Raw genomic sequence first — 43,743 nt, 5'->3', positions numbered from 1 at the left:
TTGAACCGCAACTATCCGAGTGGATCGTGGGTTGTGCTGGTAGCGAGCACCGCAAATACCGGATGGTACCCGCGCAATGTGCCGACTGGCGCGACGACGACGGCTCGCGTGCGCATCAGCGGAGCTACGCGGGCGGACATTTTCGATGTGTCTGACGCGAATTTTGCGATTGTTGGACCGACGCTGACTGTCACGTCGCCGAACGGCGGGGAGACGTGGGTGCAAGGCACCATGGACACGATTCGTTGGACCTCGACCAACCTTACAGACAATGTGAAGATAGAACTTAACCGCAGCTATCCGACAGGAACGTGGGCGGTATTGGTGGCCAGCGCGCCGAATACGGGATCGTACCCGCGCATGGTGCCAACGGGGCTGTCGAGTGCGGCACGCGTGCGTATCACCGGCGTGACGCGCACCGATGTCAGCGACATTTCGAATTCGAACTTCACAATTGTTGCGGCGGGAGCGCCACCAATCAGCGACGATGCACTCGTACCGCGCGAGACGCAGCTTCTGCAAAACAGCCCGAACCCGTTCAACCCGGTGACTGAGATTCGCTTTGACATGCCGCAGGCGGGCCGCGCAAAGCTCACTGTGTACGATGTCACGGGGCGTGAGGTGGCCGATCTCATAGCGGGTGAAGTTGCGGCGGGCCGTCGAAGCGTGTGGTTTGACGGGTCGGGTTTGGCTTCGGGGATCTATTGGTACCGGTTGTCGGTTGGTAATCAGATGTTCGTCAAGAAGATGATCCTGATGAAATAGGCGTAGGCGCAGCCGCAAAACAAAGAAATTCCATGAGCGCGAGCATCACGGTGCTGTAGCGATGCTATTTATTGAGAGAATTAAGAGAGAAGCCCCCTTGACTCGTGGGGCTTTTCTTTGTATCTTATTTGAACAAATGAATAAATTTCGAATCTTGATGCTTGTTTTTATTTCGCTTGACGAGTTTTACACTCAGGGTGCGGGGGCGACTGCCGTTGCGCGGGAGCGTGTGATTCTGGAGGCTACGGCCGAGGCGGTTTCACGCGGGGTAATACCGGGGACGCCAGTACGGCTGGCCCGGCGGCGCTGCCCGGGGCTTGAAGTACGTGACTTTCGGGCGGAAGATTACGCGGAGAGATACGAGCAAGCGTGGTCGGTGTGCGCGGAGTTCACGCCACAGGTTGAGACGGTGGATTTACATGAGGGGTTTCTCGATATCACGCAGGACATGAAGCGATTCGGAGGGACGGACAAACTGGTGAAGGAACTGGGACTCGAGCTCGCGAAGCGCGCGCGAGTGAAACTGAAGTGGGGCGGCGGCGCGGACAAGTGGATGGCGTGGTTGGCACGTCAGCACGGGCAATTCGTCGCGCCGGTAATGGAGACGTTGGTGCTCTCGAAACTGCCGGTAGAGAGCATGGCGCTGCCTGAACGCGCGACTGAGCGTTTGCATCATTTTGATATTCACACGGTGGCACAGGTGATGAGCCTGCCCGCGGGATTTCTCGAAGCGCATCTGGGGTTTGAGCGCGAATTTGTGCTGAGTAAAATGACACGACACAAAGAGAGCGTGCGCGTGAACTTCCCGGCGCCAAGTGTGAGTATTACCGAAGAGATTGCGGACAGCGACGAACAGCGTGTAGAGCGGGCGGTAATGCAGGCGGCGCGGAGTTTGACGGAACGACTGTGTGAGGCGAAGTTGTGGACGACGCTGCTGCGTGTAAGATTTGCGAGCAAGACGCGGGCGGAAGCGCGTGATGTGAAGCTGCAAGCGAGTGAACTGACCGCAACGCGGCTGGAACGCATGCTGTTTGAACAGTTGCCGGGAAACCTGCGCGCCGCGCTGCGCCGAATAGAAATTGAAGCGCACGGCCTGTTGCCGATGGTTGCCCCGCAGAGTACGTTGTGGGGCGAACGCGTACGCGGCGATGCGGATCAGGCGCTTGAACGTGTGCAGGCACGGTTGGCGGCGCGCTTCGGCAGTACGACGCTGCTGAACGGAACCGAAGCGTTTGAACGACAGCAACCGCGCTTCGCTCAATTGGTGTATCAAACACGGGGAATCAGCTTACCATAGGTCATGGAACCGACGATTGTGAAATGCGATTTGGGGCGACCGCTGACGTTGATGTGGCGGGGGCAGATGCACCCGGTGGTGTGCGTGCTCGATCATTGGTGGGAGGCGGGGCGCTGGTGGGAGACGGAGTGCGCGCGCGAGTTCTATCTGGTGCTTACGGCGCAGCGCCGTTTGCTGTTGTGCCGCAATCCGAATTCCGGGGATTGGCTTGCGAAGGCGGCATGATCACGCCCGTGCCCCTGTTGGTGCGCAGCGAATTCAGCTTTCTGAATGGCGCGGCGCGGTTGGACGAAATCGTGCGCGTGGCGGCGAAGCTCGGCTATCATACGCTCGCGCTGACCGACCGCGACAATTTCTGCGGGGTGCCGGAGTTTCTGGGGCTGTGCGCGCGGCACGGCGTGCGACCGATCTTAGGCGTTGAACTGACGATTGACAGCGGGAGAATTGTGGCCCTGGCGCGCACGCGCCGGGGCTTTGCCTGTTTGTGCAATCTTTTATCACAAGCGCATCTTGATCATGAACGGCGGCAGCCCGAGCTTGCGGAACGTGTGCTGTGTGAGCAGGCGGAGGATATTGTGTTAATCGCGGGCGGCTTTGATGCGCCGTTCGCGAAATTTTTGCTGGCGCGGCAGATCGAGAAAGCGGCGGCTTGGATGGCACGAATGCGCGCACGATTCGGCGATGATTTCTACGTCCGGATCGAACGCACGCAGCTGCCGCTGCAAGATGAGTTCAATATGCGTGCGGCGGCGGCGTGCGCGGAGTCAGGGGTGAAAATCGTCGCGGCGAATCCGGTTCACTACGCGCAACCCGAGCAGTTTCGCATCTTTGACTTGATGTGCTGCATCCGCAATCGGATTCGGCTCGACGACGCCCATCCCGAGCGGCCGATCAATGCATTCGGCTACTTGCAGAGTCCCGACTCATTGCGCAAACAGTTCATTAAATGGCCGGAAGCGCTGGCCGCGACCGCGGAGATTGCGGAGCGCTGCGTGAACTTTGATTTGAAAGATCTGCGTTATCGCCCGCGCTATGCGGAAGTTGCCGACGATGAATCCCTCACACGCATGCGTGCGCTGGCGCTTACGGGTGCGCAGCGCAAGTACCGTGATGTCTCGCGGGAGTTGCGGGAGCGAATTGATTACGAACTAAGTGTAATCGGCGAACTGGGATTCGCCGGCTACTTTTTGATCGTGCATGATCTGCTGAGCTTTGCGCGAACCAAAGGTGTACGCTACGCGGGACGCGGCAGCTCGGCGGATTCGGTCGTTGCATACTGTCTGGATATTACCAAGGTGGATGCGTTTCGGCGAAATTTGCGGTTCGAGCGGTTCATCAATCCCGAGCGGCGGGATTCGCTGCCGGATATTGACGTGGATTTTGACCGACGCTATCGCGAAGAGATTGTGCAATACGTGATTCAGAAATACGGGCAGGCGCATGTCGCGGGAGTGGCGTCCTATAACCGCTATCGCGCGCGCGGGGCGCTGCGTGACGTGGCGAAAGCCATCGGATTTGAGCCAATGGACATTGACCGTTTGGCGCGGCTGTCGCATTGGGCGCTGTCGGCCAAGCGGATTGCGGCGACGCTCGAGTCACGACCGGAGATTCGCGCGCTTAAAGTAGATCGCAAAAAGTTTGAATTGCTGTTCGAACTATGCGCAGGGCTGGATGACATGCCGCGGCATATTTCGGCGCATCCGTGCGGCGTGATGATCACCGGCGCGCCGGTACAGGAGATTACTCCCCTGCTGCGCGCGGCGAACGGTATGCTGATCTCGCACTACGATAAAGACGGCGTAGAAGACTTGGGTCTGGTAAAATTCGATCTCTTGTCACTGCCGACGCTGGGCGCGGTGGAAGACGCTGCGGTCATGGTGCGTGAACATGCGCCGGAGTTCCAGTATGACGACATTCCGTTGGATGATGAGGCAACATTTGAACTGCTGCGCTCAGGTGAGACGACGGGCGGTTTTCAGAATGAGAGCCCCGCACAGCAATCGCTCGCGCCGCGCTTGCAAGCACGCACCATTGAAGACGTGATCGCGGCAGTGGCGCTGATTCGACCGGGTCCGCTTAAGGGTGAAATGGTGGAGCCGTTCGTGCGCCGCCGTAATGGGATGGAAGCCGTGACGTTGATTCACCCGGTTATTGACAAGATACTTGATCATACCTATGGGGTCGTGCTCTACCAAGAGCAAGTGATCAGCATCGCGGTTGAACTGGCCGGATTCACACCGGGACAGGCGGATGTATTGCGACGGACGATTTCACATAACCGCTCGCATGAAAAGATGCTCGAACTTGGCGAAGTGTTCGTTCGGCAGGCGATTACGCGCGGAGTCGAGCCGGAGCTGGCTGAGAAGGTGTTCGTGTGGATTCAAGGCTACGCGGGTTACGGTTTTTGCGAAGCGCATGCGGCGGCGTTCGGGGACACCAGTTATAAGACCGCGTTTTTGCTGGCGCATCACCCGGCGGAGTTTTACGCGGCGCTGCTCAATCATCAGCCCATGGGTTTCTTTCCGGCGGCGACGCTGATGAACGAGGCGCGACGGCGCGGAATTGCCGTATTGGGTCCCGACTGCAACGCAAGCGCAGCGCTGACGACCGTGCAGGCGGGCGCGATTCGCATCGGACTCTTACAGATTTCCGGAATGAATGAAGCACTTGCGGAGCGAATCAGAAACGCGCGGCCGTTTGTCTCGTGGGGTGATTTTACGCGACGTGTACGGCTCGACCGTGATATGCTGGAAAATCTGGTGCTGGCAGGGACATTTGATGTATTGCATGCAAATCGCAAAGAGCTATTGTTCAGCTTGGGAACGCTGCTGCCACCGGAGCGGGCCGGACGATTGGTGCTGGCGCTCGATTTGGAGCCGGTGATTTCTCAACGCGCGGATTTTGATCTGTTCACACGATCCGCGCAGGAGCATCGCGTGTTGGGGCTCTCGCCCGGGCGACATATTATGACGTTCTGGCGCGACAACTTGCGCGCGAAAGGGATTCACACTTGCCGTGAGGTGAAGACAAATCCGGATATGCGCACCGTACTTTCGGCGGCGGGCGTCGTGATCCGGCCGCATACGCCACCGACTAAGTCCGGCAAGCGCGTGATCTTCTTCTCGCTTGAAGATGAAACGGGTCTGCTGAACGTGACGGTTTTCCCCGATGCGCAAGAAAAGTATGGACATCTGGTGCCGGGCCAGTCCATGCTGGTAGTCACGGGCCGCAAGGACAAGCGTGGCAGCAATGGGTTGACAGCATTGCATTTGGAGCCAATGCCGGTTCGGAAATAGGGCCTACTGTCTGGCAAGGAGCCCTACGACTCCCTAAATGTAATTTTATTAAACTGTTGCGTTAGCCTTCCGCATCGGGTTCTTGCTAACAAACAATGAACTGCTTGACTTTAATTCACCAAATTTGCTATCATTGACACGTATCTGGAACAAAGGTCACGATTCAAACGTAAAGAGTGCATGAATATTCGCGGAGTCCTATTGATCGTGGTTCTATCCGTGCTCGTCTCGGGAACTTTGTTGCCCGACACGTGGATGCACGATTGCGATCACGCATCCGCGACCCATAAACCGCACGCTGACCATGAGGATCACGGCGACGGCTGTTGCGTGTGCCTTTGCCATGGCGGCGCGTATGCGCTGATTCCCGTCGAATTTGACCATTATATGCTGTGCGAAGAGCTGGCGCAGCACTCACATCATTCATTTTTCCCCTCCCACCGCCCCACTGCTTTAGAACGTCCACCACGACTGCTCTCCTAACTCAATTATAGGTGTACTCCGCCCGGACAACCCGGACGGAACTTATGCGTATTGAATTTGGAGACCAGTCATGCGACTTGGGCATTTTTGCACATCGCTCCTGACGGGAGCGTTTTTTGTTTGTATGTTTTTCGAGCGTGCATCGGCACAGGCACCGTCCCCGGCGCTGCGGGAAGTGATCGCCGCGCTCGACTCGACGGCTCCGTTGCTCGCCGAGGCGCGGGCAGAGATGGCGCAGGCGCGTGCAGCGTGGACAGGCAGCCGCGCCTTCCCGAATCCGGCGCTGTTTGCCACGCAAGAGGCGCTGAACGATGCTGCGAACACAACCGAACGGGTTTTGGGCGTACGGCAGAACTTCGGGTTCTTGTGGTCGTATTCTGCCCAATCGGGCGCGGCGCGCGCGGCCTATGACGTGGAGCAGGCTCGCTACATCGAAGCACGGCAGGCGCTTGCGGCAGAGGTTGCGATTCAGGCTTACGAATTTGACCGGCTCATGCGCCAAATTGCCGCGATGGACAGCGTGCTCGCGCAAGCCGAACGCCTGGCGGCGGCGACGAGTGCACGACGCGTCGCGGGTGACGCGGCGCCATATGACGAGCTGCGTATCCAGCTTGAAGTGATTCAGTTGCAGCAGCAGCGCGTAGAGTTGGAAAGAGAAGCGCACGCTGTCTTGACCGAGCTTGTGACGCTAACGGGTCGCAATGCGGATGAACTGTCCGCTTTGCGACTTTTTGTATTTAAGGCGCCGGATTTCGCGACTGAAGCGGATGCAGCGAACTTCGCACATGAGCATCGAGCCGTTCTGACTGAAGTGAAACGGAACGAAGACGCCGGACGCAAGACGCTGGCAGCGGCGAAATGGAATCAGTTGCCAGATTTCAGTTTGGGCATCGGCACGAAAGCCGTGGTGCCGGGTGACGGCGGCGTGTATTTCGAAGGTGAATTGGAGATTCCGTTATGGAGCCAGCGGCGCAGTGCACGGCACGCGGCAGCAAGCGCGCTATATGGAGCGGAGCGGGCCCGGAGCGCCGTACTGACAAACGTGGACCAAGAAGTGCATTCGGCGTTCAAACAGTGGCAATTGGTGGAAACGCTGTCGGCTGACTCGCATCCGGACCTCGCGGATAGCGCGATCGTCAACATGGGTCGCGGCGCCCGACTCTATTTGGAGGGTGAGATGGCCGCTCTGGAACTGATTGATGCCCTGCGTACCGGCATCGAAGCGCAAGACGCGGCACTCAAAATGCGCAACGCGGTTGCAGAAGCCCGCGTGAATCTGAGGCGAGCGGTCGGACTTGACATACTGGAGAATTAGAACATGCAAAAGAAGATATACAGATTGCTTGCCGCCGCTCTCATTGTGGCCGTATTTACAAACTGCGGCCGACGCGAGGAACCGGCGACGTCCGAGGCCGACGAGCACGCAGGGCATGCACATGCTGAGGCGGGGCACGCGCAGACGATTTGGGAAGGCGGGCTGGAAGTATTTGCCGAATGGAGTGAACTCAATTCACGACAGGAGGCTGAATTCACGATCCACTTGACAGACTTGGCGGATTTCAAGCCAATTGCCCAGGGATCGCTCACGTTGGAGTTTACACAACATGGCAACTCCGTTCTCCGCGTTCAGGCGAATGCGCCCGCGAGACCGGGTATTTATGATGTGGACGTTACGGCACCCGCGGCCGGCGACTACGATGTGAGTATTCTGCTCACACGCGGCGGAGAGACGCTTGGCGGCGTTCTACGGGGTGTTCATGTGCTTGGCAGCGGAGACGATCATGATGGACACGAACATGAAGGCCATGACCATGCGGAGCATGCCGACGAGAACAAGCCCTCGGCCGAAGAACTGATCACGTTAACCAAAGAGTTGCAGTGGCAGCTTGATTTCGCAACGGCGACCGTAAGCAATCACGTGCTGCATGAAAATATTCGCGCACTGGGTGAATTGCAGGCGGCGGGCGTTGGCGAGGCGGAAGTCTTTGCACCGTTTGACGGAGTGCTGATGCCCGACCCGATGCACGGGATCGTCCGGCCCGGGCAACGCGTGAGCAAAGGCGAAGTGTTGGCGCGGATCGCGCCGTCAGGCGGTTCGGAGAACAACTGGACGCAGATGCTGAACGACTACCGGCTGGCGAAAGGCGAATTCGAGCGCGTGAAGCGGCTGGCCGACGACGGGGCAGTCGCCGCTCGCAGAGTTGATGAAGCGAGGCTCGATTATGAGAATAAGGCATCGCGGCTGCGCGGTGCGCTGGGTGGCGCGGATTTCGATCTTGACGCCGTGCTGGCGGACGGAGATCATTTTCATCTGCGCGCCCCGTCAAGCGGCGTCATATCTGATACGCACTTGCGATTTGGTCAACATGTCAGCACGGGCGAACATCTGTTTAACATCATAGATCCATCGCGAGTGTGGCTGGAAGCGCAGGTTCCGGTCTCGGAAGCGGCCCTGCTGGACGACGTCAGCGACGCATATTTCACGGTAAGCGGCTCCGAGCAAACCTATCGAGTTTCGGAGAACGGCGGCAGGCTGGTATCCGCAAGCAGTCTACTGGATCCGCTCACGCGGCGCATTCCGGTGATTTTTGAGCTGCGCAACGAGAACAACGTCTTTCGCCCGGGAAGCTTCGCCCAGGTGTTTTTGCAGACCAAGACGACGCACGAATCGCCGGCTATTCCGATAGACGCGGTGCTTGACGAAGAGGGGACCGCAGTGGCCTACGTGCAGATTGGCGGAGAGACGTTTGAAAAGAGAATTCTTCAGACGGGGGGCAATGATGAGGGAATGATCGCCGTTTTGTCCGGCGTTCGTGAAGGAGAACGCGTCGTTACGCGTGGAGCTTATAAGGTGCGACTCGCTTCCCTACGCATAAACCCGGCGGAAGCCGGGCATGCCGGACATAACCACTAAGGGGCTCCAACATGTTTGAGAGGATCATACGCTTCTCGTTGGAGAAGCGGTTTATCGTCGCGTTGGCCTCGCTGGTCGTGCTTGCCGTTGGCGTTTACGTGAGTAGGGATCTGCCGGTAGACGTGTTCCCCGACTTAACGGCGTCAACTGTGACCATTCTGGCTGACGCGCACGGCATGGCGCCGGAAGAGGTCGAGACGCTGGTCGCCTTCCCGATTGAAACTGCGATGAACGGTGCGGCCGGTGTCCGACGCGTGCGTTCGTCGCTGTCCACCGGCATGGCCATCATCTGGGTTGAGTTTGAATGGGGAACGGAGATATTTCAGGCGCGGCAGATCGTTGCCGAAAAGCTGCAATCGGTGGCCGAACTACTTCCACCCGGAATGCCCGCCCCGTTTCTCGCGCCAGTATCTTCCCTGATGGGCGAGATAATGCTGATCGGCGTGGCCAGCGACTCCCTGCTACCAATGGAGTTGCGTTCCTTTGCCGACAACGTACTCCGGCGAAGGCTATTGGCCGTCTCCGGCGTCTCACAGGTCGCCGCGATTGGAGGCGAGCTGAAGCAGTACCAGGTGCTGGCCCGGCCTGAACGCCTTTCGGCCTATCGCATCAGCCTCGATGAACTCAAGGCCGCCGTGGCACAGGCCAACCTGAATTCTACCGGCGGATTCTACGCAACCGGGGGCACCGAGTATCTTATCCGCGGTATTGGCCGGGTCGAGGGCCTCGATGACTTGCGGCGGGCAGTGGTGTCGGTGCACGATGGCCATCCTGTGCTTGTTGAGCATGTGGCGGATGTTGTCATAGGTGCCGCAACGTCGTTAGGTACGGCGTCCGTCAACGGCGTTGACGCGGTCATTCTGTCGGTGCAGAAGCAGCCGACCGCAAACACACTTGAACTGACACAGCGTATCGAACAGATGGTCGCGGAGCTGCAGGCCGCGGCGCCGGGTCATGTTGTGATAAACACCCATGTCTTCCGCCAGGCGGACTTCATCGAGGTCAGCATTCACAACGTGATCGAAGCGCTGCGGGACGGCGCAATCCTGGTTGTGTTTATCCTGCTGCTTTTTCTGGCGAATCTCCGGACGACATTCATCAGCTTAATCTCAATTCCCCTGTCGCTCATTCTGGCGATACTGGCGATGCGCTGGTTGGGGATGACGATCAACACCATGACTCTGGGCGGCATGGCGATTGCGGTAGGAGTGCTCGTTGACGACGCTATTATCTACGTCGAAAATGTGTACAGGAGGCTGCGGGAGGATCAAAGTCTGCCACTTGGACAACAGAAGCCTGCGCTGACGGTGATTTTTGCGGCTTCAAACGAAATTCGGCAGCCGATGGTGGTCGCTACTTTCATCATCGTCGCAGTTTTCGCACCGCTGTTTTTCATGTCCGGCATCGAAGGGCGGCTGCTGCTCCCACTCGGATTTGCCTTTGTGATCTCAGTTTTTGCTTCGCTGCTCGTGGCGGTGACGATTGTTCCGGCGTTGAGTCTGTACCTGCTGCCGCGCATGAAGCCCAAATCAGGGTCGCATGACACATGGCTCGTGCGACAGCTTAAGGCCGCGTATGAGCCGACGCTCAACTGGTCGCTGCGGCGGGCCAATTGGGTTGTGGCCGCTGCCATGCTAATGATCGTCGCGACGATTGTTGTGTACAACGGGCTGGGACGGTCGTTTCTGCCTGAATTTAACGAAGGCTCGGCAACGATCGTGGCTGTGACTCCGCCTGGAACATCGCTGCAAGAATCAACGGACATCGGGAGATTGATCGAAAGTCGGCTCATGAAGCACCCGGCTGCTGAGTCCGTGGCGCGCAGAACCGGACGGGGTGAGCTTGATGAACACACGTTCGGGAGTAATCAGAGCGAGTTTGAAGTCAAACTGCGACGCGAGGGTTTTAAAAAAGAACAGACCTTCGAGGAGATGCGCGAAATGCTAAGCGACATTCCGGGAACGTTTATCAGTGTCGGACAGCCGTTGACGCATCGCATTGATCACATGCTCTCGGGAACTCAGGCAGCGTTAGCCGTGAAGATATTCGGCAGCAATCTCTATGAATTGCGCACAATTGCCCAGCGGATAAAGGCCGAGATGCAGGACATTGACGGCATCGTTGACCTGTCGGTGGAGCCGCAAGTTGATGTGCCGCAACTGCGCGTGAAGATGGACCGCGAGGCCATGGCTGTGTACGGCGTGCGCGTAGCGGATCTGGCTGAGAATGTGGAAACTGCATTCAACGGCGAGACGGTCGGACAGGTGCTCGAGGGGCAACTACCGTTTGATTTGGTCGTGCGCTTTCCGCAGGATGCGCGTGATACAGATGAGGCGATCCGCAGCAGCTTGTTTGCAACACCTGCGGGCCCGCAAGTGCCGCTGCAAGAACTCGCGCGTATCGAGCAGAGCAGCGGCCCAAATTCTATCAGCCGCGAAAACGTCAGCCGGAAGATCGTCGTTCAGGCAAACATTACCGGTCGCGATATCGCGAGCGTCGTGGCAGACGTTCGGCAGCGCGTTAACGCAAATGTTGACCTTCCTGAAGGGTACTTTGTGTCGTATGGAGGTCAGTTTGAAAGCGCCGAGGCCGCCAGCCAGATCATCATGCTGCTGTCGGCCTTGTCAATCGGAGCGATCTTGCTGTTGCTGTTCATGGAATTCGGCACGTTCCGAGACGCACTGTTGGTGATGGTTAACTTGCCGCTCGCGCTGATCGGCGGTGTATTTGCCGTGCACTTCACGAGTGGTATCGTGTCCGTGGCCGCACTTGTGGGTTTTGTGACGTTATTTGGTATCGCTGCGCGTAATGGAATTCTGATGATCGCGCATTTCCATGATTTGATTGACGAACAGGGGCTCGGCGCCCGCGAGGCCATCGTCCGCGGCAGTCTGGAGCGAATGAACCCGATTCTTATGACGGCGATGTGCGCTGGTCTGGCACTGCTGCCGCTGGCGCTGGGCGGCGGGCAACCGGGTAAAGAGATCCAGACGCCGATGGCTATCGTGATTCTTGGTGGCCTGCTAACTTCCACGGCGCTCAACATGGTCGTACTGCCCGCGCTGTACTTGAAATACGGCCACAAGCGCAACACAGAAACGGCGACGGCCGTGGATTAAGGGATTCGTTGAATATGTCGGCAAGGAGAGCCCCGTACGGGGCTCTCCTATTTTTGTAGATAGGTCAATCGTAGATTTGGTATGGAAGTAGCAATGTACGACGCGGCTGGCAATACGCGGCTCGAGAACCGGTTGCAAGCGCCGATTCCAGGGCGAATTTAGCTGGAAATCGGCACTCTTGCGCCGAGTGCCCGATCGGTTTTTGAAGTGCAACATTCTTACGTGCCGAATCGGCGTAGCATTCGTAGCATGGTGGTCCGAGTTTGCCTAACGACATGTTGAAGAGGACCTTTAACTTCCTATCGTCCGATAACGGTATTGTAAAGTCATGACCCTGAATATTCATATACTCCTGCGATGGATTGTCCTGGCGGCCGCGCTGGGGCAGCACGACTATGCTCGAGCGTCTGACCTCGAGTCGCTGTCGCTGGACTCATTGATGGGGATCCATGTTACGGCCGTTTCCAAGCACGATCAAACCACGCTTGAAGCGCCGGCGTCGGTTACGGTCATTACGTCCGCGGAAATTGAGCAATACGGCTGGCAGACGCTTGAGGAGGCGCTGAATTCCGTGCGCGGCTTCTACGTCACGGACGATTTGAATTACACGTCCATCGGCATGCGCGGCTATCAACGGCCCAGCGACTACAGCAACCGACTGCTCATGCTGCTCAACGGGCAAGCACTGAACGAGAATACGCAGGGGATGGCGCCCTTGGGATCCATATTCGCGCTTGACCTGCAGGTCATTGACCGAATCGAAATCGCGCGCGGCCCGGGCTCTTCGCTGTACGGCACAAACGCGATGTTCGCCGTTGTTAACGTGGTGACGAAAGACGCCTCGACGAAGGAAGGCGTCACGGTGGGCGGCACTGTCGGCACACCGCGCGGCGCGGCTTCAAACCTATACTTTGCCAAACGGCTGCCGGGCGAGTGGAGTGTCGCGCTGGGAGCGATGGTCTGCGATCAACGCGGCGACGACGTCTACCTGGAACCCTACGACGATCCGGAGACGAACAACGGAGTTGTGAAAGGCCTGGATTGGGAGCGGCGGCAGGGCCTGTTCTTAAGCTCGTCCCGCGGGCGACTGCGCATGCAGGGTTACTACACACAGCGGTGGAAGGGGATCCCAACGGCGAGCTGGAGTACCGTCTTCAATGACTCGCGGAGCAAATCGTGGGATATGTACGGCGGCGGTCAGGTCGAGTATTCGCGCACTGTTCACCGCAAAATGGACGTGATCGGGAGGGCGTACTACAACACCTTCCGGTACGACGGCGTGTATCCGTATGAACCGGAGTCGCCCGACAATGTCGACTATCAGCGCGAGAAGCGCGCCGGGGTCGAAGTTCGCAGCGAATGGAGCCCGGTATCCTACGAGCGGTTGATCACCGGTGTAGAGTTCGTACGCCACATGCAGAACGACTACTACTCCTCGACATCAGAGGAGGTTTTCAGCAATGAATCACACCCTTATCACGACTTCTCGGCGTTCGTTCAGAACGAGTACCAGTTCAGTTCGAAGGCGATGCTCACCGCCGGGTTGCGGCAATCGTGGTATTCGCTCGGCTGGAAAGCCCTCGTACCGCGCACGGCCTTGGTGTATCTCCCCGGACGAAAGTCCGCAATCAAGCTGCTTTACGGGCAAGCGTACCGCACGCCTACGGTACTCGAAGCCTACTACTGGTATCCTGAGCAGGCAAAGGCCAATCCTGATCTCACCCCTGAACGGCTAAATTCATTGGAACTGTGCCTCGAACAGCGGTTGATCGAGAATCTATTTGGTACCATCTCGATATATGGCTTCCATGTGAACAACCTGATCAGCTCCGCCATTGATGACGACGACGGACTGGTCGTGTTCCGCAATGAAGGCGAAATCGCGGGCGAGGGCATCGAAGGTGAACTTACCTACCGCCGCGGACATGGGATCAGCGGCTTTCTGAGCTATAGCTACCAGCATACAGTTGAAGAGCCCAACGCGATCCGCATCACGAATTCACCGTACTCTCTACTCAAGGCGGGAGTTGGAATTCCCTTTGCCCGACGGTTCCGCATTGCCGCGGACGGGCAAGCTGAGTCCTCCCGACGCACGCTGCTCAATGACGAAACCCCGGCGTTTGGCGTATTGAATCTGGCGTTTACCATGCAAACCTGGCAATCCCGTTTGCTGTGCACCGCGTTCGTTCGCAACGCTTTTGACACGTCCTACTTTCATGCGGGAAGTTGGGATAATCTGAAGCCCACTTCCGCCGAGAATCTGGACATGATTCCGCAACGTGGAAGGCAGGCAGGTCTGCGTGTTCAACTCAGCTTCTAATCAGCGCCTGAGCACGAAAGTCATGGGGTTGCTGTTGCCAGCCGCGCTGGTTGCGTTGCTGTCGCTGATACGCGTCACCGAGAGCCGCGACCCAGGTGTGCCGGTTCCGCTGCAATTCACTATGTACTGCAAAGCCCTTATGTTTGACCGCGCACTTACGACTCGCTGCGGTGATGACCTTGTGATCGGCGTGTTGTATCAGCCGCGCTATCGCGCTTCCTATGATGTGATGGAAGAATTGCGCGAAGCGCACGCGCTTTCCGGTATTGATTCAATTCGCACGCTTCCGGTGAAGTTCGTGGCCATTAACGCTGAGCGTTCGGAGTGGCAGAAAGTCGCGCTGGACTCCGCGGCGGATGTGCTAATCGTGGCGCCACTGCGCGGTATGGACATGGAACAAATCGCCCGGTTCGCCTACGAACATGGGACCCTGACTGTCTCTACCGAACCCTCGTATGTCGAAGGCGGACTTGCGCTCGGGCTGCGACTGCTCGGCGGGCGGCCCAAGTTCCTCATCAACCTTCCAGTGGCGCGAGCGCAAGGCGTGGACTTCAGCGCGCAGTTGCTGGAATTGGCTGAGGTGATTCAGTGAAGACGCTCTACGCGCGCCTGCATAATATGTCGCTGCGCTTGAAGTTGGCCGGCCTGTTTGCACTCCTGTTCGCTGCCCTCGCCTTGTCGCTCTTCATCTACCTGCCCCAGCGGTTCCAACAGCAGGCGCTCAGCGTCATGCTCCGCAGTTCCTACGGCGTCATTGATGCTGCGTGCTACGGCATTGCCCCGGCTTTGTATTTCGATGACCAGCAGGCAATCGACGGTGTCATCGGCCAGATCATGCTCAACGAGACCTTACTTGACGTGCAGGTATACGAATCATCAGGCGCTCTGATCGGAGCTGGACGAAAACACAACTGGGATAACAGCCAGCATGTCCATGAGGACAGTGCCGTCGGCTACTTCTTTGAGCATGGTTCCCTGCGCATAACCAAGGATGTGATCCGCGATGGCGAAGTCCTGGGCAGGCTCAGTCTGTGTTTTGATCTGGAGCCGCTTAACCGGGAGCTTGTGGCAAGCCGAGCAACCATTGCGGTGCTAAGCCTTCTGGTATTCGGCGTCGGCATTCTGCTGATTCTGCTCGTCGGGCGCCTGGTGACATCCCGCCTTCAAAATATCGTTGAAGTCTCTGATGCAATCGCGCGGGGCGATCTCACCCGCAGAGTGAGTGACGATCGGCAGGATGAGCTTGGCCATCTGGCGGCGACATTTAACGAGATGGTAAACAGTCTGCAGTCCGCGAACGAGAGCCTCCTCCTCCAGACGGTCGAGCTCGATATCCAACTGCAACAGCGCTTGCGCGCGCAACAGGACGCGGCGCGGGTGCGTGACATGCTCCGCGACACGATTGACTCGATGCCATCGCCGTTGGTTGCGGTGGATCCCGAAGGTCGCATCGTGCTGTGGAATCAGATGGCATTGGTATTCGCGGAGATGGCCGAGCGCGAGATCGCCAATACGTATGTTTGGGACACGCTGCCCCTGCTGGCCGGTCAGCGGGACAGCATCACCCGGGCGCTCAAAGTCAAGTGCATTGAGAAGTTTGATCGCATCGCGAACGACAGCCGCGGCGTGGTACAGTACATTGACATCATCGTTTATCCGCTGCGCGGCGCAGCTGAGGGAGCGGTGATCCGGCTTGACGATGTGACCGAAGAAGTACGCATGCTTGAGCTGATGGCGCAGACCGAGAAGATGATGTCAGTCGGCGGTTTAGCGGCAGGCATGGCGCATGAAATCAACAATCCGCTGGGAATAATCATGCAAAGCATGCAGAATATTCAGCGGCGTATTGCGCCTGACTTGCCCAAGAATGCCGAAGCGGCGCGCGAGGCGGGCGTTACCGTTGAAGGCATCAGCCGTTATTTTGACAAGCGCGAGATCCAACCTCTGATGCAGGACATTCTTGAGGCCGGCAAGCGCGCCGCCACAATTGTGACGAACATGCTGAATTTCAGTCGGCATTCGAGCTCCGGCCTGCTCCCGACGTCCGTGCCCGACTTGTTGACCAAGTCCGTGAGCCTGGCGGCGAACGACTACGACTTGAAGAAGAGATACGATTTCCGGCATATTGAGATCGTCTTCGAGTTTGATAACAACTTGCCGCTTGTGCCGTGTGTCGAGACCAAGATTGAGCAGGTGCTGCTCAACCTGCTGAAGAACGCGGCACAGGCGATCGGCGAACACGGCAGCAAGGGCGCTCCGCGAATCGTTTGCCGTGCGAAGCGCGAAGCGGACTATGTCCGCATTGAGATCGAAGACAACGGTCCGGGCATGCCTGAAGAGGTTCGGCGCCGCGTGTTTGAGCCGTTCTTCACGACCAATGAAGTCGGTATAGGCACTGGACTTGGGCTGTCGGTCTCGTATTTTATCATACAGGAAAACCACGGTGGCACATTAAGCGTAGATTCGATGCCCGGCGCGGGCACAAAATTCACGATTCGATTGCCACTCGTTCACGCGAACCAGCGCGCTGCCGAACACTGAGGCAATTGAATCGGTGATCGAGTTATCACTCCATATTCGAGCTTAATCATGGACTCACCCATCCGCATCCTGACGATTGATGACGAAGACGCCGTACGGCGATCCATCCGCTTCTACTTGGAGGACAGCGGTTTTGCCGTACTCGAGGCGGCCAATGGCCGGTTAGGGCTTGAAATGGTGCGGCGCGACACTCCTGATCTCGTCCTGTGCGATTTGCGCATGCCTGAAGTGGACGGTCTTGAAGTGCTGGCCAGCGTGGGGAAAGAGTTCCCGGATTTACCTATAATCATCGTGTCCGGCACTGGCGTGCTCGGCGACGCCATCGAGGCCGTGCGGTTGGGCGCGTGGGATTATGTACTGAAGCCAATTCAGGACATGGGCCTCTTGGAAGTCTCAATTCGCCGGTCGCTGGAACGCGCCCAATTGCGGGCCGCGAATCACCAGTATCAACTGCGCCTCGAAGATGAGATTTCCAGGCGGACCGAAGACCTGCGCGACTCCGAGACCCGTTTTCGCACGGTCGTGCAATGGTTGGCCGAGGGTATCATAATTACCGACGATCAAGATATGGTGACCTATGTCAACAAGAAGATGGCCGATATGTGCGGCTATGAAGTTGACGAAGTCATAGGTCGGCCCACAACTATCATGGGCCCTGAGCACGTTCGCGTGATGCTGCGGGAGAAGACCAACGACCGTTTGCGCGGGATTTCGGAGACCTACGAAACGCAGCTGATGCGCAAGACCGGCGAGGTGTTCTGGGTCGAAATCAGCGCAGGGCCGTATCCGAATTCTGACGGCAAGATTATTGGTTCATTGTCCATCGTACGTGACATCACGGATAGGAAACGTTCCGAGCAGGAACGTGAGAAGCTCGAAGCACAATTGCGGCGTTCGCAGAAGCTCGAAACAATCGGCACGTTGGCGGGTGGCGTCGCGCATGACTTCAACAACATCTTGACGCCGATTCTCGGCTATAGCGAGATGGCCAAGTTCTTCATTGGCAAGGAGAGTCCGGCGCGTGAGGGCATCGAGCAGATCACTATCGCGGCACATCGCGCCCGCGATCTTGTCCGGCAGATTTTGACATTCAGCCGACAGGGTGAAGAGGAACGACACCCTGTGGACGTGAAACTCGTCATCAAGGAAGCTGTGAAGCTGATGCGGTCATCGTTGCCGACGACCATAGAAATCAGATTCGCCACCGATGGCGAAGTCCAGCAGGTGCTGTGTGACCCGACTCAGATCCATCAAGTCGTGATGAATCTCTGCACAAATGCGGGGCATGCCATGAAGGAATCGGGTGGAACGCTCGAGATTAAGCTGTCGCCATTCTACGTGGATGCGGCATTTTCATGCTTGCATGTGAACCTGAGTGAAGGCCGCTACATCCGCATGACCGTCAGCGACACTGGCTGCGGCATGGATCGGGCGACGACTGAACGCATTTTTGAACCGTTTTTCACTACCAAGGAAGCGGGCGAAGGCACCGGGCTCGGATTGTCGGTTGTACACGGCATCGTTACCGCACACGGCGGCGGCATCAGCGTCTACAGCGAACCGGGTGAAGGCACGACGTTTCAAGTTTATCTGCCGTGCGTGGAGCGGGGATCCGTGTCTGACGAAGAGTACGAGGCGGAAATACCCACCGGAACGGAGCGCATTCTATTCGTGGATGACGAGCTGCCTAACACGATGATCGCCAAGCAGCTACTGTCGCGGCTGGGATATGAAATCACAACGCGTACGAGCAGCCTTGAAGCGCTTGAGCTGTTCACCGCCCGCCATGACCAGTTTGATCTGTTGATCACGGATCAAACCATGCCGCAGATGACCGGCCAGGAGCTGTTGAACGCCGTTCGTTTCATTCGTCCGGAGTTGCCAATCGTGCTCGTGACCGGTTTTTCTGAAACGGTCACGGCGCGCAACTACCGCGAGATGGGATTCAACGGGTATTTGATGAAGCCGCTTGTCTTGCGGGAGCTCGGGCAGACCGTGCGGGATGCACTGGATTATGCCGCTGTCGAGTCCGAGGCCAGAGGATAGCGGAGTCGTACATTACTAATAGCAGCGAGGGCTTACCGGAATCGGTAAGCCCTCGTTGCTCATTTGAAGGCAACCCGCTGCACGCGGGTTGGCTTTATTTAGAAGCGTTCGGTCACGCTCTTGCCTTGCAGGAAGAGCTGCAAGTAATCGCGGCCACCCGCCTTGCTGTCGGTTCCGCTCTGATTGAATCCGCCGAAGGGCTGTACCCCGACCAGCGCGCCAGTGCACTTGCGGTTCAAATAGAGATTGCCGCAGTGGGCCTGCACGCGCACCTTTTCAAGATGTTCACGGCGCTTGCCGAAATAGCCGCCGGTCAGTCCGAACTGCGTGTTGTTGAAAACGGCCAGACCCTCGTCAAACGACTTCACTTTGCAAACAGCGAGCACCGGGCCGAAGATTTCTTCCTGCATGATACGCGCAGTCGGTGCCACGTCTGCAATGATCGTCGGCTCGATGAACCAGCCCGGCGATCCGGCTTTCCCGCCACCAGCGACGAGGCGGCCTTCCTGCTTCCCAATCTCAATGTACTCCAGAATCTTCTTGTAAGCGCCTTCTTCGCTCACGGGACCGTGCCAGTTCGCGAGGTCTTTCGTTGGGCCGCACTTGATTTGCTTGGTGCGCGCGACGACCAGCTCCAGCAATTTTTCGTAGACTTTTTCGTGAACGATCAGGCGCGAGCAGGCGCTGCACTTCTGGCCTTGGAAGCCGAAGGCGGCGGCAACAATCTGTTCGGCCGCCAGTTCGAGCTCGGCATCGTCGTCAATCAAGATCGCGTCCTTGCCGCCCATTTCAAGAATAGTGCGCTTGAGCCAGAGCTGACCGGGATGCACCACGGCGGCACGTTGGAAGATGCGCTGGCCAATCTCCATGGAGCCGGTGAATGCGATGTACCGTGTGAGTTTGTGATCAACGATGGTGTCGCCAATAGCGCCGCCGGGTCCGGGCAGGAAGTTTACGATTCCGGCGGGTAGGCCGGCTTCTTCAAGTATCTCCATGAAACGATAAGCAATGACCGGAGTAATCGAGGCCGGTTTCAGGATAACGGTGTTGCCGGTGACGACCGATGCCGTGGTCATACCGGCCATAATCGCCCCGGGGAAATTCCACGGCGGAATGACCGCGCCAACTCCGAGCGGAATGTAATAGAGATTGTTCTCTTCACCGGGGAATTCGGTCACCGGCTGGCGCTCGTTCAGCCGCATCATTTCACGGGCATAGAACTCGAGGAAATCAATCGCCTCGGCCGTGTCGCCGTCAGCTTCCCCCCAGTTCTTCCCAATCTCCATGACCATCGTCGCGCTGAATTCGTGTTTGCGCCGGCGCAGAATCGCGGCGGCGCGCAGCAGAATACGCGCGCGAGCATCAGGATCCACATCTTTCCACCACTGGAAGTTCTTATGAGCACTCTCGAGAGCGCGCAATGCGAGTTCTTGCGAGCCTTTGGATACATAAGCCAAGACCTGTTCAGGATTGGCAGGATTGGTGGATTTGATCGTGTCGTCCGTGAAGATTCGTTCACCGCCGACCAGCAGCGGAATCTTCTCGCCGAAGCGGCTCTCGACTCGAGCGAGTGCCTGCTCGAAGGCGGCTTTGTTGGCAGGATCGGAGAAATTTGTGAAGGGTTCGTTCTTGAATGGTGTCAACATGTGGGGTGAACCTCTGGGAATCGTCCAATGGGTTGGGAAAGGCCGTGAATCTAATAAGATAATGAGATTTCCTGAGGATTCCAACTTGTTAAATCTCTCAAAATCAACGATTTAATCCAACACGCTTTGGTTCAGAGGTCAGGTGGAGCGGCGGTTCTTGCCGACCGACGCCGCTCCCATCGACCAGTCCCCCCGATTCGGAGCGAATTGAACAGGTTCTGACGTGGTGCGTTAGCATGGACTCGGAGACGAGTCGTTGTCGGCATACCTTGCTGCGAACAGGCTCGGCTCACAATCATCGCGATAATCCGCAGAGGTGTGAAATATCTTTCACAGACCGTGAAACAACTTTCGCAGTTGCTGTATGGATCATTGTCTCTAGTCTATGAAAGATGCCTCCTCCACCAACTTGTGCGAACTTATCCATACTTATTGGGGTTTTGCTCGAAGCTAATGTTCGGTATAGACTTCTATGGAAATAACCAAGTTCAAAACGTTGGATAATGCTATTGCAAAGCTCGGTCTGCTCACGTAATTTGAACCACGTTCGTTACACTGGGGAAAATTCTTACGACCGTATGCACGAGCAGCACAAGCCAAGCGAGGCTGGAAACCTCCTAAATATCCAAGAAGCCGCCGACTATCTTCGAGTCTCGAAGTCAACATTGCGCCGATGGTGCAACGCGGGGATTTTAGAACACATTCGCATTAACGGCCGCGGCGATCGGCGATTCAGGCGTGTTCATCTGGATGCAGTGACCGCACCATGTCGGACGGGACGCCCACGGAAGAAGTTCCATTCGGCAGGGAGTAGCACTGGTGATGCGCCAATGCGTCGGAAAAACGATTAAAGCTCCTTTTCCATTTTATTGCAGGGAGGCAGTATTCAGATGAATGGACGCCATTCGAACCGCCCCGCCAGTCGAGTGATCCTGAGCGGAGCAGCCTATCCACTGGATTACCGTGAAGCGACGGCACAGTTTCATCGGCTATGGCTCATAAAAGCGCTGCGCAGATTCAGAGGGAACCTGTCGGAAACGGCTCGGCAGTTGGGTCTGACCCGGCGTGCGTTACAGTTGCAGGTAGCCCGGCTGGACATTGACCTCGGACCGTTGCGGAACGGGAAGTGACCCAGCAATGGCGATGGATAAAAAAGAATGGAGCGCAAATGAGAGGCGGGCGCGCCGGGGATTCGCGGAGTTCTTTGGACGTCATTGTTAGCCACAGCACACGATTGCTTAGGCTAAGAGCCTGAGATTCTACGGCTAAGCCTGCGAAACGTTTTTCGCTGTTCTGCGAGGTCACCAGAGTTCAAAAGCGCTTGACATATCGTTACCGTGTCGCTACATTACTTTATATTGAAAAGAAGTGGTCATTATCGTACTTCGATTGTTTGCCCGACGGACAGGTTGGATGGGGAATATTCATGATATACCGTGGCAGGGAATTGGCCAAGTTCGGCCATAGGGCAAGAAGTCTGATCAATTTACTGCGCGTTCCGGTAACGGTCTGCGCAGTAATTGTTTTCGGCACTGCGCAAGTTTTTTCGCAGCGGAATCCGTTGGATGATACTGCTGCCTTCATCCACCTGGCTCCCAATCCGGTCACGGCGTTCACGTGCGAAGATTTTGATATAAATATCCAGTTGACCGGAACGAACGTCAGGGTGTTTGAACTGCGGTTTGTGTTCGACGCCGCCAATTATACGCCCACAAGCATTTCGGCGGGACTCCACCCGAATCTGCACGTCCTCCCATTCTATATCGAAGGCGACACCCTGTGGGTGGACGCCTTTTTTCATCCCAATTTCACGGGATCCACCGTGGTCGCGACGCTGCATTTTACGCCGGTGAATCTTGTCGGGAATCAGACGACTATGGTGGGTTTTCTGGATGGCCAGGGTTTCAGCGGCACCGGCGAACATCCGGAACCGATGATTATCATGGGGGACAGTACGGGCGTCGTGCTCGACGGGTCGGCGACTTTACCTCCGGAATCGCTGATTATCGTCCCGATGCAGGACGACTCGATCTGTCTGCACTGGAATCCGGTGCGGTTTGACCTTGACGGCGATCCGGTGGTCAATCCAACTTACTTTGTAGAGTTTGAAGACACGTGGAACAACACGGGCGTGTACACGACCGTGGGCACGACGATGGACACGTTTTTTTACGACGATTATATCCTGTACGAGTTTAACCCCGGCGATTCGGGAACCGTGAATGCCGGAGTGTACCGCATCCGAGCGTTGAAATGTCAAGAATAGACTTTAGTTAGCATAGTCCTTAAGCAAAAGAGAAATTGGGGAAGAAGATGAGAATCAAAGATCGTTTTGGCTGGTCTGTTGTGCTGATCCTGGCGATGTGCCTGGTGGCAATGGCGGACACGGCGAACAGGCCGACTTTCCAGAGTCACGAGCGCTCGGTAGGTTTCACAAGTGTGGTGCCGACTGCGCTGCATGGACAGGCGGGGCCATGGGTGGCGCCGCGCAACGAGAACAATCCGCTTGACCTCGAACCGGTCGTGTGGGTGGATGACAGCTATACCGGCAGTGAATCCGGTTACGGCGTGACGAAGTTCAACACGATTCAAGCCGGTATTGACGCCGTGGACGAAAACGGCACGGTGAACGTCTATCCGGGCAGTTACATTGAAGTGGCTGTGGACCGCACGGTGGTCGGCATCGGCGGCTTGTATCAATTTGGTCTGTATTTCGGAGTCGGCAAAGACAACATTACCCTGCAAGGCGTGGATGCCGGCGGAGCGCCGATCACGTCCTACGGCAGCGTGGAGGCCAGTGTCGGCCTGAACGCGACCAATAACTTCGGCCCGAGTGGTATGTGGGTTGAAGCTGACGGGATCACCGTGACCGGCCTTGAGTTGTGGCAGACCGGCGATGCCGGCTACAACAAGTCCGTGGAAGTTGTCGGTGATGACTTCACGTTTAACTTCAACATCATTTCGGACGGTATGTCGCTCTATTTCGGCGACTTCCGTTACGACAGTATGAACAACATTTCGTGGATCCAGAGCTACCACATCGAAGGCAACCTCTTTGACTACGGTACAAGCGTTGACCTGACAAACGGTGCCGGTTACACCGGATCGGTCAGCGGTCGCCAGATTATCAACAACGTCTTTGACATGGACTGGCCCGGTAATAATTGGGCGGCCATCAGCTTTAATGGGTCGGGCAGCGGCGTGCCGTGGTTTATCTATTCGACGGGCGCTGCTGTGATCGAGGACAACACGTTCACGAACGGAGAGACTATCTACGTTCGTCATCGCGGCGATTTCCTAGACTACGACGATTTCGATTGGGTCTCATATTGGAACGAGAACACTTTTGACAAGAAAGTGATATTCGGTACGAATCCTCCGGCGGATCAAGGAAGCTATAGCTACACGTCCGGTTCATACACGTTCAATAACGTTAAGGAAATCGGCGTGAGCATTCAGCGTGAGATTGACTGGGCGACGGCGGGTCATACGGTGCTGGCTGGCGCGGGAACGTACCTCGAAGACGTGGCGGTCAACAAACTCGTGACCGTTCGCGGCGCGGGCATTGACGTATCCACGATCCTGGGCTTGAAGACAGGCCCCAATTCGGCGACGGTGCGCGTGTCCACTCCCGGTGCAGCCGTGGAAGGCTTCACGATCACACGCGACGGCAATAACGTGACCGACTGGGCGACCAACGTCAAGACGGCCGGTCTCGCGGTTCAAAGCTCGGGCGGCGCGATCGTACGGAACAACAAGTTCGTCGGCAATCGCACGGGCATTGACATCAACAACTCGAACGACAACCAGATTCTCAATAACGTCATTGACTTCAACCGCACGGGCATGATCCTCCGGAATGCGTGCTTGAATAACATGATCGAAGAGAACGCCGTCACGAACAACTGGGCGGTCGGCATCTTGTGGCTGAATGCCAGCACGGAGACTGCAACCGGAACTGAGTTCTTCAACAACAATATCTCGGGCAACTGGTACGCCGACATAGAGAACCGCAGCTTGACGGGCGGCGTTAAGAACTTCTCAGCGAACTGGTACGGCACGAACAATCCGACGACCAGCAACGCTAACGGCGCGGAACCGGGATACGCGGCGCTGATTCCCGTGGCCTACGGTGGTTTGGCCACGAACCCGGGCACGGGCGTGAATATCCGCGGCGTTGGCCTGGCGGATATGGACTATTCGCCGTGGTTTGAGACCGGCACCGATACAAATGTCGAAACGGCATTCGGTCGCGGAACGGTCGGTTTCCAAGGTGATTTCTCACTTTTGCACGCCGGTCCGAATAGCGCGATCAGCGGTGCGACGAACATCCTGCAGGAAGCCGTGAATCTCGTTTCGGGCAGCACGATCTACCTGTCGGCGGGTAATTATGTCGGCCAAGTTAAGGCGACCGGATTTGCCGATCTGAATATCATCGGTGCCGGCGTGGCGAGCACGTTCATCAAGGCGACGGCGACGACGATGCCGGACACCTTTAACACCGTGCCGAATCACAATCGCCCGATTCTCTGGTTGGAAGGCTGCGCCTCGGCTGACCTCTCGAACCTGACGATTGACGGCGACGGATTCGGCAACAACAACTATCGCATGATCGGCGTGGCGTTCCGCAACTCCGGCGGCTCACTGACCAATGTGAATGTCACCGAAATCCGTGAAACGCCGTTCAACGGCAATCAGCACGGCGTCGCCGTGTGGGTCGGTCACAACTCAGTTGGCAAGACCGTCAACCTGACCAACGTGATCATCACCGACTTCATGAAGAACGGAACGTCGTTCTCGGGCGTCGGCACGGTGGTTAATTGTGATAACGTGCATATCCAAGGGCACGGCGCCACCGGAATTACCGCGCAGAACGGCTTCCAATATGCGTTTGGCGCCATGGGCTCGATGACCGATTGCTCAGTAGCAGATATCTGCTACACGGGTGCAAGCTATGTCGGTTGCAGCGCGCTGCTATACGACATGGATTTCACCGTGACGAACATGAGCGCCACGAACGCTCAGGTCGGCGCGTACTTCGTAGATGCGGGCGGCACGGTTAATGGCGGCGTTTTTTCGTCGAACAATGCCGTGACGGCAGTCAATAAGTATGGCATCTTCTCCTACAACACAAGCGTCGCGCTGAATGCCCCGCGCGTGCAGCCTGCGATGTACATGGATGAAGTGATGAACGGCGAGCGCGACCGCAGCCTTGACGCCAACGACGTGCTCGACATCAACGGCGTGTCGGTGATCGGCGACGGTTCGCTTGATGGCCTTGGCGTTGGCGCCTACGTTACCAGCGATGACCTCGACATTTCGCTGACCAACAGCACAGTCGAGAACTGGAACTACGGCGTGGATTTGACCGTCACGGGAACCGGCACGATCAGTGACGCCGACGTGACCAACAACAGCTTCACCAATACGGTGAATACGTTTGACAACACGGCTGGACATAATTGGGACAGCAACTGCTACTCGGACTTCGTTTCGGCTCCGTACACAATCCCGGGCGCGACTCCGGTGAACTTGGATGTCAATCCGAACCCCGGCGGCTGCTCGGCCGATGTGGGCTTCGCGATGGAAGATCCGTCGGTTGGCTGCGCCGGTTCGGACTGCGACGCGACACTGCTTTACGTGACCTTGAACAACGCTGGCATCCCGAACCTGTCAGTCGTGTTCCAGATCCCAGCGGGCTTCATTCCCCTGCTCTCGCCGATGGGCTCGATCGTGACGCCGTTGACGAATGCAGATCCGAATATCGTGCAGGCGTACGCGATTCCGCTGGGCGGCGGCCTGGTGCAGGTGGATATGGGCTTCGAGGCACCGTACAGCAGCGGTAACGGCGCACTGTACATCGCCTGCATTCCGGTCCTGAACGTGAGCGCCATGACGGGTCTCTATCCGGTCAATGGCGTGAGCACGCTGTGGACGGACATGCTGGGCAATGACTACTACAACGCGCTGGTGTTTGGCTCGATGAATCTTGAAGTGGACTGCACGGCTCCTGCGGTGGCGGCTTTCACGAATCTCGCGACGTGCGCATTTGGCGATGCGGCGCAACTGGTGAATCAGTTCAGCGTATCGCTGACTGACGCCGGTTCGACGCTGGACTCGGCGTGGATCACGTTTACACCGGGCGGCGGTTCGTTTGCGCTGTTCGGCGCCAATCAGACTTCGCCGTATAATGCGACGTTCCCGTCGGCGCTGGATGCCGGTACGTTCTACGGATTGCTGCAGGAAGGCTGCAACACGCTGACCCTGCATCTAACGGACACGGAATGCAACACGGCGGCGACGTTTGCCCTCGCAAACGTTGGCGTGGACATCACCGACCCGTCGCTGTCCGTGGTCACGACGGTGCCCGCCAACTACTGTTTCAACAACAATCCGGCGACAGTGAACTACGCCGGAGCCTATCTGGATGATTACATCAACATCACGTCCTCGCTGGGCGCTAACGGGTGCATGGCCGCGACCGGCTCGCTGATTATCAGCTATGCCGGTTTGCCGGACTTCGTGGTGGCCTTGAATCAAACGGACTACCCGAGCAACGACGCGGAGGCGCTCGCTCTGTGGGATTGGATGAATGATTTGCCGGCGATCCTGAATGCCAACGGAGGCAATTTTACGTTTGACGTGAAGGCCGAAGATTGCGCAGGCAACATGACCGGCACGCTGCAATTCAGCATTTGCATTGATACGCAGAATCCGGATAACGCCGTGACCGCTTTCGACGCGCGGCCGGCGCATTTGGGTGTGTGGCTGAATTGGGAGTGGACGGCCGGGGCGGATGCTCAGGAAATGCGCATCTACCGCAGCCCGCTGTCCGGCCAGTATCCGGGCTATCCGGGTGACTTGTGGAACTCGCTGGGCAACTACGACGTAACAACCGTTCCGCCGTCCGGCTGGACGCTGGTCGCGACGCAGACCTCGTTCGTTCCCGGACCGGTCGCTTCGGCATCCTATACGGGACCGAACAACCGTGGCGATATCCTGACGACCCACGTCAGCGGCGGCGACACGTATTGGCTCGATGCGCAGCTGGGTTGGGTGGAAGGTACGGGCAATGCACCGGCGTTCCGCGACATCTACCGCTATGTGACGTTTGTCAAGGATGCCGGTGGCAACTGGTCGGTTGGCGAACCGGTCGTTATGCTGACCAACGCCGACCGTTCCACCAACTACTGGCTGGGTGACTTCAGCACGGCGGATGCCGCTGGTTTGTTCGGTTCGCGCGGCTACGTTGACACGGAAGACCTTGGCCTGCTGTCGCCGGTTTACTTCACCAATACGGGCGGCTATCGCAACATCGGCCCCGTCGTGGTGGAAAATGGGAATATCGGCAAGGGCATTCCGAATCCGGAAGGCTCGGGCGCGATCAACTTCCAAGATCTCGTGCCGTTCAGCTTTAACTTCGGCGTGGTTTCCCCGGTGGGCATTATCGCCACTGAGTTTGTTGTTCAGCCTGATATCTCGCAGTACCGTCCGTTCGGATCGCTTGACGCGGCGCCGGAAGTGGCACTGGCGACGAGTGAAGACGTGACATTTGATATGGGCACGGAATTCAGCGTTACGGTGGCGCTGTCCGGCAACGAAGGCCGTGTCGTCAAGGCCGTGGAGGCCATTCTTGAATACGACGACTCGCGCCTTGAATATGTCGGTTCGACGATCGTTACGGACATGCCGACTGAAGGCACACTGTTCTCGAAGACGGCGCTCGTGAACAACGAAGCGGGCAAGGTTGGTTTCGTGGCAGCGGCCTGCGGTGGCTTGGCTACACTGGATGACAATGCGGTGCTGGGAACCGTGACGTTCCGCGTAACGCGCGAAATCGAATCCCCGTGCGAAATTGCCCTGACTTCAGTTCAGATGCTCGACAATACGGGCGAGGTTCGTGAAACTGAAGGCCGCGGCGTATCGGTCATGAGCGGAAGCGCGATTCCTGACAATTACGCGTTGTACCAGAACTACCCGAATCCGTTTAACCCGACGACGAACATCCAGTTCGACCTGAAGGAATCCGGACATGTCACGGTTCTTGTGTATAACACGCTGGGCCAAGTCGTCGCGACTCTCGTTGACAACACGATGGAGGGCCGGTCGCCATCAGATGACGTTCGACGCGGCGGCGCTGTCCTCGGGTCTGTATATCTATACGATCGAGGTGAATGGCTTCACCGACTTGAAGAAGATGGTTCTGATTCGTTAATTACGACTCAGGGCATCGTTTGCTATCAGCCCCCGCCGTCACGCCTGTGGCGGCGGGGGTCATTCCTCTTACTGGAGGTTGCTTTTGCGCAACATCGTCGGCCTTCTCGGGACGCTGGTGGTGGCAGGAACGCTCAATTGCGCTGCCGCGATTGAGCTTTATTTTCAGCCGGATTCGTCCTTCGGCAACGTCGGCGACACGGTGGAGGTGGCAGCTTTTGTCACGCCCACGGACACGGTGCGCGGTTTTACCGTCTACATGTACTACGACACCAATCTGGTTGACTTGGCCGCGGCACCTACGGTCGGCACGTTGATCGCGGGCCTGACCGGTTTGGACTTTCGTTATCAGGATCATACGGTGGCCGCGCCGCACCGGTTGGAGGTTGGGGCAACGGTCTTCGGAAGCTCGTTCTGGGCGGGACCGGGCGAACTGTTCCGCCTAAAAATGGTCTTCCGCGGTTGCGGGGATGTGCCGATGACGGGTGACTTCGGACTCAGGCGGCCCGACGGGACTTTCTTACCGGCTGACTTCAATCCGCCTGTTTTTCTGGTTTGTGACCGAGTGCCGCAATCGCCGGACAGTCTGACAATTTTCTGGTTGCCAACCGGTGCCGAACTCCGCTGGAAGGCGAGTACGCTGGACACGCTGGGACGGACCCTGTTTGCCGCGCCGTACTACCGGATTTGGCGGACCGAGCTTGATCCGGTGCCCATGCCGTACACGCTTGTGGATTCTACCTTCTCCTTGATCTACCTTGACACGGCGGCAACGGCCAATCAGAGCGAGTATTTTATTGACGCCAAGACGCCGTAGCAGGGTTGGCAAGTGATTTGACGCCTGATCCTTGGCAGGATTGGGCCTGTAGTACGACAGATGATAGGCCCTCGGGTACGAAATCCCGAGGGTTTTTCGTATGGTTGCGTTGGGTCCGGGCAACGAGCGCACACTGTGCGCGCCTGGGTGCGAGCGAGAATTCGCGCTATGGGTTCCATTTCTTCACGAAATTTGCTACATTGGAGACGTTTAGGTGGGCCGTTACGGGGTCATCTGCTTTCGCCGTACTGGCGCAGTCAGGTCGGCCGTAACACAACCCGCCCAAAGAACTTGGCGACTACTTTGGATTGAGGTGTATGTATGCGGATTCGAAATGGATTGGTGATGCTTATGCTGGTGGCGCTGGCCGCGCAGGTGGCGATTGGCCAAGAGATTTATCGGCACCACGCGCTGATTCGCGTGCACGGTGATTCACCGGCGCATTTGAAACAGCTTTATCGCATGAATGGCGAAGGCTTCGACATTGTAGAAGGCGAGACGGTCGGCGAAGTCCGTATGAATGCGCTTCCCGAGCATCTGGCGCGGCTGACCGAATTAGGGTACCGTTACGACATCTTACAAGCCGATGTTGAAACGTATTACGCACAGCGGCTGAACGACACACCGCTTGAGTTGATGGGTGGCTACCACACGTACGCGGAAATTGTCGCGATGCTGGACACGATCCATGCACAGCATCCCACGATCACGTCGGCGAAATTCTCGATCGGCCAGACCTATGAAGGCCGTGACATGTGGGCACTCAAGATCTCGGACAACCCGGCAGTGGATGAAAACGAGCCTGAAGTCTTCTACAACTCGTTGATTCACGCCCGTGAGCCGGCCGCGATGGAAGCCGTCCTGCATTTCATGAACTACCTGACGGACAACTACGGCACGAACGCGGATGCCACGGACATGGTGAACAACCGTGAATTGTACTTCCTGCCATGCGTGAATCCGGACGGCTACGAATACAACCGCGCAACGAATCCCAGCGGCGGCGGTCAGTGGCGCAAAAACCGCAAGCCTAACGGCGACGGCAGTTTTGGCATTGACTTGAACCGCAACTTCGACGCAGCGTGGGGCATTGACGATAACGGTTCATCGCCGTTTCCGTCCGACCTGACCTATCGCGGTCCGGCACCGTTTTCGGAACTCGAAACACAGCACCTGCGCGACTTCATCAACAGCCGGCAGTTCGTAACGCAGGAAGATTTTCACACGTACTCGAATCTCGTGCTTTACCCGTGGGGAACGAGTTACTATGATGGCGACGGATTGTGCGCGGACAACGCGATATTCCAGATGCTGGCCGACTCGATGGCGTATTGGATTCATACGGTGAATAACGTGTGGTATACGACCGGCACGCCGTGGCAAACTCTGTACAACACGAACGGCGGCTCGTTTGATTGGGAATATGGCGACTCGCTGAATCATCCTAAGATCTTCGCGGTGACAACGGAAGTCGGCGGCGCCACCGACGGCTTCTGGCCCGCGCAGGCTCGCATTCTCCCATTGGCGCAGGAAAATCTGCCTGCAAATATGTTTCTGGCGCGAATCGCCGGACTGTTGATGCCGCAGCCGTACAAGACGGCGCTTGGCGCGGCGTGCTTCAGTCAAATCGGCGGCAATGGCGTTCTCCAGCCCGGCGAAGACGGCAGCTTGGCGCTTACGTTGCGCAATGCCGGTACGCAATCGTTGGATGGATTGACGGGCAGCCTCACGACAAGCGATCCGTACGTGACCATTCTGAACGGTGCAGCAAGCTGGCCGAATATTCCGGTCAACCAATCGGCGGTCAATGGCTCTGACTTCACAATGTCCATCGCGGCGGGATGTCCGGCGCTGCATTCGTTCACTTTCTCGCTGGCGTTGTCGAATGCCAATCTCGACACAACTATCACGTTCGTGGCGACCATAGGCTCATCGTCGTTAGCCGACAGCGTTGAAACGGGCGCAGGCGGTTGGGTCACGGGCGGAGCGTTGAATCAGTGGCACATCTCGACGCGGCGCGCCTCATCGCCGACGCATGCATGGTTTATGGGCAATGAAACCGGCAACTACGCTGATAATCTCTCGTGTTACCTGCTCAGCGACACGCTCTTCTTGGGGCCTGGCGCTGAAATCAGTTTCGATGAATGGTATTCGACCGAAGCCGGCTGGGATTTCGGCTATGTCGAGGTTAATCTTGGCGCCGGTTGGACGGCATTGGGTTCGCCGCGCGAAGGAGCGTCGGGCGGGTGGCTTCACCAGGTTTATCCGTTGACGATTGCATGCCCGGGAACAGCGGTGCAAATCAGGTTCAGATTTACATCCGACACGAATACGAATTCCGAAGGCTGGTACGTGGACAATATCGGCACGGGCTGTCCGGTGCCGACGGAAATTGACGTCACACCGACAACGATAAACGCGTGGGCCGCGTTGGCGGGTACGGACCAGGACACTTTGCATATCTGCAATGTCGGTGAATGCGATCTGCAATGGAGCGTCACCTACAATCAGCTCGCGCCGGTTCGCGCCGAACTGCCGCAAATCTCCGCATTAGCAGACGTTCCAGTGAGCGAACCGGAGGTCAAAGGTGACGAAACGAATCGCGGCCGCGGACCGGCACAGCTTGACAACGGCGGCGGCCCGGATGCGTTCGGCTACGTATGGAAAGACTCGAACGAGCCGGACGGTCCGGTTTATGACTGGGTCGAGTTGGCTGGCGTGGGAACACAGTTGACGTTCACGGCCGACGACGAAGTGCTCCCAGTCACGCTGCCGTGGGCCTTCAGCTTCTATGGCACGGCGTATACGGCGATGAACGTGTGCGGCAACGGCAATGTGCATTTCGGCACGGCATCGAACACGTACTCCAATCGACCGCTTCCCACCAATACCGTACCGAACGCCCTAATGGCTGTGTTCTGGGATGATCTGAGTCCGCAATTGTCCGGCGCCGTTTATTATTACTACGATTCCCCGCTGGACCGTTACATTGTGCAGTGGGACAATGTTCCGCACTTCAACAACACAGGCAACTATACGTTTGAAGTGATTCTGTACAGCAACGGCCGGATCGTCTACCAATACCAATCCATGACGGGACTGCTGACTTCCGGCAGTATCGGTATTGAAGACGGAGCGGGAACCGTGGGATTGCAGATGACCTATAACGCGGGTTATGTCGCCAACAATTTGGCGATTGCACTTGAAGTACCGGCGCCGCCGTGGATGACGTTTGGCGGCGCGACGGCGGGCAGCGTGTCGGCGGGATCGTGCACGCATCTGCCATTGTCTTTCACCGCCGGCGCGTTGCCGATGGGCGAATACACGGCGGAAATCCATTTGACGAGCAACGACGCCGACGAGAATCCGCTACTGATTCCCGTAACGTTTGATGTCGGTACGCTGACGGCACCGGACAGCTTGACAATTCACTATCTCGAGGCGACGCACGAGTACCGCTTGGCCTGGCGCGCGGCTGACGCTCCATTCTACCATGTGTACGCTGCGCTCGCGCCCGACGGACCATACAGCCTGTACGTTGGGACGACGACTGGAACAACGTTGACGATTGCTGCACCTGCTGAAGATATGAAGTTCTTCGTGGTCGTCGGCAGTATGAACGCCACGCCGTAACGGGCGGAACAGGAAATTACGAGATGAGGAAGAGGGCTGACCCGCGGGGTTGGCCCTTTTTCTTTGGCATATGTGTTCGGGTCGTGATAGGCTTAGCCTTTTACAATCAGAAGTTTATGCTCCCTCCCCTCACGAGAGGCCGGGGAGAATCCGATTGATAATCACGGTATAATTCTATAAGATAACTTAAGATAATTGCTCCCCTCCTTTGACGAACCGTTTTCTCCTTATGCGTTTCCGTTTACTTCTCTGTTTACACTTTCTGGCTGTCATGGCAGCGGTAGGCTGCTCGGGCGGGAACACCGCTCCGCAGCGCAAACCTCCACAGGCGTTTCCGGTTGAAGTGGAAACAGTGACCACGCGCAAGGCGGATCTTGTCGTGCATGCCGTGGGATCGGTTGTCGCATTTGAAATCCTGCCTGTGACAACGCGTGTTTCAGGAACGGTACAAGCGGTGCGGTTTCGCGAAGGAGAAGCTGTGCGTGCCGGAGAACCGTTAGTTGACATCGAGCTCGAACGCTACGAACTGGCCTTGCGGTCAGCGGAAGCCGCGTACGAAAAAGCGAAAGCAACGTTGCGCGAAATCGAAACCGGATTGCGGCGGCGCGTGGATATTCAGGGTAACAATCCAGGATTTGTGAGTCCCGAAGAGCTCGACAGTTGGCAGACACGAGCGCAAAGCGCGAGGGCGGATTCCGCCCAAGCGGCCGCCGCGCTTGATTTAGCAAAGCTGAATTTCCGCGACGCACACGTTCCGGCGCCGACGGCCGGCACAATACAATCGCGGGTCGCACGGACGGGACAGTACATGCAAATCGGTGCGACGGTCGCGACGATGGTGCGCCGTGATCCATTGCTGCTCAGGTTCTCCGTTCCGGTGCAAGACGCCACGAAGCTGACTCGCGGTCTGAGCGTGTCGTTTGCGGTGGCTGGCGCATCAGATTCACTGCGCGCGACGATCATGGCCGTGTCAGAATCGGCCGATCCACAAACGCGCATGGTCGAAGTGACGGCCGAAGTGACCGTCGAATCGGCGGCCGAGTTACAACCGGGAGTGTTCGCGGAAGTAACTGTTCTATTGGGAGAGTCGAATGACCTGCCGGTGATTCCGCAGGTGAGCATTCGACCGAGCGAACGCGGGTTCTTGGGATTTGTTGTCGAAGACACAGTGGCACACGAGCGCGTCCTAAAACTCGGTTTGCAGACATTTGACGGGCGAGTTGAAGTACAAGAGGGATTGCGCGCCGGCGAGCAGCTCGTGGTGCGCGGCGCGGAAGCGCTTAGTCAAGGCGCGCGCGTGCGCATTGTCAGTGCCGCGAAGCCCGCGCCCGGCGACAGCGGGAGCGCAAGCCGATGAACATCACTGAAGTCTGCGTTCGCAAGCCGGTCTTCGCATGGATGCTCATGGCGGGCACTGTGCTGTTTGGCCTGATTGCGTTGACGCGCATTGGCATTAGTCAATTCCCGGACGTGGATTTCCCGACGATTACCGTCAACGCCACATGGGAGGGCGCAGCACCCGAGGTGATGGAGCATGACGTCGTCGAGATTATTGAGGAGGCCGTTGCCCAGGTTGAAGGTGTGCGCGGGATCACGTCGAGTGCGCGGCAAGGCAGCGCCAATGTAACGGTGGAAATGGATCTCTCGCGGGATGTGGATCTGGCTTTGCAGGACGTACAGACGAAAGTCGCGCAGGCCGCACGGCGACTACCCGTAGATATTGATCCTCCGACAGTATCCAAGTCAAATCCCGAAGACAATCCGATCATGTGGATCGGATTGTCCGGACCGTATCCGAAACAGGTGTTGTCGGACATCGCACGCTATCAGATTCGGGACAAGCTGCAAACAATCCCGGGCGTGGGCGAGATCACTCTTGGCGGTTGGCTTGATCGCAATATTCGCATTTGGGTGGATGCAGCGAAGCTTGACGCGTATGGACTGACCGTTTCGGATCTGGTGAACGCCTTGCGCCGAGAACATGTCGAACTTCCGGCCGGACGCCTCGAAAACAGCGGACGCGAAGTCAGCGTTCGCATTATGGGGGAAGCGATTGACCTCGAGACATTCAAGAACATCGTCGTGCGTGATACGCCGCAGGCCGAAGTGCATTTGAGCGATGTGGCCGTGGTGGAAGACGGGTTTGAAGATGTGCGGCGCATTACCCGCGTGAACGGCAGCCCGGCGATGGGCATGGGTATCCGCAAGCAGCGCGGCTCGAACGCCGTGGCTGTGGCGGCGGCGGTCAAGGCTGCCATGGCGGATATCAGCAAGACGTTGCCCGAGGGCATGGAACTGGGCATCAATTTTGACTCGACCGTGTTTATCGAAGAATCGGTACACGAAATCGAGCTTGAACTGGTGCTATCTATCTTGCTGACTGCGTTGGTCTGTTGGCTGTTTCTTGGCTCGTTCTCTAACGCGATCAACGTGATTCTCGCAATCCCAATGTCCTTGTTGGGAACAATTGCGGTCATCTATTTTCTCGGATTCACGCTCAACACATTCACCCTGCTGGGGCTTGCGCTGGCGGTAGGCATTGTGGTTGACGACGCCATCATGGTGCTTGAGAATATTGTGCGGCACGCGGAGATGGGCAAAGACCGCGTGACGGCGGCACTTGAGGGAACGAAAGAGATTACCTTCCCGGCGTTTGCCGCGACGCTGGCCGTGGTCGCGATCTTTGTTCCCGTGGTGTTCATGGATGGCGTTGTGGGACGGTTCTTCCTCCAATTCGGCGTGACATTGTGCGTAGCAATCTTGTTGTCGTACGTTGAAGCCGTGACGTTAGCGCCGGCGCGGTGCGCGCAGATTCTGGATATCTCGCGCGAAAATCGCAGTCGGATCGGCGCATGGGCTGATCGCGTGTTTGGAATGTCAGAACGCACATACGCGCGCTGGCTGGGGAAGGCCCTGAAGCGACCGGGGTTGATTTTGTCGAGCGCGCTGGTCATTTTCCTCGGATCAATGATCGTGCTCAAGCTCCTGCCGAGCGAGTTCGTGCCGTCGCAGGACCAAAGCCGCCTGATGATCCGCGTGCAGACGGCGGTGAGTTCGAGCGTAACGGAAACGGACAATCTCTTTCGACAGGTTGAAGCAAAGATTGAGACTTATCCGGAAATTACGCGTTCATTCGTGCTGGTCGGAGGATTTGGTGGCGGTGGTCAAAGCGGCGGAATTCTGTTCGTAACCTTGTTGCCGCCAGGGGAGCGCGGTAAATCCCAAGCGGAGATCGCTGCGGTACTAAGAAAAGACCTGAACGGCATACCCGGCGTGCGGGCCGTCGTACAAGACTTGTCGCAATCGGGATTCACGGCGCAACGCGGCTTTCCCGTTGAGTTTTCACTGTTAGGGCCGGACTGGAAGTCGCTGGAGTCCTTGAGCGGCGATGTTACCAAGAAGCTGTCCGAGAGCGGACTTGTTGTAGACGTGGACACCGACTATCGTATCGGCGTACCGGAACTTCGCGTCGAGCCGGATCGAGCGCGCTGCGCAGACCTCGGGATTTCCGTCGAGGATGTGGCGACAGCAATCAATTCTCTGGTTGGCGGCGAACGGGTCGGGAAATACAGCGCGGGTGGACGCCGCATTGACGTGCGCATGCGCTTGATGGCCGAGCAGCGCCGAAGCATGCAGGATATCTCGCGCCTGCGGGTGCGGAGCCGCAATGGCGAGCTGGTGCCGCTGTCGTCGTTGACAAAGTTTGAAGAATTGCCCGCGCTGCAAGCGATCACGCGCAAAGACCGCGAGCGGGCGATCACCGTATTTGCCAACGTGGCACCCGGACATTCGCAGCAGGAGGCGATTCAATACGTCGAAGCGCTGTCAAACGATTTGCCAACGGGCTATCGCACGAGTCTCAGCGGCTCAAGTGTGGCCTTTAAAGAGTCGTTTGCCGGACTATTGTTCGCTCTCGCGATGGGCATTCTGGTTGCCTACATGGTATTGGCGTCGCAATTCAATTCGTTTTCTCACCCAATCACGATTCTGACGATCCTTCCGCTCTCTGTAGTCGGCGCGGCGGCGGCATTGCTGATTACGGGCAAGACTTTGAACATCTTCAGCATGATCGGTCTACTCTTGCTGATGGGCATCGTGAAGAAGAACTCGATCATTCTTGTGGATTACGCCAATCAGCGGCGCGGAGACGGAGCGAGCGCGGCCGAAGCGATGAAACAGGCGGGGCCAATACGACTGCGGCCGATTCTAATGACGTCAATTGCTACGATGATGGCGGCAGTGCCGCCTGCACTGGGCTTAGGGGCAGGCACGGAAATACGCACGCCGATGGCGATCGCTGTGATCGGCGGTGTGCTCGTCTCGACGGCTTTGAGCCTGTATGTTGTCCCTTCTTTCTATGTGAAACTGGAAGGGTGGCTGTCTGCGGTGCGGCGATCGATCGGCCGGGCAGAGAAGGAACCCGGGCCTGTTGCGGGAGACGCGGCAGAGCGGCTGTAGAGGAGTGGGTTGGGCCGGGTGCCGATACGAGCCTGTGGTTTTTCACAGGCTCGTTGCGTATACTAAGGGCACCCTCACGGGTTTCGATCTTGCCTGCTTGGCGCACTGTGCGCATAGCGTTCGCAGTCGTGTGAATGACTGGCGCATTTTCATGGATACCCAGGTATCCAACTGCATGTCCATACACCACTAAGGCAAGGCGCGGAACTTGCTATCTTATTGGGGGCCAAAACCCTGTCGTGCTAAGGTGGGTCCCTTCCCTTTCCAGACAGTGTGATTTGTACTGCTTTACAGACCCAGGAGCAGCCTGGAGTGCCGGCAATCTTCCAACCGATAATTCTCAGTGATTTCTCGATACACCCGGAGTTTAACATGAAATTTGGAATCTCGGGCCGAGGGCTTACCCTCGCCCTGCTGTGCCTGTTGTGTATGCAAACCGCGTTCGCATCCGGTGAGTACACCGTCAGGCTGTGGTCACGCGAATTCAATCCCGCGGAAGACCTTAGCGCACTTTCCACGCTGTCCGTCGAGGCAAGCGTCGAAAGCCCTGTCCACTGCCTATTGCAGCTTTACACCGATCCTGATGATGCGACGCGCAATTCGCTGCAAGGCGCCGGCATCAAGCTGCTCGAACCGTTGGGCGGAAATGCCTGGCTGGCGAGCCTTTCGAATGACATCACGACAGCCTCGGCGTCGTCTTTGGGTTTACGTTGGGCAGGCGAATTGACCGTGGCTGACAAGATGCACAGCCGTGTCGTTAACCGCGAGTTTGAACCCTGGACACATTTCGAGAACGAGATGGAATTGGTGTTCGTGCGCCTGCACGCGGATGTCGCGGGCAACGCCGCCAAGGAGATCGCGGCGCGCTATGGCGCGGAAATGGGTGACTATATTGAAATCATCAACACGTGGGTAATGGCGGTTCATCCGGATCAGTTTGAAGCCATGGCAAGCGAAGACGAAGTGGCCTGGATGGACTTGATGTCACCACCGATGACGGGTGTAAATGATGCGGCGCGGACGCGCGTTGGCGCCGAAACCGTGCAGGCGGCACCTTACAATTTGAACGGCAGCGGCATCAGCGTACTCGTCTATGACGCAGGCATGGTGGACGCGGCACATACCGATTTTTCGGGGCGTTTGACCTTGGGTGAAGCCGGATCAACGGTAGACCACCCGACGCACGTGGCCGGTTCGGTAGGCGGCAGCGGCGCATTATCCGGCGGCCTGTATCGCGGGATGGCACCTGCCTGCAATATTATCTCGATGCAGTATGAGTCGTGCACGCCGAACTGCCTCTACAATAGTCCGCAGGATATTCAGGCAAACTACACCACGGCGCGCAACAGCTACTCGGCTGACCTTGCCACGAACTCCATCGGCGCGAATATCGCGTGGAATGGCTACTCGTGCACGTGGGAAGGCGATTACGAGAGCGTGTCGCAGTTGTTGGACAATATCGTGCGCGGCAGTTTGGGCAGTCCGTTTATCGTGCTGTTCGCGGCCGGCAACGAGCGCGGCGGCGCATGCGGCAGCACCTACAATACGATGGGTGTTCCCGCGAATGCAAAGAACATCATTTCGGTTGGTGCTTCCACGGATGCGGACGGCATGACGACCTTCTCGTCGTGGGGTCCGACGGACGACGGGCGGATCAAGCCCGATGTCTGCGCACCCGGCCTCAATATTCACTCAACACTACCGGGCAATACGTACGGTGACATGAGCGGCACTTCGATGGCCACGCCGATTACGTCGGGCTGTGTGGCGCTGATTCTGCAACAGATGGGTATCTCCTATCCCGGTCTCACACCGCTACCGTCCACGATCAAGGCGCTGCTCATCAATACCGCGCAGGATCTTGGCAATGTTGGCCCCGACTACGTCTACGGTTTCGGCCGCATCAACGTGCAAGCGGCGGTGGATGCGACGATGGAAGGCGGATTCCTGGAGGGCAGTTTGTCCACCGGTCAGACGATGACGCATACGTTCACGGTGCCGGCAGGTACGCCGTCCCTGCGGGTATCGCTGTCGTGGATGGACCCGGCGGCAACTCCGCTGGCAAACCCCACTCTGATCAATGACCTGAATGTGACACTGACCTCGCCGAGCGCGACGGTGTACCTACCGTTCACGCTGACTCCGGCCAGCCCCGCAACTCCCGCGGGAACAGGTGTTGACCACATCAACAACAGCGAGCAGATCGTGGTGGCGAGCCCGGCTGCGGGAACGTGGACGATCACGGTGAATTCGACGACGTTGCCGAGCGGCCCGCAGTCCTACTCACTGGCTTGCTCCGAGAGCATCTTAGGTGGTTATGGCCACGTAGCCGGCGTCGTAACGGACCAAAACACGTTGGCTCCGCTCGCCGGAGTGATCATCCGTAATTTGGCCGGCGCACAAGTGGACACCACGAACGCCAGCGGCGCTTACGATCTGCTGTTGCCGGTCGGCGCGGTGACGCTCGAGTTCAGCAAGTTTGGCTACACGACCTCGAACGAGGGTACTACCGTTATAGACGGAAGTACGGTGACGCTAAACAAGTCATTGGTCTCTGTCCCCAGTGCCGACCTCACGGGTTTCGTGTACAATCCGGCGGCCGCACCTGTTCCGGGCGCGCAGGTTAGTGTAGTTGGCTTTCCGGTGACTCCGGCGACCACAAATGGCTTGGGTGCTTACACACTTAGCCTTCCTATCGGCACGACCTACACGGTCCGCGCGGATGCCACTGGATATGGCGGCGATCAGGATGTAATCGTGTTTGGCGGCGCTATGTCGCATGATTTTAACCTGGCCGTTTTGTCCAACGAAGATTGGGAAACTGGCAACTTCACGCGCTTCCCCTGGACGCAAAGCGGCACTGCACCGTGGACCATCGTTAGCACGGGGCAGCATGCCGGCCTATATTGCGCGAAGTCAGGGGTGATTTCAAACAGTCAGGAATCCAATCTGTCCGTGACCCAAACCGTATTGGTCAGCGGTCCGATTTCGTTCTATTACAAGGTTTCGTCGGAAGCCACCTATGACTTCCTGCGATTTCTGATTGACGGCGTCGAACAGGCATCCTGGTCGGGTGAAGTTGGCTGGGCCCAGGCAAGCTACAACGTAACGGCTGGCGTCCACACATTCATGTGGAAGTACACGAAGGACGTTTCACTCGTGTCCGGCAGCGACGCCGCGTGGGTTGACGACATCGTCTTCCCGACCTTGCAGCCGCCAGCGGAATTTGTCTTGTCCGGCGCGGGAGTTTCGCCCGTTAGCGGCAGCGAGGCTACTCTGTTCACGTATTCGATTCTCTACACCAGCGCCACCAATGTCGCGCCGCTCTCGGCAAATGTGGTGGTGGACGGCTTGCCCTACGCGCTAACGACGCTCGATTTCAGCTACAGCGATGGTTCGGTGTTTTCGTTTGACACGACGCTTGTGACCGGCGCTCATGACTGCTACTTCGAGTTTACGGGCCCGACAACGTCCGTGCGCGTGCCGGAAACCGGCGTGCTGAATATCCCGACCGTGTGGGACTACCAGCAGTGCTATGACTTTGAAGCGAGCACGCAGGGTTGGACACTATCCTACACGGGCGACAACGCTACTGTAGGACTGTGGGAACGCTCGGATCCGGTGGCGACTTTCAACGGCGCGAACATCGTGCAGACGGGCGACGACCATACGTCTGCGCCGGGCATCTACTGCCTGTGCACAGACGGTCGTCAAGGCTCAACGCATAACACCTACGATGTAGACGGCGGCCGCACGACGATTGTGTCGCCCACTTGGGATCTATCGGGCTATGAATCGGCAGCTCTGGACATCTGGTCGTGGTACTCGAACGATCTCGGCAACAATCCCGGGACCGACTCGATTCATATCTGGGCATCGTCGGACAATGGTACGACGTGGACGACCCTGCTTTACACGAACGACGACTGGGAATTCTGGAAAGAAGATCAGTTCCAACTCGAAAACTACGTCGCGTTGACATCGCAGGTAAAGGTGCGCATCAGCGTGGCCGACCTTGGCGGCGGTTCAACGATTGAAGCTGCGGTTGATGACATCTGCCTGTTCGCCCTGAGCCCGCAAACCGTGGGGCCTGTGGACTCCTTGGTTGTATTGGCGGAAGGTCTGGACATGCATCTGTTCTGGACGGCCGCGGAGAACGCAACATCGTATCGCGTTGAAAAGGCCGCCGCGGTAGATGGCGTGTATACGCTTCTGGCCACGGTGCCGGCGCCGACGCTTGAGTACATTGACGCGAACGCCGCAGCGACGGCCAGTGAGTCCGTGTATCACATTGTTGCCGTTCGCTAATTGACCACGAACTGACTGGGAAGACTACGGGCGCGCCATTTGGCGCGCCCGTAGCGTTGACGGCAAGACAAAGGGCTTACCAGAATGTGGTAAGCCCTTTGACGTTTATCCGGCGCGGAGCGACGATGCGGAAACTGAGGACTATTACTTGATGAGCATAATCTTCTGCGTCGCTTTGAAATCGCCGACTGCAATGTGCGCAAAGTAGATGCCGGAAGGTAAATCTCCGGCCGCAAAGTCTAATTTGTGCAAACCGGGCGCATAGGATTTCTCTGTCAAGACCGTGACGATCCGCCCGGCAATGTCGAATACAGAGAGTGTCACCCACGCCGTGGACGGGACTGTGAACTCCAGCACCGTAGTAGCGTTGAATGGATTGGGATAAGCCGTAAGCGAAAAACTCGCGGGCAAGATGGCCGGAGCATTATGGGCATTGAGCACTTGCACCATGACCGGTATAATATCTGATTCGCCCGGACATGAGTTCGTTCGCACGACGAGTTGTCCATCGAACTCATAACGGCTATCGTTGGTCGTATCCGGCGCGACAAGAACTTGAAAGACCGTTGAGTCGCCCGCCGCGATCAATGCCGTGTCCGGCACCACACTCAACCATGTTCCCGGAGGGTTGATTGCCTGAGCGGTGATACCCACTTCCATGGCGCCTGCGCCGGAATTCGCGATGACGAGTGGTATTGACGTCACCGCTTCGTTTTGGACCATCGCATTGAGTGACGTCATTTCATTGAAATACTGCGGGCGGAGAACGTCGAAATCCGCATGTGCGATGGAATCCGGTTCAACGACAACACCGTGCAAAGTATCCCGCGAAAAACATGCGCCTGACACCCCGACATCATATGTGCCATTGGCGACGCGAATCTTGTACGCACCATTCGAGTCCGTCACGGCATGCTGATTTGCGCCGATGATTGAAACAATCGCACCCATCACAGGGCCACCGCTTGCGGCGTCCATGACGAATCCGGAGATCTCAGAGAAGATCAGGCGCAGAACATATCCCTTGCGGGTATTGGACTCGCTGACTTGTCCATACGCCAGTAGACCACCGCTCGGTACCTCGATTGCGCCATAAAGCCCACTCGCGGCCGGACCATGCGCCCACTCCCAAACAACATCGCCGCGGGAGTCAATTGCAAAAACCCAACAGAGGCGGCTGTTCCAACTGATTCCCGACCAGCCCGTTAGAATGGCGCCGCCAGTACGCCGGGCGAGTATTCCACGAATCTGATCTTCAGCTCCGCCATGCGAGTAGCTACGCACGAACAGTGAATCACCGAATTCGCCGGCCTTCGCCAAATAGGCGAGGTTGTTACTGCCGGAAGTTGTTTTTCCACCCCAATAAATGACACTGTCACCGTCAGACAGATCGTAACAGTTGTCCGGCCCAGCAGTGCCGTCGAACGCGGACGACAACAGAGTGCCCACGGAGTCTGTGTGCACGAGCCAGAGATCGAAGTCCCCTGCACCATTGCTTTTGGATGACCCGCCGACGATCAGAGTTCGATCATGCCGTTCCGTGATGCGGTACCCGATATCCACATTGCTGCCGCCAATACTCCTCGTCCACAAGGTGTCAAGACCGGTGTCGCAGAAGAGTAACAACAGATCGGAGTGTATCCCTCCGGTGCCGAGTCCCGCGCCGACGACGGCAAGATTGCCGTTGCGCAGGAGAGCTACATCATTAGCAACGGTTGCACCGCCTGTACCATACACGCGGCTCCAAAGGCTGTCGCCTTCTGAGCTGATAGCCATGAGCAGCAGGTCATTGCCGCTGCTGCCCGCGGCCACGACATCTCCGTTTGGCAGTTCAACACACGAATTGGCGATCATGCGCGCAGAACCGCGAAACGTGCGTGTCCACT

23 protein-coding genes (1 of these 23 cut by a window edge) are annotated in these 43,743 nt (G+C 57.4%); 21 read left to right on the top strand and 2 right to left on the bottom strand.

The features are described 5' to 3' along the window. Positions 1-33 precede the first annotated feature (33 nt). From IPH10_10685 to IPH10_10630, 12 genes are all read left to right on the top strand, one after another. Positions 34-765 (top strand): T9SS type A sorting domain-containing protein, encoded by a 732-nt coding sequence (locus IPH10_10685; protein ID MBK6911375.1) that lies wholly within the window; start codon positions 34-36, stop codon positions 763-765. A gap of 157 nt (positions 766-922) precedes the next feature. Next, positions 923-2,062, top strand: coding sequence for a hypothetical protein (locus IPH10_10680; GenBank protein MBK6911374.1), 1,140 nt, complete (start codon positions 923-925; stop codon positions 2,060-2,062). A gap of 3 nt (positions 2,063-2,065) precedes the next feature. Continuing rightward, positions 2,066-2,287: a hypothetical protein gene (locus IPH10_10675; protein ID MBK6911373.1), complete on the top strand. Its 222-nt coding sequence runs from the start codon at positions 2,066-2,068 to the stop codon at positions 2,285-2,287. Continuing rightward, positions 2,284-5,358 (top strand): DNA polymerase III subunit alpha, encoded by a 3,075-nt coding sequence (locus IPH10_10670; GenBank protein MBK6911372.1) that lies wholly within the window; start codon positions 2,284-2,286, stop codon positions 5,356-5,358. Before IPH10_10675 ends, IPH10_10670 begins: the two co-directional genes overlap by 4 nt. Before the next feature lie 180 nt (positions 5,359-5,538). Further along, a complete protein-coding gene (locus IPH10_10665) occupies positions 5,539-5,841 on the top strand; it encodes a hypothetical protein (protein MBK6911371.1) in 303 nt (100 codons plus the stop codon). 70 nt (positions 5,842-5,911) lie between these two features. After that, positions 5,912-7,156 carry a TolC family protein gene (locus IPH10_10660; protein MBK6911370.1) on the top strand — a complete coding sequence of 415 codons (1,245 nt, stop codon included), beginning with the start codon at positions 5,912-5,914 and terminating at the stop codon, positions 7,154-7,156. Positions 7,157-7,159: 3 nt separating this feature from the next. Then, a complete protein-coding gene (locus IPH10_10655) occupies positions 7,160-8,755 on the top strand; it encodes an efflux RND transporter periplasmic adaptor subunit (GenBank protein MBK6911369.1) in 1,596 nt (531 codons plus the stop codon). A gap of 11 nt (positions 8,756-8,766) precedes the next feature. After that, positions 8,767-11,874, top strand: coding sequence for an efflux RND transporter permease subunit (locus IPH10_10650; protein MBK6911368.1), 3,108 nt, complete (start codon positions 8,767-8,769; stop codon positions 11,872-11,874). 328 nt (positions 11,875-12,202) lie between these two features. Next, the gene (locus IPH10_10645; GenBank protein MBK6911367.1) at positions 12,203-14,194 is read left to right on the top strand and encodes a TonB-dependent receptor; all 1,992 of its coding nucleotides are present in this window, start codon (positions 12,203-12,205) and stop codon (positions 14,192-14,194) included. Continuing rightward, a complete protein-coding gene (locus IPH10_10640) occupies positions 14,175-14,786 on the top strand; it encodes a YfiR family protein (protein ID MBK6911366.1) in 612 nt (203 codons plus the stop codon). The genes IPH10_10645 and IPH10_10640 overlap by 20 nt, the downstream gene beginning before the upstream one ends. Further along, the gene (locus tag IPH10_10635) at positions 14,783-16,735 is read left to right on the top strand and encodes a HAMP domain-containing protein (protein MBK6911365.1); all 1,953 of its coding nucleotides are present in this window, start codon (positions 14,783-14,785) and stop codon (positions 16,733-16,735) included. Before IPH10_10640 ends, IPH10_10635 begins: the two co-directional genes overlap by 4 nt. Before the next feature lie 48 nt (positions 16,736-16,783). Further along, positions 16,784-18,781, top strand: coding sequence for a response regulator (locus IPH10_10630; protein ID MBK6911364.1), 1,998 nt, complete (start codon positions 16,784-16,786; stop codon positions 18,779-18,781). Between the two features lie 98 nt (positions 18,782-18,879). On the opposite strand, the gene pruA is transcribed toward IPH10_10630, so the two are convergent. After that, positions 18,880-20,427 carry an L-glutamate gamma-semialdehyde dehydrogenase gene (gene pruA, locus IPH10_10625; protein MBK6911363.1) on the bottom strand — a complete coding sequence of 516 codons (1,548 nt, stop codon included), beginning with the start codon at positions 20,425-20,427 and terminating at the stop codon, positions 18,880-18,882. Between the two features lie 578 nt (positions 20,428-21,005). On the opposite strand from pruA, the gene IPH10_10620 reads away from it, so the two are divergent. The 9 genes from IPH10_10620 (at position 21,006) to IPH10_10580 (ending at position 41,857) form a co-directional block, all read left to right on the top strand. Next, the gene (locus IPH10_10620; protein MBK6911362.1) at positions 21,006-21,278 is read left to right on the top strand and encodes a helix-turn-helix domain-containing protein; all 273 of its coding nucleotides are present in this window, start codon (positions 21,006-21,008) and stop codon (positions 21,276-21,278) included. A 39-nt stretch (positions 21,279-21,317) separates the two neighbouring features. Continuing rightward, positions 21,318-21,557 carry a hypothetical protein gene (locus IPH10_10615; protein ID MBK6911361.1) on the top strand — a complete coding sequence of 80 codons (240 nt, stop codon included), beginning with the start codon at positions 21,318-21,320 and terminating at the stop codon, positions 21,555-21,557. Positions 21,558-21,988: 431 nt separating this feature from the next. Continuing rightward, positions 21,989-22,693: a hypothetical protein gene (locus IPH10_10610; GenBank protein MBK6911360.1), complete on the top strand. Its 705-nt coding sequence runs from the start codon at positions 21,989-21,991 to the stop codon at positions 22,691-22,693. A 47-nt stretch (positions 22,694-22,740) separates the two neighbouring features. Next, positions 22,741-28,797, top strand: coding sequence for a right-handed parallel beta-helix repeat-containing protein (locus IPH10_10605; GenBank protein ID MBK6911359.1), 6,057 nt, complete (start codon positions 22,741-22,743; stop codon positions 28,795-28,797). Continuing rightward, positions 28,727-29,458, top strand: coding sequence for a hypothetical protein (locus IPH10_10600; protein ID MBK6911358.1), 732 nt, complete (start codon positions 28,727-28,729; stop codon positions 29,456-29,458). Before IPH10_10605 ends, IPH10_10600 begins: the two co-directional genes overlap by 71 nt. Before the next feature lie 321 nt (positions 29,459-29,779). After that, positions 29,780-33,091, top strand: a complete 3,312-nt coding sequence (locus tag IPH10_10595) for a hypothetical protein (GenBank protein ID MBK6911357.1) — start codon at positions 29,780-29,782, stop codon at positions 33,089-33,091. Between the two features lie 229 nt (positions 33,092-33,320). Next, positions 33,321-34,448: an efflux RND transporter periplasmic adaptor subunit gene (locus IPH10_10590; GenBank protein ID MBK6911356.1), complete on the top strand. Its 1,128-nt coding sequence runs from the start codon at positions 33,321-33,323 to the stop codon at positions 34,446-34,448. Further along, positions 34,445-37,549 carry an efflux RND transporter permease subunit gene (locus IPH10_10585; GenBank protein ID MBK6911355.1) on the top strand — a complete coding sequence of 1,035 codons (3,105 nt, stop codon included), beginning with the start codon at positions 34,445-34,447 and terminating at the stop codon, positions 37,547-37,549. Before IPH10_10590 ends, IPH10_10585 begins: the two co-directional genes overlap by 4 nt. Before the next feature lie 372 nt (positions 37,550-37,921). Further along, complete coding sequence (locus IPH10_10580) at positions 37,922-41,857, top strand: S8 family serine peptidase (protein MBK6911354.1); 3,936 nt, start codon at positions 37,922-37,924, stop codon at positions 41,855-41,857. A gap of 144 nt (positions 41,858-42,001) precedes the next feature. Here IPH10_10580 and IPH10_10575 read toward each other — a convergent pair whose 3' ends face one another. Further along, positions 42,002-43,743, bottom strand: the 3' portion of a protein-coding gene (locus IPH10_10575) for a carboxypeptidase regulatory-like domain-containing protein (GenBank protein ID MBK6911353.1). Its footprint extends 232 nt past the window's final position; only the last 1,742 of its 1,974 coding nucleotides appear in the window; the start codon falls outside the window, past its right edge; its stop codon occupies positions 42,002-42,004.

The organism is bacterium, assembly GCA_016702305.1.
In the GTDB taxonomy this organism is placed as follows: Bacteria; Electryoneota; RPQS01; order RPQS01; family RPQS01; genus JABWCQ01.
This window is presented reverse-complemented; position numbering and strand designations above follow the sequence as displayed.

Excerpts from the sequence above, each read along its gene's own strand:
- IPH10_10680 (MBK6911374.1), top strand. The coding sequence starts at position 923 with ATGCTTGTTTTTATTTCGCTTGACGAGTTTTACACTCAGGGTGCGGGG.
- IPH10_10675 (MBK6911373.1), top strand. The coding sequence starts at position 2,066 with ATGGAACCGACGATTGTGAAATGCGATTTGGGGCGACCGCTGACGTTG.
- IPH10_10670 (MBK6911372.1), top strand. The coding sequence starts at position 2,284 with ATGATCACGCCCGTGCCCCTGTTGGTGCGCAGCGAATTCAGCTTTCTG.
- IPH10_10665 (MBK6911371.1), top strand. The coding sequence starts at position 5,539 with ATGAATATTCGCGGAGTCCTATTGATCGTGGTTCTATCCGTGCTCGTC.
- IPH10_10660 (MBK6911370.1), top strand. The coding sequence starts at position 5,912 with ATGCGACTTGGGCATTTTTGCACATCGCTCCTGACGGGAGCGTTTTTT.
- IPH10_10655 (MBK6911369.1), top strand. The coding sequence starts at position 7,160 with ATGCAAAAGAAGATATACAGATTGCTTGCCGCCGCTCTCATTGTGGCC.
- IPH10_10650 (MBK6911368.1), top strand. The coding sequence starts at position 8,767 with ATGTTTGAGAGGATCATACGCTTCTCGTTGGAGAAGCGGTTTATCGTC.
- IPH10_10645 (MBK6911367.1), top strand. The coding sequence starts at position 12,203 with ATGACCCTGAATATTCATATACTCCTGCGATGGATTGTCCTGGCGGCC.
- IPH10_10630 (MBK6911364.1), top strand. The coding sequence starts at position 16,784 with ATGGACTCACCCATCCGCATCCTGACGATTGATGACGAAGACGCCGTA.
- pruA (MBK6911363.1), bottom strand. The coding sequence starts at position 20,427 with ATGTTGACACCATTCAAGAACGAACCCTTCACAAATTTCTCCGATCCT.
- IPH10_10620 (MBK6911362.1), top strand. The coding sequence starts at position 21,006 with ATGCACGAGCAGCACAAGCCAAGCGAGGCTGGAAACCTCCTAAATATC.
- IPH10_10615 (MBK6911361.1), top strand. The coding sequence starts at position 21,318 with ATGAATGGACGCCATTCGAACCGCCCCGCCAGTCGAGTGATCCTGAGC.
- IPH10_10605 (MBK6911359.1), top strand. The coding sequence starts at position 22,741 with ATGAGAATCAAAGATCGTTTTGGCTGGTCTGTTGTGCTGATCCTGGCG.
- IPH10_10595 (MBK6911357.1), top strand. The coding sequence starts at position 29,780 with ATGCGGATTCGAAATGGATTGGTGATGCTTATGCTGGTGGCGCTGGCC.
- IPH10_10590 (MBK6911356.1), top strand. The coding sequence starts at position 33,321 with ATGCGTTTCCGTTTACTTCTCTGTTTACACTTTCTGGCTGTCATGGCA.
- IPH10_10585 (MBK6911355.1), top strand. The coding sequence starts at position 34,445 with ATGAACATCACTGAAGTCTGCGTTCGCAAGCCGGTCTTCGCATGGATG.
- IPH10_10580 (MBK6911354.1), top strand. The coding sequence starts at position 37,922 with ATGAAATTTGGAATCTCGGGCCGAGGGCTTACCCTCGCCCTGCTGTGC.